A 57148-nucleotide genomic window follows, 5' to 3' on the forward strand; every position below is an offset into this window, starting at 1 on the left:
GTTATGGCACTCAAAACGCGTTTTGAGTGCCATAACTGCGACCTACTTGGGTGGGCGGTGGGCTCGGGACGGATCGAGCGGTCAAGGTCGGCCCGGGACCGTATCGCGCCGTCGATGACCTCACCTGAGGCTGGGTCAGGCCTCCAGCGCTGCGCTCAGGAAGGCCAGCGTCTTGCCATGCGTCGTCCGCGGCACCCTGCCGGTAGGCACACTTGTTGCTGTCATTGAAGAAAGCATGCCCCGCGTCCGGATAAACGACGGCGGTAAAGGCCACGTCCGCCTCTTGCATGGAGTCCTTCAGCGCCGGAGCTTGGCCTCCGTTTCATAAGAACTCCCACTATCGAAAATGAGGCGGCTGACCGCGATCGCCATCCGCAGCCGCAGCTGTGGCGGTGGCGCATCCGGAGCGGTAGTCTCCTGTGGAGCGATCAATTCCGGTAATTCCTGCTGAAGGCGGACCCCCATGACCTCGTCTATCAATACCGAAACCGGCGAACGGTCCGATCTGCTCGAATCCCTGAACCGGCATCGGTCCTTCCTGCGCTTCACCGTGCGCGACCTCACTGACGAGCAGGCGGCGGAACGTCCCACTCGAAGCGAGCTGTGTCTGGGCGGTCTGCTCAAGCACGTTGCAGCCACTGAGCAGGGGTGGGTCAACTTCATGATGGACGGCGCAACCGCTTTGGGCTCGGCGGACGATGCGGACTTGGGCGACCGGGCCCTCGAATTCAGCATGCTGAAGGGCGAGACGCTCACCGGTCTGCTGGAGGCGTACGATCAGGTCGCCGCCCGGACCGACGAGCTCGTCGCCACTCTGCCCGACCTGGACATTTCGCACCCGCTGCCTGCGGCCCCCTGGTTCGAGCCCGGCGCGCGGTGGTCCGCCCGCCGCGTCCTGCTGCACATCATCGCCGAGACCGCCCAGCACGCTGGCCATGCGGATATCCTCCGCGAGTCCCTCGACGGCGCCAAGACCATGGGGTAGCAACTGTGCGCATGGATGAAGCCGTCGACGCATTTGCCGAGGACCTGGATTACCCCATGTATATCGTTACCGTGGGTAGGGACCAGCAGTCACCACCGGAATCCCGCTCCGGCTGCCTGGTCGGGTTCGCCACCCAGTGCAGTATCGACCCGCCGCGTTTCCTGGTCTGTATCTCCAAGGCCAACCACACCTATAGACTCGCCCGCAGCGCATCCATCCTGGGGCTGCACGTCCTAGGCCCCGAGCAGCATGATCTGGCCCAGCTGTTCGGCGGCGAAACCGGGGACGACGTCGACAAGTTCGCCGGCTGCCAATGGCGCCACGGTCCCGGAGGAGTTCCCTTGCTCACCCAGTGCCCGCGCTGGCTGGTCGGAAATGTTCTGCACCGGACCGATCTCGGCGACCACGCCGGATTCCTGCTGGAGCCGACGCAGATCCACACCGGCCCCGGCCCCGCCGGGCTGTACTTTTCGCAGCTGCAGGACATGCAGGCGGGCCACCCGGCCTAAGGGCGCCGACCCGCATTGTCAGGGCGCGGGCTCGCGGAGGATCCAGTGCTGCGGGTCCAGACCACGGACCACCTTGCGGCCGATCCGCGCGAGGTCGGCCGCGTCGTCGTCGTCCAGTTGGTCAAACACCAGGGCGCGCACAGTGTCCACATGCCCCGGCGCCAGCGCCGCGATCAGTTCCATTCCAGGATCCGTGACCGTGGCCGTGGTGACCCGCGCGTCCTCCGCGTGCGTGCAACGCGTGACGTAGCCGCGGCCTTCCAGCTTCTTCACGACGTGCGACAGCCGCGACAGCGACGCACTTGTCCGGGCGGCAAGCTCGCTCATGGGCAGGGTCCGCTCCGCGGCTTCGGAGAGCATGGCCAGCACGTTGTAGTCGAACAGCGAGAGCCTGGCCTCCTGCTGTAGGTGCCCATCCAAGGCTCCGGGCAGCAGCGTCATGGTGGACAACAACGCCAGCCACGCCTGGCGCTCCTGCGCGGACAACCACCTCGGTTCACTCATAAATTAATTATCCCACAACACTTGACCCTTCAACTTTTTTGGCCTACATTTAGTTGTAGCTTCAAGTAAACGTCTTCCAGCAGAACAGATCCCATGACCTCGCTCCTGAACCGCCTTTTCGGAAAGAAGAAAACCATGAGCAGCACCGACATCACCATCATCGGCAACGGCAGTATGGCCCGCGGTATCGCCACCCGGGCGCTGGCCGCCGACCGCACCCTCCAGATCCTGGGCCAGGACGCGGCCAAGTCGCAGGCTCTCGCCGCTGAGCTCGGCGCCAACGCCACCTCCGGCACCATGGATCAGGCCCCCGAGGGCCAGATTGTTGTGCTGGCCGTTCCGTTCGGAGCGGCCAAGTCCGTGGTCTCGGCTTATGGCACCGCCCTGGCTGGCAAGACCCTCGTGGACATCACCAATCCGGTGAACATGGAGACCTTTGATTCCCTGGTCGTCGCACCGGGCAGCTCCGCCGCCGAAGAATTAGCCGCGCTGGCGCCTGCCGGCACGCACGTAGTGAAAGCCTTCAACACCACGTTCGCCGGTACCTTAGTGGCGGGCGAAGCCGCGGGCCAGCCGCTGGATGTCTTCATCGCAGACGATGACACGGCGGCCAATTCCGCGGTGAGCAGCCTCGTGGCTGACGGCGGCATGCGCCCGCTGGTGGTAGGGCCGCTCAAGCGCGCCCGCGAACTCGAAGGATTCCAGTTCGTCCTGATGACTCTGCAGGCCAACCCGGAGTTCACCGACTTCAACTGGAACACCGGTCTGAAGATCCTGAGCTAGCGTCCTCGGCGGCGGCCTGGGAGCGGAACGCGCCCCGCCTGTCGGCGCGCTCCGACCGGAAAGTCCGACGACGCAAGGCGGGCAGGCGCCGTCGTCGTCCTGCCGGCAGGACAACGGCGGCGGCCGGCGCCGCCGTCGTCCTGCCGTACGTCGTGGAACTGAGGCGGAATCGGACCATCCATAACATCTTCGGCGCCTCGGCTGAAGCGCTGGAAACTGCAGGCCCGTCGAAGGTCTGCGGCTTTACGGCTGCGGAACGGCAAGACCAGAGCGCGAACCGGCCGCTCCGTCGCGCTTCTGAGCGCGCGGACGCCCACCCGGCCAGCGGGCGCCAAACCGCAACCGAGACGGACAGCCGCGGCTGAAATAGCAGGGGTTGGCCGTTTCTGGTGCGCACATGCCGGGCACCCGCTCGTCATGGCAGTTTCCTCGGTTCTGGTGAATGTGAGCCCTTGACCGCAAGCGACTTAGGGCGTAGATTTTTTATCAATTAGTTAGTTGATAAAGAAGGAGGTTGATAACCATCACCGACACCGGCGACGACGACCGTCTCGACAGAGCATTCCTAGCCCTCGCAGACCCGGCCCGCCGCCGCATCATCGCCAGACTCAGCAGGGGACCGGCCACGGTCAACGAACTTGCCGAACCCTTCGCCATCACCAAGCAGGCGATCTCAAAACACATCCAGGTCCTCGAACAGGCACAACTGGTCACGCGTACCCGCGACGCCCAGCGCCGACCGGTTCACTTGAACCCCCTTCAGCTGGAGGCACTCACCGCGTGGATCGACCAGTACCGGCTGGTCCGTGAAGGGCAGTTCCGCGGCCTTGATGCAGTACTTCAAGCCCAAGCCATACTCCGATCCCAAGCCGCCGAAGCAGACGGCCAGCAGACAAAGGACTGATCATGAGCAACGCACTCAAACTCACCGTCCCCGACGGCGTCCCGTTCATTGACTTTGAGCGGGAGTTTGATTTCCCCGTGGCGGCCGTGTTCCGGGCGCACTCTGAGCCGAAGCTGATCGCCCAATGGCTCGGTCCGCGCCACAACAAAATCGAGATCGACCACTACGATTTCCGCACCGGCGGCAGCTACCTTTACCACCACACCGGTCCCGACGGCGTCTCCTACGCGTTTAGCGGCGTCTTCCATACCGTCCGGGAAAACGAGTTTGCCATCCAAACTTTCGAGTTCGACGGCTATCCGGACGTAGTCAGCATCGAATTCGCGACGTTTGAAGACCTCGGCGACGGACGCACGCGGCTCCGCGGGCACGCCGTCTACCCCAGCCAGGAGGCCCGCGACGGCATGGCTTCCGCTGGCATGGAAGGCGGCTTGTCCGAGGGATACGAACGGCTCGACGAGCTGCTGGGAATCTAAGTAGACGGACCATGGACTTGACCTTCGAAGCTGTCGTCCTGCCGGCCAGTGACACTGACCGGCTATCGGGTTCTACCGCGACAACGTCCGGGCCGAAAAACCGCTAATCCCCCTCGAGCACCGCGGCCGTTAGTCGGGGTGGAACAGCAGGAAGACAAGATTTCGCACCAGCTGTGGACATCCGCCCCCGCTATTCCAGATTGCAGGCGCCGATGTCCACAGCTGGTGCCTCCGGTGCGTCCGGTGCGGAACATCATCCCCCGCCCGCCGCCCACGTGGCCGTCAGTCAGTCAGGACGTCCTTGGTGCCGTGGTCGTAGCGGAAAGTGATCGTTCCGCCGGCATGGTGCAGCTCGTGGTTGGACCCGCTGCGCACCCCAAATGCCCCGTAGTTCTCGTCCCAGCTCCGATTGACCACGGCCTTGTAGCTGTAAAAACCTTCGGGCAGTTCGGCGCTCAGCTTCCAGAGCCGATCCGAGTCGTCGAAGCTCATCTGCACTTCGGCAAAGTCGGGTTCCCAGTTTTCCGGCGCGCCCAACAGAATGCCGAAGTCACCCACGATGGCGACCGAGTCCGGCTGCGGGCCGAGTTCGACGGCGGACGGGCCACCTTGCGCGGGTTCCGGCGCCTGCGCTATGGGCGTCTGCGCTTCGGGTGTCTGCGCATCGGGTGCCAGCGCTTCGACAGACGCTGGGGCGTCCGGCGCGGCAGCAGCCTTACGCGGACGGGATTTCCGTGTGCCGGTCGCCGCTGCTTCCGCCGCGCCAGTCCCGGGCTGGTCCACCGCCGTCGTCGCTTTTGCCCGCGCCGCCGGAGTCTTTGCGGACGCCTTTGCGGCACGAGCCACTGTTTCCTTTGGCTGCTCGGGCGCGGCGGTCGGCACCGGCATGTCGGCCGGTACCGGCGTCCCGGCCGCAAGCGCAGCCGCCAGCGAGTCCGCGTCGGGGAAGGCCACCGTGGCCCGCAGCCCGTCGTCGGTGAGCGACCAACCGGACCGTCCCTTCAACAGCCATCCGGCCTTCACCAGCTTGGCGGTTGCCGTGGTCAGCGCCTTGTGGCCCCTCGGCACTCCCCCGCTGAGCAACTGGCTTTCCTCGGCGTCCAACGGTACCCGCTCGACGGCCTCCGTCAGTACCGTCCCGGCGCCCGGCTTCTCGCCCCGCCAGACCCCGGCCGCCATGATGTCGAGCACGGCTTTAAGGCGGCGGTTGCTGTTATTCCCGATGTCAAGTCCCACGGTTTTCCTCCTGCGAGTTTCAGTGTGCTCCCAGTCTGCCAGCCGCGGGCCCGGCGCACCATGCGGGGCCTATCTTCACCGTCATAAAAGAACCCATCGACGGCGGGGCGGCACATCAGGCCCGGCAGCGCCGCTGATCACTGCATCCGCCGCGGCAGAAACCGGGCGAGGGTGCGGAACTCCCCGGACTCGGTGTTCAGGCTCCCGTCGTCATCATATTCCACGATGCGGATATTTCTTCTTCTATTGCGGAAACATGTGATGCGGATTACAGTTGTCTCAATCCTCCACGGTGAGGTGGAACGAATGATTGGTTCTGATCGATGCATACTTCCAAGCACACTGCGCTGAAAGCGAGTTCGGCAGCAGTCAGGGAGACCCGGGCGACTCCGCCTGGCTTCCCCTTACGTGTATCTGATCGCCCAAGCGGCGCATTCAGATACCGGTCCCTCAACATTCTGACGCGCTTCCATATATCCGAAGCGCCTTCCCGCAGAAAAGGTTCCCGATGAGTTTCGCCCCGAACGCCACGCCACCTGCCGACATGACCCCGAACGAACACAACGAACACAACGAACACCACGAACACCACGAACACCACAAACACCACGACCCGATAATGCATCAGCCGCCGGCCGTAGCGCTGGGTATCCAGGGCGTCCCCTCCACTAGTCCGCGGCTCTACAACCAGGACCTCGCCCCTACTCAGATGGCCGGCCGGCGGTGGAGCGCGTACAGCATTTTCACGCTGTGGGCCAACGATGTGCACAGTCTGGGCAACTATGGTTTCGCTCTTGGACTCTTTGCACTGGGCCTTGGCGCTTGGCAGATTCTGCTGGCCCTGGGCATTGGCGCGGTTCTCCTATTCATACTGCTGACGTTTTCTGGATTTATGGGGCACAAGACCGGTGTCCCGTTCCCGGTCATGAGCCGCATCGCATTCGGCATTCATGGGGCACAAATTCCCGCCCTGATCCGAGGCGGGGTCGCCATCGTCTGGTTCGGCATTCAGACCTATCTTGCATCCCTGGTGCTGCGCGTTCTGTTGATCGCTCTCGTCCCCGGGCTCAAGGATCTGGACGGCAACTCGATCCTCGGACTGTCCACCCTGGGTTGGGTCACTTTCGTGTTCCTCTGGATTGTGCAGGTCGTCATCGTCAGGTACGGCATGGATATGATCCGCAAGTACGAGGCGTTCGCAGGACCCATCATCCTCGTCACCATGATCTCCCTGGCCGTGTGGATGTTCGTCCAGGCCGGCGGATCCATCGCGTGGTCCACGAGCCACAGCCTCACCGGCGGTGAGATGTGGCGCACCATCTTCGCCGGTGGCGCCCTCTGGGTCTCCATCTACGCCACCTTCGTGCTCAACTTCTGCGACTTCACCCGTTCCTCCACTACCCGCAAGTCCATCATCAAGGGTAATTTCTGGGGCATCCCGATCAACATGCTGCTCTTCGGCGTCATCGTCGTCGTCCTGGCCGGCGCCCAGTTCAAAATCAATGGCACTATTATCGCCAGCCCGTCCGACATCGTGCAGACCGTCCCCAACACGATCCTGCTGGTGGCCGCCGCACTGGCCCTGCTGGTGCTGACCATCGCGGTGAACCTGATGGCCAACTTCGTCGCTCCTATCTATGCACTCACCAACCTGTTCCCCAGGAAGCTGAACTTCCGCCGCGCCGGCCTGGTCAGCGCCATCATCGGACTGGTCATCCTGCCCTGGAACCTGTACAACAACCCAGTCGTGATCGTGTACTTCCTCGGTGGCCTGGGGGCCCTGCTCGGCCCGCTGTTCGGCGTTATCATGGCCGATTATTGGCTGATCCGCCGCACCAGGATCGACGTCCCGCAGCTATACAGCGAGGTCGCCAGCGGATCCTACTTCTACCGCAACGGCTTCAACGTGCGGGCAATCGCCGCATTCATCCCTGCCGCCGTCATCTCCCTCGTCATCGCCTTTGTTCCTGTGCTTGAGCCGCTCTCCGCGTTCTCGTGGTTTTTCGGCGCCGGCCTCGGGGCAGTGCTCTACTTTGCACTGGCCGACCGCAAGCGGACATTCCGTGATGTTTCGGGCGAGCCGATCGCCGTTCCCAGCGTGCACTAACTCACGTGCACTAACTCAGTGCCCCCGGGCGCACTAACACGGGCCGCCGGCCCGGATGACACCGGGCCGGCGGGCACTGACAGCCAACTGAACCAGCCAACCTGAAAGATCACTCTGATGCGCATCCTGATCGCCAACGTGAACACGACCCGGTCCATGACCGATTCCATCGCCAACCAAGCCCGTGCCGTGGCGGCGCCGGGCACCGAAATCATCGGGCTGACGCCGCGGTTCGGAGCGGACTCCTGCGAGGGGAACTTCGAAAGCTACCTGGCCGCCGTCGCCGTGATGGACAAGATCCTTGCTTATCCGGAGCCTTTTGACGCCGTCATCCAGGCCGGGTACGGCGAGCACGGGCGCGAAGGGCTGCAGGAGCTGCTGGACGTGCCGGTGGTGGACATCACCGAAGCGGCGGCGAGCACCGCCATGTTCCTGGGGCACAAGTACTCCGTGGTGACCACCTTGGATCGGACGGTCCCGCTCATCGAGGACCGGTTGAAACTGGCCGGACTGGACGCACGCTGTGCCTCCGTCCGGGCCAGCGGACTTGCGGTGCTGGAACTCGAGGAAGACCCCGCGCGGGCCGTGGCTGCGATCATCGACCAGGCCGAACGCGCGGTAACGCAGGACAAGGCAGAAGTTATCGTCCTCGGCTGCGGCGGCATGGCGGGCCTCGACGAACAGATCCGCACCCGGCTGGGCGTCCCGGTGGTGGACGGCGTAGCCTCCGCAGTGACCATCGCAGAATCCTTGGTCCGGATGGGACTTTCCACCTCAAAGGTGCGCACCTACGCCACACCACGCCCGAAGAAGGTCATTGGCTGGCCCCTTGAACTGCGTCTCGACGACGCCACCGTCTGATTCGGCTTCCGCGGCGCGTGACTCGGCACCCGCCGCGCGTGACTCGGGTTCCGCCGGCGACCTTCCACCATCAGGCGCGCAGGAGGGACAGCATCGCGGTGGTGGCCGAATGATACGGATGCGGTTTCGTTGACTAACCCGAGGGAAAGTCCTAGCATTATTTCACTGGACAATATTTTCTTTTCACGATACGAAATCAACGAAGGAGGCACCTCGTGATGCACAGCGCCACCATCAGCAGGGAACCACTGCGCGCCGAATCCTCAAGCGAGCCGGCGCAGGCTAAGGCAGTGCGGTCCAAGACCGTAGAGCCCGACGTCGCCCGCTCGTGGCTGCTGGTGCCGGCCACCCGCCCCGAAGCCTTCGGAGAGGCCGCAGCCTCGGCCGCCGACGCCATCGTGCTGGACATAGAGGACGCCGTTGATCCGGGTAAAAAACCTGAGGCCAGGGAGGCCGTCAACCGCTGGCTGCACGACGGCGGCAGGGCGTGGGTGCGCGTCAATGACGCGACCTCGGACTTCTGGGCCGACGATCTGGCGGCCCTCCGGGATGCGCCCGGTCTGCTGGGCGTGATGCTCGCGAAAACCGAATCGCCGGAACAGGTCTCGACCACCTTTGACCGGCTCGGCGGCAAGCACCGGATAGTCGCCCTGGTCGAATCCGCCTGCGGCATCGAGGAGGCAACCCACATCGCGAGAGCCCACGGCGCCTTCCGGCTGGCGTTCGGCAGCGGCGACTTCCGGCGCGATACCGGCATGAGTGCGGACCGGGAGGCCATGGCTTACCCGCGGGCAAAACTGGTGGTGGCCAGCCGTGCAGGGAACCTTCCCGGTCCCATCGACGGCCCGACCGTTGGCACCAGTCATCCGATCCTGCGGGAGCAGTCGGGCATTACCGTGATGATGGGAATGACCGGCAAGCTGTGCCTGTCCACAGATCAGACGCCAGTGGTGAACGAGGTCATCAGCCCTACCCCGACGGACATGGCCTGGGCCTGCGACTTCCTTGCCGATTTCGAAGCCCGCGGCGGGATTATCCGGGACGGCAGCGATCTGCCCCGGATAGGCCGCGCCCGCAAGATTCTCACCCTGGCAACGGCGCTCGGCCTTGCTCCGGCGCTTCCGTAATCCGGCCCGGTCCGCCGACCCGGCCAAGCCGACGGCTGAAGTCCGCGGAGAGATTTTGCCGCCAAAAACCGATAACCCAACCCTTCAGAAGAAAATTAAGGACCCACCATGTCGTCACAACTCAAGCCCGGAACAACTGCGCCCGGCTTCAGCCTCCAGGATGCCTCCGGCAGCACCGTTTCCCTCTCCGATTTCAGCGGCCGCAACGTTGTGGTGTATTTCTATCCCAAGGCCGCGACGCCGGGGTGCACCACCGAGGCCTGCGACTTCCGCGACAGCCTCGGCTCGCTGAAGAAGGGCGGCTACGAGGTGGTCGGGATCTCCCCCGACTCACCCGAAGAGTTGAGCAGTTTTATCGAGGACCAGGGCCTGACCTTTCCGCTGCTGTCCGACGACGGCGCGCAGGTAGCGCGCGAATGGGGCGCCTGGGGGGCTAAAACCGTGGGCGGCAAGGAAACGGAGGGTGTGCTGCGCTCCACCTTCGTGCTGGACAGCGAGGGCCGCGTGACCCACGCAGCCTACAGTGTTGCGCCAACCGGTCACGTCGCGCAGCTGCGGGAGACCCTCGGCGTGAGCTGACCCCATCCACGACAGGCCCCGACCCGGACGCTCCGGGCCTGGGCTTTGGCGCGCCCGAAACCTGCGGCTTCCGGCTGCGGGGCGGGGGCCTTGGCGCGCCGCCGCGTCCGGTCCTCTGGACAAAACTTTCCCGAGAATTTTTCGTCGCGGGCTTGACAGCATCGATGTGACACGGTTCACTATTACATATGCTGAAATAACAGTTCCACGATGCGAGATTTATTTTCGTATAGCCCTACACCGTGGATGCCAGCATTTTTAGTACGAGGTACAAGCAATGTTGCTTGAACAAATGACCCTTGAGCGATTCAATCAGTTAGAGCCCTCCGAAGCAGTCGCCGTCCTCCGCCCCTGTATTGACGTATCGCGTTGGATCGACGAGATCGCCCAGGCCCGGCCTTTTACCAGCATCGAAGCCTTGCTGGACTGCGCCGGCAAGGCAGCCAATCCGTTCGCAGACGCGGAAATCGATTCGGCGCTCTCCCACCATCCCCGGATCGGGGAACGCGCAGCCGGCAGCAATGCCGAGGCTGCCCTGTCTCGTTCCGAACAGGCAGCTCTCGGCCCCACCGATGCACAGGTGGCGGCAGAGCTCGTGGCGGGAAACCGGGCATATGAGGAAAAATTCGGCCGGGTCTTCCTGATCCGCGCCGCAGGCCGGAGTTCCCGCGAAATCCTGGCCGCCCTCAACGAGCGTCTGCAGAACACTCCCGAAACCGAGAATCCCATCGTTGCCCAGCAGCTGCGCGAAATCGCCCTGTTGCGGCTCAAAGGAGGAGTAACCGCGTGAGCGTCTCCCATGTGACCACCCACATTCTGGATACCGCAGCCGGCACGCCGGCCGCAGGTGTCGCCGTCGAGCTTTATGCCCGCGACGGTGACGCTTGGTCCACGATTGCGACGGGCAAAACAGATGCCGACGGGCGGGTGAAAGACCTTGGGCCCGAGCGGCTTGCCTCCGGAGATTACCGGCTGCACTTTGCCACCGGGGCCTACTTCGCCGGCATCAACACGGACACCTTCTTCCCGGAGGTTGTGCTGACATTCACCGTCGCCCAGAGCGAGGCGCACTACCACGTGCCGCTGCTGCTCAGTCCATTCGCCTACTCAACGTACAGAGGAAACTAATCATGAGCAGCAACAACATCATTCTCGGCGCCAACCAGTTCGGCAAAGCCGAGGTCCGCGTGGTCAAGGTCACCCGCGACACGGACCGCCACCAGATCGAGGACCTCAACGTCACCTCCGAGCTGCGCGGCGACTTCGAGGCAGCCCACCTGGAAGGCGACAACGCGCATGTCGTCCCGACGGATACGCAGAAGAACACCGTCTACGCCTTTGCCCGTGAAGGCGTCGGCTCGCCGGAGAAGTTCCTGCTCCGCTTGGCCGAGCACTTCACCTCCGGCTTCGAGTGGGTGGACGGCGGCCGGTGGGCGGCAGAGTCCTATTCCTGGGACCGCATCGTGGCCGATGGGTCACCGCACAACCACGCGTTCGTCAAGAACGGAACGGAAACCCGGACCGCCGTCGTCGTCAAGGACGGCAACGATGTCCAGGTCGTGGGCGGCCTCAAGGGCCTGACGGTCCTAAAGACCACTCAGTCCGGCTTCGAGGGCTTCCCGGTGGACAAATACACCACCCTGCCTGAGACAAGTGAACGGATCTTGTCGACCGAGGTCGCAGCCCGGTGGCGTTACAACACCACCGACGTTGACTTCAACAAGTCCTACGACGACGTCAAGGCCCTGCTGCTGGAAGGGTTTACGGAGAACTACTCCACAGCCCTGCAGAACACCCTGTACGGAATGGGCAAGAAGGTCCTCGAGGCCCACCCGGAAATCGATGAGATCAAATTCTCCATGCCGAACAAGCACCACTTCCTCGTGGATCTGTCCCCCTTCGGGTTGGACAATCCGAACGAGGTCTTCTTCGCCGCTGACCGTCCGTACGGTCTGATCGAAGCAACGGTCCTGCGTGAAGACGCATCCGACGCCGGCCGGGCTTGGGAAGGCATCGCCGGCTTCTGCTAGAACGCCCCCGGGGACGGGCAGCCGCCCGTCCCCGGGCACTCTTGACCGGACACTTTTGCGCGGCCAATCCGCCGGAGGAAGTAACAACCGGACAGCTTCATGACCAAAGCTTTTCATGCCCAACACATGACCAAAATTTTTCATGACGGCACTACTTCATTGCCGGGACGGAGATACAGCAAAATGTCTAAATCAACCAGAGTACGCCGCTCGCGGCCCGCGAGCACCGACAGGCCCGAAGACGAGCGGATGTCCATAGGGGCCAGCTTCGGCTACGGCCTCCAGCACGTTCTGACCATGTACGGCGGCATCATCGCCGTTCCGCTGATCGTCGGCCAAGCGGCCGGAATGAACACCGCGGATGTCGGCCTGCTGATTGCCGCCTGCCTTTTCATGGGCGGCCTCGCCACGTTGCTGCAGACTGTGGGTGTGCCGTTCTTCGGCTCCCAGCTGCCGCTGGTCCAAGGCGTATCGTTTGCCGGCGTTGCGACCATGGTGGCAATCGTCAAGGGCGGTGGCGGCATCCAATCCGTCTTCGGCGCCGTCATTGTCTCCTCCGTGATCGGGTTCCTGATCACCCCCATCTTTTCCAAGATCATAAAGTTCTTCCCGCCCGTGGTGACCGGGACCGTGATCACCGTCATCGGGCTGTCCCTGATGCCCGTCGCGGCCAATTGGGCCATGGGGGGCAACGCCAAAGCCCCGGACTACGGCAGCGTCGCAAATATTGGGCTGGCAGCCCTGACCCTGGCCATCGTCCTGCTGCTCAGCAAGCTTGGCAGCAGCACCATTTCGCGCCTCTCGATCCTGCTGGCCATTGTGATCGGCACGCTGGTGGCTGTACCCCTCGGGATGGCCAACTTCTCCAAAGTCGGCGTCGGCGAGATCGCCGCGTTCCCCGTACCGTTCCACCTGGGCTTGCCCACGTTCAACATTGCCGCCATCATCTCCATGTTCATCGTTGTTTTGGTCATCATGGTGGAGACCTCAGCGGATATCCTGGCGGTCGGCGAAATCGTCGGCACGAAGGTTGATGCCAAACGGCTCGGCAACGGCCTGCGGGCGGATATGGCCGCCAGTGCCGTGGCCCCCATCTTCGGCTCTTTCACGCAAAGCGCCTTTGCCCAGAATGTGGGTCTGGTGGCCGTCACGGGCATCAAGAGCCGGTTTGTGGTTGCCGCCGGCGGCGTCATCCTGGTGATCCTGGGTCTGTTGCCCGTGATGGGACGCGTGGTGGCCGCCGTGCCGACGTCGGTCCTGGGCGGGGCGGGCATCGTCCTGTTCGGTACGGTTGCCGCCAGCGGTATCCGTACGCTCTCCACGGTCAGCTACAAAAACAACATGAACCTGATCATCGTGGCGACTGCCATTGGTGCGGGGATCATTCCTATCGCGGCCCCGACGTTCTACAACAAGTTCCCCGACTGGTTCGCGACCATCTTCCACTCGGGCATCAGTTCTGCAGCCATCATGGCGATCCTGCTGAACCTGCTGTTCAATCACCTCAAAGCCGGCAACTCGGAGAACCCATCCGTTTTCGCCGCCGCTGCGGACCGTTTGGTGCCTGCGGAGGTGGTGGAAGCTCTGGAGCACGGCGACCACTGGGAAGACGGCAAACTCATTGATGCTTCCGGCTCCGAGGTGCCGATCCGCCGGGTCGAATCCGGGCACTAGATTCACGTCGACTGTGCAGCAGGTGACCGAACGGGGTCTCCTTCACTCATCTGCTGCACAGTCGATGCGTTGGGTACACCGGATCCGCAGCCGGCACAACGCTGCCGTCAGCAGCCCTGTCGGGAAGCGGACGGCAGCGTTTTGCCGGCTGTTTCCATTGACTGCATCTGATCAGCCCCGGCCTATGAACGGCATGCCAGCAGCCGTGATCAGCACGGATCCAACGCTGACCGACGGCGGCATATCCACCATCATCAGCACCGCCCGGGCCGCTTCGGCCACCGGGAACGTGGGCTCCACCAGGCGCCGGCCGTCCGCCTGCAGGGCACCCGTGCCAACGCCGAGGGTTGACATGATGTCCGTCGCGGTGTTGCCGATGTCGATCTGCCCGCAGGTGATGCCGAATTCGCGCCCGTCCAGTTCGATGGACTTGGTCAGCCCCGTCATGGCATGTTTGGTCACCGTATAGGCTGCAGACCGGGGCCGCGGCGAATGCGCGGAGATCGAGCCGTTGTTGATGATCCTTCCGCCCTGCGGCTGTTGCGCCTTCATGGCCCGTACTGCGGCCGCGGCGCAAAGCATGGATCCGGTCAGGTTCACGGACACGGTACTTTCCCAGTCCCGCAGGGAGATCTCGTCCACCGACCCGGCTGGACCAAAAATGCCCGCGTTGTTGAACAGCACATCCACCCGTCCGAATTCCCGCACACCGCGGTCAAAGAGTGCTTCGACCTCGTCCGGCAGGGTCACGTCGGTTTGCTGTATCAGTGCGGCGGCATGACCGTCGGCGGTGTCGTGGAGTTCCTGCTCCCTCCGACCGGCCAGGACCAGCCGATATCCGGAGCGCAGCAGCAGTCGTGCCACGGCCCGGCCGATCCCCGAGCCGGCGCCGGTCACGACGGCGACCCTGCCGCCGTCGTTCTTCCCGCCGACGCACCCGCTGCCCGGGTCGCCGTCCGACATACTCCCCGCGTCATTCCTCGAGTCGCTGCTTAGTCCGCTGCTCACGGGATCTCCATTTCAACATTTAACCGACATGCCACCGGGCGAGGGGTATTGACCGCTCCCGCAGACACCTGTATTCTCATTCTACAATATTTGTTTCTCATAATACGGAAAATATGACGTACCGGTCGAATCTCCGGGAGAAACGCTTTCAACGACGAAAGGTCTGACGTGGCCGCAGGCGAAGAGAACTCCCACATCCTGAGCGGACTAACCCACCGACTGCCGGACGGCGATCCGGAAGAAACTGCCGAGTGGATCGAGTCCCTGGACTCCCTGATCCAGGAACAGGGCACGGAACGCGCCCAATTCATTATGCGCAGCCTGCTACAGCGGGCCGGTGCGCAGAGCGTCGGCGTGCCAATGGTGACCACGACGGACTACGTCAATACCATCCCCGCGGACCAGGAGCCGGAGTTCCCGGGGGATGAGGATATTGAACGGCGCTACCGCCGTTGGCTGCGCTGGAATGCCGCCGTGATGGTGCACCGTGCGCAGCGGCCCGATATCGGCGTGGGCGGGCATATTTCCACCTACGCCGGCGCCTCCACCATCTACGAGGTCGGCTTTAACCACTTTTTCCGGGGCAAGGACCACCCCGGCGGCGGAGACCAGATCTTCTTCCAGGGCCACGCCTCCCCCGGCATGTACGCCCGCGCGTTCATGGAAGGCCGGCTGTCCGAGCAGGATCTGGACGGCTTCCGGCAGGAAAAATCCAAGGAAGGGCACGCGCTTTCCTCCTACCCGCACCCCCGCCTGATGCCGGAGTTCTGGGAATTCCCCACCGTTTCCATGGGCATTGGCCCGATGAACGCGATCTACCAGGCGCAGTCCAACCGGTACCTGCACAACCGCGGTCTCAAGGACACCTCCGACCAACAGGTCTGGGCGTTCCTGGGCGACGGCGAAATGGACGAGCCGGAAAGCCGCGGACTGCTGCAACTCGCGGCCAACGACAAGCTCGACAACCTCAACTTCGTGATCAATTGCAACCTCCAGCGGCTGGACGGGCCGGTGCGCGGCAACGGCAAGATCATGCAGGAGCTGGAGGCTTTCTTCCGCGGCGCCGGCTGGAACGTGATCAAGGTTGTCTGGGGCCGCGAGTGGGATGACCTGCTGGCAAAGGACGACGACGGTTCGCTGGTGAAGGTCATGAATACCACGGTCGACGGCGATTACCAGACCTACAAGGCTGAGTCCGGCGGATTTGTCCGCGAGCACTTCTTCGGCCAGACCGCGCAGACCAAGGAAATGGTTGCCGATCTGAGCGACGACGAGATCTGGAACCTCAAGCGCGGTGGTCACGACTACCGCAAGGTCTACGCCGCCTACAAGGCCGCCACCGAGTTCAAGGGCAAGCCCACGGTGGTGCTGGTGAAAACGGTCAAGGGTTACGGGCTGGGCACCAACTTCGAGGCCCGCAACGCCACGCACCAGATGAAGAAACTCACGCTCAAGGACCTCAAGGACTTCCGCGATCTGCTCCGCATCCCCATCTCCGACGAGGTACTGGAGAAGGACCCGTACCGGCCCCCGTACTACCACCCGGGGATGGAGGCGCCGGAGATTAAATACCTAATGGAACGCCGCGCCGAACTGGGCGGCTCCGTTCCCGAAAGGCGGACGGCGCATAAGGCGCTGCCGGTGAGCGATTCGAAGAGCTTTGATATCGCCAAACGTGGCTCCGGCAAACAGCAGGCCGCCACCACGATGGCCTTCGTGCGGCTGTTCAAGGAACTGATCCGGGATAAGGAGTTCGGCAAGCGGATTGTGCCGATCATCCCCGACGAGGCCCGGACCTTCGGCATCGACGCGTTCTTCCCGACGGCGAAGATCTACAACCCGAACGGCCAGAACTATCTCTCCGTGGACCGCGACCTGGTGCTGGCGTACAAGGAATCCACGTCCGGTCAGATTGTGCATGCTGGGATCAACGAGGCCGGTTCCGTCGCTGCGTTCACGGCCGCGGGCACCGCCTACGCCACGCATGGCGAACCCCTGATCCCGGTCTACGTCTTCTACTCGATGTTCGGGTTCCAGCGCACCGGCGACGCCTTCTGGGCCGCCGGGGACCAGATGACCCGCGGTTTCATCATCGGCGCCACCGCGGGCCGCACCACCCTCACGGGTGAAGGACTGCAGCACGCGGACGGACACTCCCCGCTGCTGGCCTCCACCAACCCTGCCGTGGTCACCTATGACCCCGCGTACGGATACGAAATCGGCCATATTATGCGTGCCGGATTGGAGCGCATGTACGGCGGCAAGCACACCGATCCGAACGTTATGTACTACATCACGGTCTACAACGAGCCGATCACGCAGCCAGCCGAGCCGGAGGGCTTGGACGTCAACGCGCTGCTCAAGGGGATGTATCTGCTGGCTCCCTCCCGGACGGAAGGCCCGCGGGCCCAGCTGCTCGCCTCAGGCGTGTCCGTGCCGTGGGCGCTGGAAGCCCAACGGATCCTCGCCGACGATTGGGGAGTTTCGGCCGATGTCTGGTCCGTGACGTCCTGGACCGAGCTGCGCCGCGACGGGCTGGAGGCCGAGGAGCAGGAGTTCCTGGACCCGACGGCGGAACCGCGCCTGCCGTTTGTCACCTCGGCACTGCAGGGCAGCAGCGGACCCGTGATCGCGGTCAGCGACTACATGAAGGCCGTCCCGGATCAGATCCGGCAGTTTGTGCCCGGCGACTACGCGGTGCTCGGGGCCGACGGCTTCGGCTTCTCCGACACCCGCGCCGCCGCCCGCCGGTTCTTCAAGATCGACTCCCACTCCGTCGTCGTCCGGACGCTGCAGCTGCTCGCCAAGCGCGGGGAGGTCGACTCCTCGCTGCCGGTACTGGCCGCGGAGAAGTACCAGCTGAACAACGTCAACGCCGGCACCACGGGCGGCGCGGGCGGCGACAGCTAGCGCCGCGCCGGCGCCCCACTAAAGACGGGGTTTCGCCGTCGTCCCGGCGGCAGGACCTGCCACCGGGAGTGCACAGAAAAGCCGGCCCGTGACGGACCGGCTTTTCTGTGCGGATCTGACCCGGCAGGACGAAAGGGTCCACGTGCACACCGGCTCCGTGAACAGATCCGAAGCCTTGCTAAAGGTCCAAAACGAGCCGTTTACCCTTGCAGCGCGAGACGCAGATCATCATGGTATCCCCGGCCAGTCGCTCGTCCTCCGAAAGCAGGCTGTCCCGGTGATCGATCTCGCCGCTGACCACCGCTGTCTCGCAGGTACCGCAAATGCCCTCTTGGCAGGAGCTGAGCACCGGCAGGCCGGCGCCTTCCAGTGCCTTCAGGACGGTGGTTCCGGCCGGCACTTCGACTTCGGAGCCATCGGACAGCTCCACGGTGAAATCGTGGTCTCCGTCCACCACCGCCGCAGCAGCACCGGCGTCCGCCGGGTCCGGGACAAACCGCTCAAAGTGAAACCGGGAGGCGTCCGCCCAGGCCCCGGTCATGGACTGGATGATCTTAAGCAGCGGCCCCGGTCCACAGGTGTAGAGATGGAATCCGGCGCCGGGCTGGTGAAGCAGCTCCGCCAGCGGGAAAAGCCCGCTTTCATCGTCGGCATGGATGTGGACGCTGCCGCCGTAGGCCTCCAGCTCGTTAAGGAATGCCATGCTGTTCCGGCTGCGGCCCAGATACACCAGGCGCCAGGGCACACCGGTCTCCGCGGCCCTGCGGATCATCGGCAGGATCGGGGTGATGCCGATGCCGCCGGCGATGAACAGGTATTCGGGGGCCGGCACCAGCGCGAAGTTGTTCCGCGGTGGACGGACTTGGACCTTGGTGCCGGGCCGCAGCTCATCATGGACAAAGGCAGAGCCACCGCGTCCGGCCGGTTCGCGCAGCACGGCGACACGCCAGTCCGCCTGGCCGGTTTCCGAACACAGGGAGTACTGGCGCATCACCCCGTTGGGCAGCATTAGATCCACGTGCGCCCCGGGCTCCCACTGCGGCAGCTCCCCGCCTAAGGGGCACTGGAGCGTCAAGGAGACCACGCAGTCCGACTCCCGGCTGATGCTGCTGACGTTAACGTCGAAGAACTCTGCTGTTTTCATTGCTTTACTTTCGGTCGTCGGGGCCGGTGGCCATCGGCTGCCCGCTACTCGGAGAGCACTGATGCCAAGAAAGACTTGGTGCGCTCATTATGGGGATTGGTGATGACGTCGCGGGCCGGTCCCTCTTCAACTACGTGTCCGCCGTCCATGAAGATCACCCGGTCCGCCACATCCCGGGCGAAATTCATCTCGTGGGTGACGACGACCATGGTCATGCCGGACTGTGCGAGGTCCTTCATCACCTTGAGCACCTCGCCCACCAGCTCAGGGTCCAAGGCGGAGGTCGGCTCGTCGAAAAGCATGAGCTTAGGCTCCATGCACAATGCCCGGGCGATGGCCACGCGCTGTTGCTGACCACCGGAGAGCTGCCGCGGGTAGGCGCCGGCTTTGTCGCCCAGCCCCACTTTTTCCAGCAGCCGCAATGCGCGTTCGGCCGCCACCGACTTCTTTTCCTTGCGCACCAACCGTGGAGCCTCGATCAGATTTTCCACGACGGTCATATGCGGGAACAGGTTGAACTGTTGGAAGACCATGCCGATGTCGGTGCGTTGGCGGCAGATGTCCTTGTGGCTCTGTTCGTGGAGCTTCGTGCCTTTGAGGTCATAGCCGACGATCCTGCCGTCGACCCACATCCGCCCGCCGTCGACTGTTTCCAAGTGGTTGATGCAGCGCAGGAAAGTACTCTTCCCGGAACCGGAGGGACCAATCAGGCAGATCACTTCACCGGAGGCCACCTGCAGGTCGATTCCTTTGAGGACCTCGAGGGACCCGTAGCTTTTGCAGATCGCATCCGCCTTGATCATCGGCTCCAGTGTTGTTTGTGCCGTCATGGCCGTCCGCCTTTCAGGGAGAGCGCATCGTGGGTGCGGAAGAACTTCTTTAGCTGCTGCAGGGGTGTGGGCGGCAGGGCCCGCTGGTTGCCGCGGGCGTAACGGCGTTCCAGGTAGTACTGGCCGACGGTCAATACGGACGTAATGAGCAGGTACCACAGGCTGGCAACTATCAGCATGGGTATCGTTTCGAAGGTACGCGCGTAGATGACCTGGGCCGAGTACAGCAGCTCGGGCACCGAGATGACGCTGACCAATGAGGTGGCTTTGAGCATCCCGATGGTTTCATTGCCGGTGGGCGGGATGATGACGCGCATGGCCTGCGGCAGCACTATCCGGCGCATGGTCTGCATCCGGGTAATCCCGAGTGCCTCGGCCGCCTCGATCTGCCCGTTGTCCACGGATAGAATGCCGGCGCGGACAATCTCGGACATATACGCGCCCTGATTCAGGCCCAGTCCCAGAATGGCCGCGGTCATTGGTGTGATCAGTTGATTGGCGTCCAGATGGATGCCGGGGATGCCCAGGGTGATGACCGGGTATAGCGCCGCCAGGTTGAACCAGAACAGCAGCTGCACCAGGACCGGTGTGCCCCGGAAAAAGTTCACGTAGCCAAATGCCGCCGTGCGCACCACCGGGTTGGTTGACAGCCGCATCACGGCGAAGATGACGCCGAGCACGGTGCCGATCACCATGCTGATGGCCGTCAGTTCAAGCGTAATTAGGATCCCCCTGCCGATGGACACCTCGCTGAGGTAGAGCACGACGACGTCCCAGCCGAAGTGGGGATTCGTCAGGACAGAGCGCAGGAACAGTCCCGCCACGGCCAGGATGACGACGGCGGACACCCAGCGGCCGGGATGCCGGGCCTTGACGACGGTGTAGGCGTCGCCTGACGGCTCCGCCGTTGCCGCCGGAGCCGTCAGGGTCGCTGAATCTTCCTTCATCGCTTACTTCTTATCCAGTACGTCGGAGGTCACCAGAACGCTGTCCGGAAGGCCCCATTTGCTGCTGATGCCGCGGTAGAAGGTGCTGTCGAGGACATCCCGGGTGGCTTCCGTGACGGCGTCCTTCAGCCCGGAATCCTTGGCCAGCGCCAGCCCCACGGGGGCCGGGTCGTAGTCCTTGCCCTTGGCCAACTCGAACTTATTGCCGGCCAGTTTGCTCTGGTAGGCCAATGAGGTGCTGTCCGCCACCACTCCATCGACGCGCCCGGACGTCAGGGCGAGATTGGCCTCGGTTTGCGCGGGGAAGTTCTGCACCTCGATAGCCGCCTTTCCGCTTGCGGTGCATTCCTTGGAGAAGGACGGAATCAGTTCCATGGACTGGATGGACCCCTTCTGCCCGGCAATCTTCTTGCCGCACATCGACGTCGGATCCATCGTGATGTTCTGTGGGTTTCCGGCCATGACGGCAACACCGGAACCACCGTTGATGTACTGGACAAAGTCAACAATTTTCTCGCGCTCGGGCGTGATCGAGTAGGCCGAAAGGGCCATGTCGTATTTGCCCGATGCCAGTCCGGGCAGGATGGTGTCGAAGGTTCCGGCCACATGTTCCGCCTTCAGCCCCAGAGCTGCGGCGACGGCGTCGGAAAAGTCGACATCCCAGCCGATGATGGTCTTATTGTCCGTATCGAAGTACTCAAACGGGGCGTAGGTGGGGTCGGACGCGACTCGCAGGACCCCGGCCGAACGGATGCTCTCGGGCAGCAGATCCCGGGCCTTCTGATTGACTTTGATCTCGGTGATGGACGGCGCTGCGGCCGATGTGTCCACTCCGGAGTTCTTCGGTGCGGCCTCCGAAACGGTGGTACAGGCGCTCATGGACAGCGCCAGGAGGAGGCAACCGGTCACGAGGATGGATTTGCGGGAAGGATGCATTTGGATACCTTTTGTCATGGGCCGACCTGAATGGTCCGGCAACAGTGTCTCTGGACGTAATCGACGAAATTTAGTGCAGCACCGCGCAGTTTTGACGTGTGCGGCACTGCGCGGTTTTGAGGGAACCCGTCAGGGTACCCACCGGAGTACCTTGGCCTTCGTTGGTGCGAGCGTAATGACCTGCACAGCGGAATCTCCGACGGGCAGCGACAGCCGGAGGGTCTCCGGATCTTCGCCTTCGACGATGAAGACATCACCGCGGCGCAGCCACCGTTCCCACGGCCCGTTCTCCGCGGCCACGAGTGCTTCGCCCGTCAATGCCGCCACGATGAGCTGCTCCCCGGCACCGCGCTGAAATAGGCCGGTGTACCCGCCCTCGTAGCGTGCACTGACCGCGGCAATGTGGCTTTCATCCGCCTCCAGCCTCACAGCCGGTTCCACCGCCGACTCGTTCAGCTCTATCGTCCAGCGCCACGGGTCGCCACGTTCGGCCGAGTCAGGACAGGCCGCAAGGATCCTCGCACCCGACTCGGCGGAGGTTTCCGCGCCCAGGGCGTTGGCCCTGATCAGCATCCACATACCGGACCTACCCGTTCCTGGCGGCAGCAGGCTCCAGTCGTGCCGCCTCCTGGACCTGTGGCCGGGCCTGATGCTCTTTCTTGAGAAGAGCATTGAAGATGCGCCGGGCCTTGGCCACGCCGCCGTCCTGGGCGATGAGGACGTCATGTTCGCCGTCGGGGCGCGTCTGCATACCGATCTCCTGCGCCTCAAGCGCCTCGGCATCTTCGTCCAATACCGTGCCCAGCCCGACGCGCAGTTCCTCGGTGGCCTGTTCATTGTCTACGGCGAAGTTGCGGCTGAATGCGTAGTAGTACCAGGCATTGTGTTCGTCAATGGGGGTTATACCGTTGAGTACCTTGATCAGGTACCCCTCGTCGCGCGGGCGGCCCACACCGGTGATACCGGAGTGCAGTACATGCATATTGGGCACGAAGAACTCGGTGCAGTGGAAGCGGTCGAACAGCCCCCGGGCGTCCATCGTCTCGGCGTACAGCGGCGGCGCAGCGACGGACGGCATCAGCCGGTCCACACTGACCACGTTGCCTTCCACCTCAACCGTTATGCCGTGCTCGTAAATGTAGTCATCGCCCACAGTTGTTTTGTGCAGGAAGGATTCGTGGGTCAGATCCAGCAGGTTATCGTGGATCAGGGAGGCACGGCACTTGAAATGGTAGGAGTGCGTGACGGTAGCCCACTCGGGGTCGACCATCCAATGCGTGTCCGGCACATCGGCCGGATCGGCCAATTCCGCGTCTCCCGTCCAGACCCAGATCCACCCGTCTTTTTCAACGACGGGGTATTTCCGCACTCGTGCACGCTCCGGAACCGTGGTCTGTCCCGGCACCTTGGTGCACACTCCGTCGGCACCGTAGGTGAAACCGTGGTATCCGCACTCCACCGAATCTCCGATGGTTCGCCCGGCCGAGAGCGGGAACGCCCGGTGGGCACAGCGGTCGGCCAACGCGACTGCTGCATTGTCCTGCGTGCGGAAGAGCACGATCGGCTGCTCGCAAATGACGCGACGTACCGGTTTGCGGGTCACTTCGTTGGACCACGCAGCCACGTACCAAGTATTTAATACATACATTTCAAGTCTCCTGACTGACGATGTATACAATGTATTCGAAGTCACAGTCGGGGGTCAAGGGTTTTTTGTTACGCTTACCTTAATTCGTCGCTCCGAGGCGATGGGGAGAGTTATCCAGGTCGGTGGCGAAGAAAACCTGAAGCCACGCCAAGATGCCAGAGTTGAACGAACAGAAAGCGGAGGAAGGCCTTGGCCGCGCAACCTAGAGACGTAAGACCCTTGGCGGTGCGGGTCTACGAACACATCAGCGGCGACATCGTAAGTGGGGTGCTCCCCGCCGGCACGGCCCTGATCCAGGAACAGGTCGCGGCCCAGTACAGCGTCTCCCGCACTCCTGTCCGGGACGCATTGACACAGCTAACGTTGGAAAACCTGACCACCCTGGTGCCGGGCAGAGGGTACATTGTCAATCAGCTCGACGACCGTGAGATCGCCAATGTCTTCGAAGTCCGCTATGCCCTCGAAACGCTGGCCGTCCGGCGCACCTGCGGTGTCTACACCCCGCAGCAACTGATCCGCATGAACAGCCTCGTTGAGGAAACCGCGATCATTGATCCGGCGGACAGCCTGGAAATCTTCCGCCTCGGCCGGGCCTTCCATATAGCCCTGATGGAGCCCTCCGGCAATGATTTCCTAGTCAATGTGCTCACCTCCATTTGGAACCACCCCGTCCAAAAACGGATCACCCTCACCTACCGCCAGGGCGCAACCTATCTAGCAAAAGTCGTGCATGACCACCGCGGCATACTGCAGGCGCTAAGGGACAATGATGCGGTGGCCGCCGTCGAGGTGCTGAGCCGGTGCCATGATGTCAGCGACCCTAACCGGGCGGAATCGCAGTCACAGCCGCAGGAAGCACAGAAGACCTTCGAGCCCGAGGCTGGCGGAAGCTAGACCCGGCTCATCCGGCTCGTCCGGCCGCCGTTCCTGACGGGCTTCTTTGCCGCAACCGAGTAGGACCACCGAGCCAGCGCCGCCAAGTCCCGGGCCGGTAGAATTCCTCATCGTATAATTTGTTGATTTGAGGGCAGACACCGAATACTGTGTATTCAAACCGCTCAATCCCCGCCCGATAGAAAATGGTCACAGTGCCTTCACTTCAGCATGACGCGGACGCCATCCGAGATGAGATCATCGATTTCCGCCGGGCCCTGCACCGCATCCCGGAAATTGGCCTCGACCTGCCGCTGACACAGCGGCTGCTGCTTGACCGGCTGGAGGACCTTGACGGCTTGGAGATTACCCTGGGCCACCGGCAAAGTGCCGTCACTGCCGTGCTGCGCGGCGGGCGGCTCAGGGAAGACGGCACCGCCGGCCCAGTGGTTTTACTGCGGGGGGACATGGACGCGCTTCCGGTCAGCGAGGAGACCGGCCTGGATTTCAGCTCCGAAATTCCCGGATCCATGCACGCCTGCGGGCACGATATGCATGTGGCCGCCCTCTACGGCGCCGTCCGTGTGCTGCACCAGCGACGGGAGGATCTCTGCGGCGACGTGGTTTTCATGTTCCAGCCGGGTGAAGAAGATTACAACGGCGCACGCTTCATGGTTGAAGACGGCGTCCTGGACGCAGCGGGCCGGCGGGTCGAGGCCGCGTTCGGGCTCCATGTCTTTTCCGGCAAGTTCGACAATGGAGTTTTCTACTCCCGTCCGGGCACGCTCATGGCTGGCTGTGAAGAATTTTATGTCACCGTCAGAGGCGAGGGCGGACACGGGTCGCAGCCACATCTGGCCAAGGATCCGGTGCCCGTAGCCTGCGAAATGGTGCTCGCCATGCAGACCCTGGTGACGCGCGGTTTCGACGTATTCGACCCGGTGGTGGCCACCGTCGGGCGGATCGCGGCAGGTACTCTGGGGAATATCATTCCCGACACGGCAAGTTTTGATCTGACGCTGCGGGTCTTCTCGTCGGAGAACCGGGACAAGATCGTCGCCGGTGTCCAGCGCCTGTGCCGCGGCATTGCGGATGCCCACGGCATGACGGTGGAGCTCGTGCAGACACCGGACTACCCCGTCACCGTCAACGCGCCGCAGGAACACCAATACCTGACGGACATCATCACCAAAACCTTCGGAACCGGCAGCTTCCGCGAATTGGATGTGCCGATGACGGGTTCGGAGGATTTCTCCCACGTACTGCACGAAGTTCCCGGCGCCTATGTGCTGCTCGGCGCAACTCTCGAGGAGGAACCCCTGAAGGCAGCTATGAACCATTCTCCCCGCGCTGCCTTCGATGACTCTCTCTTGCCGAAAGCCGCGGCTGTCCTAGCCGAGCTGGCCTTCCAGCGGGCGGACTATTCTGCCTGAGTCCCGGGTGGGGATAGATTAGCGCTATGGCATGGGCGGGGACAGCGGACTCCGGAACAGCGCAAGCTTCAGATGCGCAGGTCAGCAGGGACATGACCGGGACGACGACGGCGGTCCTGCTGGCCGCGGGTGCCGGCCGCCGGTTGGGCCGGGGCCCGAAGGCCCTCCTTGCGTTCCGGGGAACAACGCTGGTTGAGCATCTGGCCGGCGTGCTCCGCGCGGGCGGCTGCCGGGACGTCGTCGTCGTACTGGGCGCGGATGCTCAGCTGGTCCGGTCCCGCACCGATCTGCGGTCCTACCGGATCCTCGAGAACCCGCGCTGGGCGGAGGGCATGAGCACCTCGTTCCGGCTGGGCATCGGCGCTGCCCATCCCGGGAACCACGTGCTGGTGGCGCTCGTGGATCAGCCCGCACTCACCGCTGCGACGGTGACCCGACTGCTGGAGGCGCACCGGGGCGGAAGGGTGACCGCCGCCGGGTACATCCCCTCCCCCGAAAGCGCGCCCGCCAACAGTGCTTCCAGCGACAGCCCGTCCTCTCACGGCGCATCCCCGGACAGTGCGTCCTCCTGCAGCGCAGCGGTCCTGCAGCGCGGGCATCCGGTCCTTTTCGATTCATCTCTGGCCCGGCAGGCGGCTGCTGTAGCGTCCGGAGACTCTGGCGCCCGTACTTTCCTGCGGACCAACCCAGGGCTAGTGGATCTGATCGACTGCTCGGACCAGTCCGACGGTGCCGACGTTGACACCGTCGCGGGCCTGCATCTGCTGGGCTGAGCCGACGTCCGCCAAGCCAGCGTCCCGCAGGCCCAGATAGATCCTGTCCCGCGCCAGCGGCAGCTCGGTGAACCTGACCCCGGTGGCGTTCCGGATCGCGTTGGCCAGCGCTGGCGCCACCGGGTTGAACGGGCTCTCACTCATGGACTTCGCTCCGAGCGGACCCAACTCGTCCGAGGTTTTGGCAAAATAGACCTCGCTGCGCGGCACATCCGCGAACGTGGGCAGGTGATACTGCCGAAAAATTTTCGTCTCCACCGCCCCTTCCGCGCCAACCACCACGTCCTCGTAGAGCGCCGCACCCATAGCCTGCGCAATGCCGCCCTCCACCTGGCCGCGGCACTGCATCGGATTCACCACCACACCGGCGTCGGCCGCCTGGACGCTTTGCATGATCCGCAGCTCGCCCGTGCCTGAATTCACCGCCACCCGGAAACCGTGCACATTGAAGGCCACGGACCGCGGGCTGCCACCCCAACGTCCCTGCGCCAGCAGCGGCGTTCCGGCGGCCTCGGCGTGCCGGTACAGCTCCTCCAGCGGGATGCGGACGCCGGCGCAACCGACCGAGCCGGAGTCCAGCCGGCAGTCCGACACGTCCGCGCCGCTGATAACGGCGGCGGACTTCAGCAGTATGCAGGCGAGTTCCTCCGCCGCAGCCAGCGATGCCTTGCCCGCCACCACGGTGCCGGTGGAACCGAATGCCCCGCTGTCATGGCCGACGACGTCGGTATCGGACTGCCGGACCAGGACCCGGTCCGCCGTGGTCCCCAGCGCGGTGGCCACCAACTGGGCGTGCACCGTCGTCGTGCCGTTACCGAACTCCGCTGTGCCCACGCTTGCCTGGTAACAACCGTCCGGCAGCAGCGCCACCGTGGCCTCGGCAAAATGGCCGCGCGGCGGCACCGTGTCGATCATGGACACCGCGGACCCTTCGCCGACCAGCCACCCCGGCCCGGGATCATCAACGCCGGCCGCCCGCTCCCGTTCGCGGCCGCGCGCCAACGCGTCCGCGGTCAGTGCAATGCACTGGTCCAGCCCGTAGCTGCCCGGCAGCAGGATCACATCCTCCTCCGGCTCCGGCTGGGTGGACAACATCACGTCCCCCTTGGCGATGATGTTGCGCCGGCGGAACTCCATCGGGTCCATCCCGATGCCCGCCGCTAGCTCATCCATTGCGGATTCGACGGCGAAGATCATCTGGCTCAGACCATAACCGCGGAAGGCACCGGCCGGAACCGTGTTCGTGTAGACGGCGTGGGCGTCCACCTTCTTGTTGGCGCAGCGGTAAATGGCAATGGATTCACCGCAGCCGTGGAACATTACGCCGGGGGCGTGGTTGCCGTAGGCACCTGTGTTGGTGACAACGTCGAAGGACAGCGCGGTCAGCGTTCCGTCGCGGCGCGCGCCGGCCCGGACATGGATCCGGAAGGGGTGCCGGGTGGTGGCCGCGGTGAATTGTTCTTCGCGCGTGAATTCCAGCTGCACCGGGCGTTTCAGCTTCAGCGCAGCGAGCGCCACGATGTCCTCGGTGAGCATTTCCTGTTTACCGCCGAATCCGCCGCCCACCCGTTCGCAGATCACCCGGACCTCTTCCGGCGGCAGGCCGAAGACGCGGCAGAGTGCCCGCCGGGTCAGGAAGGGCACCTGCGTTGAGGTGCGCAGCACCAGGCGGTCGGCGGCGTCGAAATAGGCAATGGCGGCGTGCGTTTCCAGGGCAGCGTGCTGCACGCGCTGGGTCCGGTAGGTGTTTTCGTGGACAAAGTCTGCACCAGCAAGCCCGGCCTCCACATCCCCCAGCTCGCTGTGCAGTTCCGCCACCACGTTGTGTTCGGGGCGCGAAATGCGGGACTCCAGCGGATCCTTTTCCCCGTGGATCACCGGCGCCCCCGGCCTCATGGCCGCCACCGGATCGAACACCGCCGGCAGCACCTGGTAGTCAACGCGGAGCCTGCGCACTCCCTCTTCGGCCGCGCCGACGCTGTCCGCCACCACCGCGGCGACGCGCTGGCCGATGAAGCGGACCACGTCGTCGAGCACCCGGGTATCATCCGGATCATCCAGATAGCCCTCGTGCTGGGCGGTGGAGAAGCACTGGGCGGGGGCGTCCTCGTGGGTGAAAACCGCCTGAACACCGGGCACCCCCAGCGCGTCCGCGGCATCAATGGAAAGAATGCGGGCGTGCGCGTGCGGCGAGCGCAGCACCTTCAGATGCAGTAGGTCCGGGAGCTCCCCCGCCGGAACATCCAGCGTGTACCGCGCTGCCCCGGTCACCACGCCCAGACCGGCGGGGGCGGCCACGTTGTCGCCGGCCTGCTGGCGGTCCCCGCCGACATGACAGACCCCGCGGACCGCATCCTCGATGGCGCGGTAGCCGGTGCAGCGGCAGAGGTTACCCTTGAGGTTCCGGGGCAGGTTCCGCTTCTGTTCCTCATCAAAGGTGGCCGCTGTCATCAGCATTCCGGCGGTGCAGAACCCGCACTGGAAACCCTGGGCGGCCAGGAAATTCTCCTGCATCGGGTGCAGGCCCTCCGGCGTGGCCAGACCCTCCACGGTGGTGACCTGCCGGCCATCGGCGCGGACCGCCGGGTAGATGCAGCTGTGCACCGGTTTCCCGTCCACGTGGACCGTGCAGGCTCCGCAGTCGCCGCCGTCACAGCCCTTCTTGACCCCCAGGTTGCCCTGCTCACGCAAAAAGGTGCGCAGGCACTGGCCGGGACGGGGCTGGGCGTCCGTGGACGAGCCGTTGATGTCCATCGCCATGTCCTACGCACCTTCCTGGCGGGTTCCGGCAGGGCCGTTTCCGGCAGGTCTGTCTCCGTCGGAGGTGATTGCGGTGATTCCGTCAAGGTTGTTTCCGGGAGGGAGAAGCTCGGCGCGGATTTCCTCCGCCAGCCGATAGGTCATATCGCGGCGCCACGCGGGCAGACCGTGGATGTCATCGTGATAGAGCGACTGCGGAATCGCCGCGTCCAGCGCAGCCCGCAGCCCGTCAGCGGTAGGCACGCCACCGCCGTCGCGCATTCCGCCGCCGTCGGTCAGGCCGGTCGACGACGGCGCAAAGCGCAGCTTGACCGGGCGCTTTGTCGCGGCCGTGACCGTCAGCACGAAGCCGCCGTCGTCGTCGCGCCGGCCGATCAGCAGCACGCCCGACCGCCCCAGGTTGGACAGCGACAGCCGGCGGAAGGCTGTCTGCGCGCGCAGGGCGGCGGCCGGCAGGGTAATGCTGCGCAGCAGTTCGCCGGGCGCCAGCGACGTCACGCCGTCTCCGACCACCAGCTCTTCGACCGCCACGACGCGCGTGCCGCCGTCGACCGTCCAGATTCTGGCAGTCCCGTCCAAGGCTGCGGTCAGCGACGTCATGGGTCCGGCCGGCAGCGCGGTGCACAGATTCCCGCCCACCGTGGACATGTTCCAGATTTTGAAGGAGGCCACAAAGGCGTCGCAGCACGGGCGCACCAAGTCAAGCCCGGGCCACGTCGCCGGCAAATTTGGCTGCCCTGCCACTTCCGCCGTTTCCGCCGATTCCGGTAGGGCATACAGCTCGGCGATGGTGCAGGTAGCGGCCAGCTCAAGGCCGTCTGCCGTAACGGTGACGGACGTCCAGCCTGCGGCGCTGATGTCCAGCAACCGGCGCAGCACGCTGCTCCCGTAGGAAAACAGCACTGTCCCGCCGGCCAGCCACGCGTCGCCCGGCCGCCAGCGCCCCGGGTCCGTGGTGTGGATGGTGGATTCGATGGTGTTCATATCCATGCCAAGCTCCTAATGTTGCGAAAAATCAGTGGTGCGCGGTGGCATGCACGAAAGCAGCGGGCAACGGCCCATCATCGACCCGACCAGCGCCATGGATGGGACCGGCACCATGGCGCAACGGGCTGGCACTGCGCTTTCCGGCGCGGGTGGCCAGAATCTCCGCGGTGATGGAAACGGCCACCTCGGCCGGTGTCACCGCGCCCAGGTCCAGGCCGATGGGTGAATGCAGGCGGTCCAGCCTCGCCGGCGGAACTCCGGCGTCGAGCAGCGCCTCGGTCCGCTGAGCATGGCTGCGCCGCGATCCCATGGCCCCCAGATAGGCAACGTCAAGGTCCAGCGCCGCCGTGAGCAGCGGGATATCGAATTTAGGGTCGTGGGTGAGCACGCAGATCACGCTGCGTCCATCCACCCGGCCCGCCGCGGCCTCCGTCCGCAGGTAGCGGTCCGGCCAGCTGGTGACCACCTCGTCCGCGCGGTCGAAGCGGGGCTGCCCGGAGAAGGCCGGGCGTGCGTCGCAGAGCGTCACGTGGTAACCGAGCAGCTGCGCGGCCGGCAACAGCGCGGCACCGAAATCATTGGCTCCAAACACAAGGAACCGCGGCGCACTGAGCCGGGATTCAACGAACAATGTGGGCGGCTCGCCGCAACAATCGGCCGAGTCGGTGGTCAACCGGAGCTGCCCGTTCCAACCCGCGCGCAGCAGCGGTATCAGTTGCGCGGCGGCCGTTTGCACCGCAACCCCCTCTCCCAGCATGGCGGTCAACCCGGTGATGATGGACTCCGGCTGCACGTTCTGCGGTTCGGAAACGACGACGACGCCGCCACCGCCTGCGTCGATGCGCCGGATCAGCGCGGCCGCCGCCATCGGGCTGCGCCCGGCTAACGCCGCCAACGCGCCGGCCGTCAACATCGGCCCCGCGGGAGTCCGTTCTCCCGCGGAGACCGGCTGAACCAGCACCTCGAGACTGCCTCCGCAGGTCAGCCCGACAGCGAGCGCGTCGGAGTCGGGGTAACCGAAATGCCGCCGGCTCGACTCACCGCTGGCAATCGCTTCGAAGGCGGCCTCGACGACGGCGCCTTCGATGCAGCCGCTCGAGAGACTGCCCGTCAGCGCACCGTCCGGGCTCACCAGCATGGACGTCCCGAGCGCCCGCGGCACCGAACCCGTTGCTCCCACGATGGTGGCGACGGCGTACGGGCGGCCGTCGCCGGACTCTGCCAGCAGTGCCAGCAGCGAATCCAGAAGATCCAACATGACTGTATTATTCCTCCTCCGCGGGTGGTGCGGCCTTGAATCCCGGTTTGGCGTGTGGGCCGCGGGCCTGGACATCGCCTGTGGGTCGCGCATCTGGTCGGGTAGGGGCAGGCACGCGGCGCGGCTCCGGGAGGGACCCCCCGAACCGCGCAGCGCCTACGTCCTAGCCGCCCATCCAGGCAGCGATCGGCCCACGGGCAAAATAGACCAGGAAACCGGCCGCAACCACCCACATCAGCGGATGGATCTTTTTCCCCTTGCCCGAAGCACCCCGGACCACCACCCAGCTGATGAACCCCACGCCGATTCCGTTAGCAATCGAGTAGGTCAGCGGCATGGTGACAATCGTCAGAAAGACCGGCAGGGCCACCGAGAACTTCTTGAAGTTAATCTCCCGGATCTGGGCCACCATCATGGCACCAACCGCCACCAGCGCCGCTGCGGCAACCTCTATGGGCACCACCGCGGTGAGCGGCGTCAGGAACATAGAGCCCAGGAACAACAGGCCCGTGACCACCGAGGCCAGTCCCGTGCGGGCGCCCTCGCCAATCCCGGCGGCGGAATCCACATAGACCGTGTTCGATGATCCGCTGGTCATTCCGCCGGCGACGGCGCCGATCCCCTCGACGATGAACGCGGACTTCAGCCGGGGGAAAGTCCCGCGCTTGTCCGCCAGTCCCGCACTCTTGGCCAGTCCCGTCATCGTTCCCATCGCATCGAAGAAGTTCGTGAAAACCAGGGTGAAGACGAGCATGGTGGCCGCGAGCGCCCCCAGCCGGCCGAAGGCTCCGAAGAGATCGAAGTGTCCCAGCAGCCCGAAGTCCGGCACGGATACGAGCGTTCCGGAGAGCTCCGGCTTGTTCAGATGCCAGCCGCCCGCGTTGGACGGTCCGGACGAACCGATCCGGAAGACCGACTCGATGACGACGGCGGCGATGGTGCTCACGATGATGCCGATCAGCAGACCGCCCTGAACCTTGCGCGCCAGCAGGATCCCGATCAGCAGCAGGGCGCCGACGAAGACCAGGGTCGGCACCGAGGTGATGGAGCCGCCGTCGCCCAACTGAACGGGCGGCCCGCCCTTAGTCGGCCGGACAAAGCCGGAATCGACAAATCCAATGAAGGCGATGAACAGACCGATGCCCACGGTGATGGCGGCTTTAAGTTCGCGCGGCACCGCCCGGAAAATGGCCGTCCGCGCGCCGGTGATGCCGAACAGCACGATCAGGACGCCGTTAATCACCACCAGTCCCATGGCTTCCGGCCAGGTCACCTCGCCGATGACGGAGACAGCAAGGAAGGAATTGATGCCCAGGCCTGCCGCCAGTCCGAACGGCAGGTTCGCCACGATGCCGAACAGGATCGTCATGACCCCGGCCGTCAGACCAGTGACGGCGCCGACCTGCGCCGCCGGCAACCAGCCGCCGGCCACATCCACCGGCGCGGTCGACGCATTGAGGCCGCCCAAAATCAACGGGTTGAGGATGACGATGTAGGCCATCGTGAAGAAGGTGACCAGCCCGCCGCGCATTTCCCTGGCAATGGTTGAGCCGCGCTCGGCGACCTGGAAGAAGCGGTCCAGCCGGGGAAACGCCCGCACGCGGCCCTTGCCTGTGGCTGAGGCGGGGTTCTGCTCTTCGCTTGTTTTCGTCAGAAGTGTCATGGAGATCGCCGGCGCCTAGTAATCGATCCGGGTGTCGCTGGCCAGCCATGCTTTGAACGGCGCCAGTGGGCTCGTTTCCTCCGGGGTCAACCGGCGCACCGGCATCGACCGCAGTTCCACCGGCGTTTCGAAATAGTCGTAGAAGACGGCGTCATCGAAGCCGGCCCGCGCCGCATCGTGCCGGTCGGCCGCGAAGATGACCTGGTCAATGCGCGCCCAAAGCGCCGAAGCCAGGCACATGGGGCATGGCTCGCAGCTGGTGTAAAGGGTGGCTCCGGTCAGATCAAAGGTTCCGGATCCGGCACAAGCCGCCCGGATAGCGGTGACTTCCGCGTGTGCGGTGGGGTCATTGGTGGCCGTGACCCGGTTGAGTCCTTCGAACGCCCGGCCTTCGGCGGTGACGACGACGGCGCCGAACGGGCCGCCGTTGTTGTGGACGTTCCGGGTGGCCAGGTCAATGGCCTGGACCAGATAGGTTTCGAGCTCAGCTGCAGATTTCATGGCGACTTCCTTGCGTCAGAAGCAGCCCGGCCGCGCAGATGGTACGCGGTGTAACGGCGAGTCAGGAGCGGCCCGGCAGCTTCAGTGAGTATGAAGGTTCAGTTACCCGGTAGATAGCATTCCGCTGAAGGTATGCCCGCCTGTGGCTGAAGACGACACTAACAGCAAATTGTGACTGGCACCATACTTTCTTTGAAACTTTTTTCTCGACAGACGAAATATTTTGACGGCGACGTTAGTGGTGGGCGGTCCGCCTCTGAATCGCGTCCAGCTGCTGGGCCAGCCCATTCATCACGATGCGCAGCCCATAGTCGAAAGCTTCATCCGAGCGCTGCTGGGTGCTCGGCGGCGGCGTCGCCAGGGCGGCGGCCAAGGCGGGTCCGGCCTGATCCCCCGGCGTCCATACCACTTCAGGGGCGGCAACGTCGAGCGCCGAGCCGAGCACGAAGCTGTCCAGCGTGGTAATCGCCTTCAGCACTTCCACCGGATCAAAACCGGCGTCGGTCAGCACCTCCGCCAGCAGGTTGTACATCCGGGTGGTGGCTGGGTGGGAGACCGGGTAAGCGGTCAGCAGCGGAATCAACCGTGGGTGGCGTGCATAGCTGTTGTGATACTGCCGGCAGATCTCGGTAACTGTGGCGTACCAGTCGGAGCCGTGGTGCGGCAGGTGAATGTGGTCGGAGGCCAATCCGCGCATGAGTTCCACGATCTCGGCCCGGCCGGACACGTGGTTGTACAGCGAGGACGGCCGGACGCCCAACTTTGCGGCGAGGCCGGGGATGGTGAACTCCCCGCTGTGGTCAACCAGTGCCAGAGCGCTCTTCGCGATTCTCTCCACGGATAACAGTGGCGTCAACGGGCGAGCCATGGTGCTCCTTGAATAGATGGCAGATGGTTGCCGGGATGGATGCCTACCTTCGAATCTATCAATTCCCGGAACAAGCTCTTGCATCCATTCGCCGCTGCCTCCATAATAAAACGAATGGTATTCGTTTTACGTGAGCCAACTCTCATTGTGGCCACTCCCGTCAGGAGCCAAGCATGCTTGAAATAACCACATTTGAACCCCCGACATCGTTCGCCCGCGTCGATGCACCCCGCCGCCGTCCTTTGCGGGTCGGCCTCGTGCAGCACCGCTGGCTAGCTGACGCCGCTGCGCTGCGTGCCGAACTCAACCAGGGCATCGCCCGTGCCGCCGGGCACGGCGCCGGCATCGTTTTTCTTCCAGAACTCACCTTGTCCCGCTACCCGGCCGACACCGTGCCGACGTCGGCCCCCGGCACGACGGCGGAGGATTTGGCCTCCGGGCCCACCTTTACCTTCGCAGCCGAAGCGGCACGTGCCCACGGTGTGCATGTGCACGCGTCCCTGTACGAAAGGGCCGAGGCCGGTGACGGACTGGGTCTCAACACCTCCATCCTGGTCTCCCCTGCCGGCGAGCTCGTCGGCCGCACCAGGAAACTGCACATCCCGGTCACCGAGGGCTACTACGAAGACAAGTATTTCCGCGGCGGCGACGCCGGCCAGCCCTACCCGGTCTACAACATCGAGGACCTCGTCGATGTCCGGTTGGGCATGCCCACCTGCTGGGATGAGTGGTTCCCCGAAGTGGCCCGCCTCTACTCACTCGACGGAGCGGAACTGCTCGTCTACCCGACAGCGATCGGTTCCGAGCCGGCCCATCCCGGCTTCGACACGCAACCGCTCTGGCAGCAGGTGATCGTCGGCAACGGAATCGCCAATGGCCTGTTCATGGTGGCACCGAACCGTTACGGCGACGAGGGGGCGGTGACCTTTTACGGCTCTTCGTTTATCTCCGACCCTTATGGCCGGATCCTCGTCCAGGCGCCGCGGAACCAATCCGCGGTCCTGGTGGCGGACCTGGATCTGGACCAGCGCAAGGACTGGCTGGATCTCTTTCCCTTCCTCGCCACCCGCCGCCCGGACACCTACGGCCGCTTGACCGATCCGGTCAATAACACCATCAATGGACTGCAGCCGCAGACCACCCACATGGACCATCAGGTGCGGGCATGAGTTGGCGGATGCCGGCGGAGACCGAGCCGCAGGAACGAATCTGGATGGCCTTCCCGGTGGACGGCTACACACTGGGCGGGACGGCAGCCCAAGCTCACGAAGCGCGCTCAACGTGGGCCGCCGTGGCCCACGCCGCGGCCGAGTTCGAGCCGGTCACTGTGATGGTTGACCCGAGCGCCGCGGCTGTCGCCCGGCAGTACCTCTCGGCTGATATAGACATCGTTGAAGCGCCGCTGAACGATGCTTGGATGCGGGACATCGGGCCGACCTTCGTGGTCGACGACGGCGGCAGCCGGCTCGGCGCCGTCGACTGGGTCTTCAACGGTTGGGGCCAGCAGGGCTGGGCCACGTGGGACAAAGACGCCACGATCGGAGCCCAGGTGACGGCCGCAGCCGGGGCCGTGCCGGTAGCCTCCAAGCTGGTCAACGAGGGCGGCGCCATCCATGTTGACGGCCGGGGCACCGTGCTAGTCACTGAGACCGTCCAGCTTGATCCGTGCCGCAACCCGGGCGCGGGCAAATCGGACATCGAGGCCGAACTGGCACGAACCCTCGGGGCCAGCAACGTGATCTGGCTGCCGCGCGGGCTCACTCGCGACGCCGATACCTTCGGCACCCGCGGCCATGTCGACATCGTCGCGACCATTCCCTCCCCAGGCGTCCTGCTGGTGCACCGGCAAGCGGACCCGGAACACCCGGACTTCACGATCTGCCAGGACATCATCGACCATCTCGCCACCACGGCGGACGCAGAGGGGAACCCATGGCGAATCGTGGAGCTTCCCGCGCCGGCGACATTGCAGGACGAGGAAGGATTCGTCGACTACAGCTACGTCAACCATCTTGTGGTCAATGGTGGCGTCATCGCCTGCCGTTTCGACGATGTTGCGGACCAAACCGCGGTGGAAATTCTCCGCGCATGTTACCCAGGCCGACGGGTCGTCACCGTCGACGCCCGACCGCTGTTTGCACGCGGAGGCGGAATCCATTGCATAACGCAACAACAACCCGCACTACACATTGATACCCCGCGCTGACGCATTCGGCGACCACGCACATCAGAAAGGCGACAAAATGTCACCGCAATACGGAACACTGCAGCGCCGGCTGAAGCTGCGACATGTAGTCTTCATCGGCCTTGCCTATATGTCACCATTTGCGATGTTCGATACCTTTGGCATCGTGACCGAGGCGACCAACGGGCACGTCCCGGCGTCGTACATCATCGTCACGATCGCCGTCATCTTCACCGCATTCAGCTATGCCAAGATGGTTCGGATCTACCCGTCTGCCGGGTCGGCGTACACCTACACCCGCAAGACCATCAATCCGGGAGTGGGCTTCCTCGTCGGCTGGGCTGCGCTGCTGGACTACCTGTTCCTGCCGATGATCAATGCCTTGTTGGCCAAGATCTATCTCTCCGCCGAGTTCCCCGACGTCCCCGGCTGGGTCTGGATCGTCGGCCTCATCGTCGTCGTCACCGTACTCAACATCGTGGGCGTGAAGATCAGCGCTTCCGCCAACATGATCATGGTCGTGTTCCAGGCAGTCGTCGCCGTCGTGCTCGTTGCCCTCACCATCAAGGCGATCCTGTCGGACAACGCCCTGCAGTTCTCCCTCGCCCCCTTCTACGCGATGGATATGGACACGGCCAGCCTGATCGGCGGCGCCTCCGTGCTTGCCCTGGCCTTCCTGGGCTTCGATGCTGTCACGACACTGTCCGAGGAGACCGTCGAGCCCAAGAAGAACATGCCGCGCGCGATCATGTGGGTCGCAGCACTCGGTGCCCTGTTCTTCATCACGGTCACCTACTTCCTGCAGACCCTCGTCCCGGATTTGGCGTCCTTGGAACAAATCACCACGGATACGGAGAGCGCGTCCCCGCACATTGCCCTCTTCATTGGCGGCATTATCTTCCAGACGATCTTCCTGGTCGGAGCAACCTTCTCCGTGCTGTCCTCGGGCCTCGCCTCCCAGACGAGCGCGTCCCGCCTGCTGTACGCGATGGGCCGGGACGGGATCCTGTTCAAGCGTTTCTTCGGCTACGTGCATCCGCGATTTGGAACACCTGTACTGAACATTCTCGCCATCGCGGTGATCGCCTTGACCGCGCTGATGCTGGACCTCAACTCCGCGACGTCCCTGATTAATTTCGGTGCGTTCACGGCGTTCGCCTTCGTGAATTTGTCGGTGATCGCGTTCCACATCCGCCGCAAGGGCGTCCATTTCGATGGCTCGACGCTCGGGTGGATCACGGCGCCGGCGATTGGGTTCCTGATCAATGCGTACCTGTGGGCCAATCTAGATCCGCTGGCCATGACCGTAGGTGTCGTGTGGACCCTGATCGGCGTCGTCTACCTACTGTGGATCACTCGAGGATTCCGTCGGCCGACGCCGGAAGTGGCATTCGATGAGGCCGACGGGACTCCGCAACGCGAATCGGAAGTCGAGCTTGCGTGACGGCATCGAGAATTAAAGGTCGAGAACTGACCACCCTACTCGGCGGCCTGGCCGCGATCACAGTCATGGCTCGGCCCCGACGCACGCGGGTGCAGCGCGGGCGGGGCGGTGGCTCAGCAGGCTAGGACGCGCGGCTGGCCTGGTCCAGGTCGTCGCCGATGATCCGGGCGGCAGCGTGCAGCAGCGGAATCGCCCGGTCCGCAAAACCTTCGTCCACCCGGGAGACCGGTCCGGACACGGAAACGGCCGTGGGCGTGGGGGCGCCGGGAATCGCCACCGCGAAGCAGCGGACGCCGATTTCCTGCTCGTTGTCATCGATGGAATAGCCGCGCTCACGGATCCGCTGCAGATCCGCCAGCAGCTCCTCGACGTCACCGATGCTCCGGTCCGTGGGGGTGGGCATGCCGGCGCGGCCGACGATGCCGCGCACCACGTCGTCGTCGAGCTGGGCCAGAATCGCCTTGCCCACGCCGGAATCGTGGGTGTGCACGCGGCGCCCCACCTCGGTGAACATCCGCATCGAGTGCGCGGACGGCACCTGCGCGATGTAGACCACCATGTCGCCGTCGAGCATCGCCATATTGGACGTCTCGCCCAGCTTTTGAACGAGCGACACCAGCTGCGGCCGGACCAGCGCGCCGAGCTGCTTACTGGCGCCGTCGCCGAGCCGGATCAGCCGCGGACCGAGCGCATAACGCCGGTTCGGCAGCTGCCGGGCGTAGCCCAGTTTGACCAGCGTACGCAGCAGCCGGTGGATCGTGGGCAGCGGCAGATCGGTGGAACCGGCCAGCTCGGACAGCGTCACCTCGCCGCCGGCATCGGTGACGAGCTCCAGCAATTCGAAGACACGCTCCACGGACTGCACGCCGCCGGCAGGTTTTACAGCCATTTCCATCGTCTCCCGTAAGTCATGCGACATTATTTATCCGCATCGCGAAATATCCGCCCTCGTAGTCCCAAGATACCGCACCGTCGGACGCGCCGGGCCTTGAAGTGCCAAAGGGATTGTGTTTCCGCAAGATAGATAATAATATCCATAATACGAAAAGGTTTCTATCGCAGACGACGCCGGCCCGTCCGGCACCAGGAGGAAATTCAATGGCGAGTCCCAGCCCCGGAAATTCGATCACCCTGCGCGTTGAAGCGCCGTCCAGCTTCACCGCCACGAGCGAGCTGGCCGCCGCGGTTGCCGCCGCGGGCGCAGCCGTCACCGCGCTGGATGTCACCGAATCCCACCACGAGCGCCTGGTGGTGGACGTCACCTGCAACACTACCGACGATGCGCACGCCGTCCGCGTCAAAGATGCGTTGGACGCGCTCGACGGCGTCACCGTCCGCAAGGTCTCTGACCGCACCTTTTTGATGCACCTGGGCGGCAAGCTCGAGGTCGTCCCCAAGGTAGCCCTGCGCAACCGGGACGATCTGTCCCGTGCTTACACACCCGGCGTCGCCCGCGTCTGCATGGCAATTGCTGAAGATCCCAGCGCGGCCCGCAACCTGACCATCAAGCGCAACACGATTGCCGTCGTCACCGATGGCTCCGCCGTCCTCGGCCTGGGCAATATCGGCCCCGCCGCGGCGCTGCCGGTGATGGAAGGCAAGGCCGCGCTGTTCAAGCAGTTCGCCAACGTTGACGCGTGGCCGGTCTGCCTGGACACCCAGGACACCGAAGAGATCATCATGATCGTCAAGGCGCTGGCCCCGGTTTACGGCGGCGTCAACCTCGAGGACATCGCTGCCCCGCGCTGCTTCGAAATCGAAAAGCGGCTGCGCGATGAACTCGATATCCCGGTCTTCCACGATGACCAGCACGGCACTGCCATTGTCACCCTGGCCGCGCTGACCAACGCCCTGCGCGTGGTGGACAAGAAGATCGGCGACGTGAAGATCGTGGTGGCCGGCGTCGGTGCCGCGGGCAATGCCATCATCCAGCTGCTGATCGCCGAGGGCGCCAACAATATCGTCGCCTGCGGGCGCAACGGCGCCATCAACCGCACAGAAACCTACACCGATGCGCACCGCACCTGGCTGGCCGAGAATACCAACCCGGACAACTTCACCGGCACCCTGCACGAGGCCGTCGCCGGCGCGGACGTGTTCATCGGCGTCAGCGGCCCGAATGTCTTGGGTGAGGAGCAGGTGGCCAGCATGGCGGAGAAGTCCATCGTCTTCGCGATGGCAAACCCCACCCCTGAGGTGGATCCGGCCATCGCGTCCAAGTACGCCGCCGTCGTAGCCACCGGGCGCAGCGACTTCCCCAACCAGATCAACAATGTACTTGCCTTTCCCGGATTCTTCCGCGGGCTGCTCGATGCCGGCGTTGCCGACATCACGCCGGAAATGCTGGTTGCCGCCGCCACTGCAATTGCCAACCGTGTGGGCGATGATGAGCTGAACGCCAGCTTCATTGTGCCGAGCGTTTTCGACCAGCACGTTGCCGGCGACGTGGCATCAGCCGTAGCCGCCGCTGCCGGACACACCACTGAGAAGGGACAACTTTCATGACCTCCGCATCCACACCCGCCCTGACCCTTTCCGATGCGAACCCGATCGACCGGGCCGAGGAGATCCTCACTCCCGAGGCACTGGCGTTCATCGAGGAACTGAACCGCCGCTTCGCCCCGACGCGCCGGAAGCGCCTGAACGACCGTGCCGCTAAGCGCGAGCAGGTGGCCCGGACCGGCCGGCTGGATTTCCTGCCCGAAACCGCCGATGTCCGCGCCGGCGATTGGAAGGTTGCCGCCGCGCCGGCGGCGCTGCAGGACCGCCGGGTTGAAATGACCGGCCCCGCGTCCCCGGCCAAAATGGCGATCAACGCGCTCAATTCAGGCGCCAAGGTCTGGCTGGCCGATCTGGAGGATGCCAGCACCCCCACCTGGCCGAACGTGATCGACGCAGTGCTGAACCTGCGCGACGCCGCCGCCGGGACACTGAGCTACACCTCGCCGGAGGGCAAAGAATACCGGCTGCGCACCGACGCACCTCTTGCCACCGTGATCGCCCGCCCGCGCGGCTGGCACATGGACGAACGGCATGTGCTGGTCGACGGCGAACCGGCCGTGGCCGCGCTGGTGGACTTTGGTCTGCTGTTCTTTCATACCGCCAAGCTGCTGCTGGCTAACGGCGCCGGTCCGTATTACTACCTGCCGAAGATGGAAAGCCATCTGGAGGCCAGGCTGTGGAACGAGGTCTTCGTCTTCGCGCAGGACTACCTGGGCGTGCCGCAGGGCAGCATCCGCGCCACGGTGCTGATCGAGACCATCCCGGCCGCGTTTGAAATGGATGAGATCCTCTTCGAGCTGCGCGACCATGCCTCCGGCCTCAACGCCGGCCGTTGGGACTACCTTTTCAGCATGATCAAATACTTCCGCGACGCCGGCGAGGCGTTCATTCTCCCGGACCGCGCATCCGTGGCCATGACGGCCCCGTTCATGCGCGCCTACACGGAGCTGTTGGTCAAGACCTGCCACGCCCGCGCCGCGTTCGCGATGGGTGGGATGGCAGCCGTCATTCCGAACCGGCGCGAGCCCGAGGTCACCGAGCAGGCCTTCGCGAAGGTCCGTGCGGACAAAACCCGCGAGGCCAATGACGGCTTTGACGGCTCCTGGGTAGCGCACCCGGACCTGGTTCCCATCTGCCAGGAGGTATTCGACGCCGTCCTCGGAGACCGCCCGAACCAGCTGGACAAGCAGCGCCCGGAGGTCTCCGTCACCGCGGATCAGCTCCTGGACGTGGCCTCCGCGCCGGGCGAGGTCACCGAGGCCGGAATGCGGGCGAACCTGTATGTAGCGGTGGCCTACACCGCCGTCTGGATCTCCGGCAACGGCGCGGTGGCCATCCACAACCTGATGGAGGACGCCGCCACGGCGGAGATTTCCCGCTCACAGGTGTGGCAGCAGATCCGCAATGAGGTCACCCTCACGGACACCGGCAACACCGCCACCCGCGAGCTCGTCACGCGGATCCTGGCCGAGGAAACGGAGAAGCTGCGCGGCGAGGTGGGCGAAGAATCCTTCGAGAAGTACTACAAGCCCGCCAGCGAACTGATTGCTGATATCTGCCTCTCCGAGGAGTACACGGACTTCCTGACCACTCCCGCCTACGAACTGGTGGGCTAGCGATGGCTGAAACTCAATCACTGACAGCCGCGGACCTGGCGCACATCGATGCTTCCTGCGCCGCCACGGACCAGTTGCTTGACCGCAACTACCCGGGCGACGACGGCACCCGCCAGCCCGTGCACACCGTGTACGTGCCGGCGGACAAGTTCACCACCACCTTTGCCGCCGACTGGGGCGCACAGGGCCTTGAGGCGATCAACAACGCCGGCGGCCTCGAGCGCCTCGGCGCGCTGCTGGGGCAAGACGGGGAACTGGCTGCGGCCGTGGCTCCCCGGGTTGCCGCCAAGCTGGCGAACGAGCCGATTGAGGACCTGCGCCTGGACTTTGAGGACGGCTTTGGCAACCGCGGCGACGACGTCGAGGATGCCGCCGCCGTGACGGCCGCCAAGACCGTCAGCGCCGCAGTGGCCGCCGGGACGGCCCCGCCGTTCGTGGGCATCCGCTTCAAGTGCTTCGAGGCACCGACCCGGGCCCGGGGCGTGCGCACCCTGGACCTGTTCGTCTCCACCCTGGCGCAGGCGGGGGAACTCCCCGACGGCCTGGTGCTGACACTGCCCAAGGTGACCACGGTCGATCAGGTCAAGGCCATGGACTTCGCCGTGGGCCGTTTAGAGGAAATCCACGGACTGCATGCCGGACGCCTGCGTTTTGAGGTGCAGGTGGAAACCCCGCAGCTCATCCTGGGCCCCGACGGCACCTCCCCCGTAGCGCAGCTGCCCCACGTGGTCCCCGGACGCATCAGCGGTCTGCACTACGGCACCTACGACTACAGCGCCTCGCTGGAGATCTCCGCCGAGTACCAGTCCATGGAGCACCCGGTGGCGGACTTCGCCAAGGAAATCATGCAGCTGGCCGTGGCCGGAACGGGCATCCGCCTCTCCGACGGCTCTACTAACATCATGCCGATCGGCGACGGCGCGGACGCCGCCTGGGCACTGCACGGCCGGCTAGTGCGGCGTTCCCTGGAACGCGGCTACTACCAGGGCTGGGACCTGAACCCCGCCCAGCTGCCGAGCCGTTTCAGCGCCACGTACGCCTTCTACCGCCAAGGCCTCCCGGCAGCCGCCGTGCGCCTGCGCAACTACGTCCAGCAGACCCCGGGCGCCGTCATGGACGAACCGGCCACGGCACGCGCCTTGGCCAACTTCATCCTGCGCGGCCTGGTCTGCGGCGCCGCCGGCGCCGAGGAAGTGCTGGCCCTGACGAGCCTTGACCAAACCCAACTGACGGCGCTGGCCCACCCGCGGCTCGCCACCGTCTCTCACTGAAGGATTCACTGATGGGCAAGTACTACTACCCCGAGGGCGGCCTGCCGCCGCAAACACACCTCACCACCGAACGCGCCATCGTCAAGGAGGCCTACACGGTCATCCCCAAGGGCGTGCTGACGGACATCGTCACGAGCAACCTCCCGGGATTCACCAACACCCGGTCCTGGATCATCGCCCGCCCGATCTCCGGCTTCGCCACCACCTTCTCCCAGCTGATCGTGGAGATCGGTGCCGGCGGTGGCTCCGAGAAGCCCGAGCAGGAGGCTGGCGTCGAAGGGGTCATCTTCGTCACCAAGGGCAAGGTCAACCTGACCCTCGAGGGCGAGCTGCACCCGCTGGCGGAAGGCGGCTACGCCTACCTGGCCGCCGGTGACGCATGGAGCCTGGAGAACGTCTCCGACGACATCGTCTCGTTCCACTGGATCCGCAAGGCTTACGAGCGTCTCGAGGGCTACGAGGCCAAGTCCTTCGTCACGAGCGACGCCGAGGTGGCGCCCAACGAGATGCCCGACGTCGACGGCGTCTGGAAGACAACCCGCTTCGCCGACCCGAACGACCTGGCTCACGACATGCACGTGAACATCGTGACGTTCCGGCCCGGCGGCGTGATCCCCTTCCCGGAGACCCACGTGATGGAGCACGGCCTGTACGTGCTCGAGGGCAAGGCCATGTACCTGCTCAACAACGACTGGGTCGAGGTGGAGGCCGGCGACTTCATGTGGCTGCGCGCTTTCTGCCCGCAGGCCTGCTACGCCGGCGGCCCGGGCAACTTCCGCTACCTGCTGTACAAGGACGTCAACCGGCAGATCCGCCTGACGTAACCGGCGGCATCTCGCTTGGTCGATCGCTACCGTCCGGTGATCCAGACTCCTTTTGCCGCTCGTCTGGACGGATGCCGCTGAAATTTCCACGGTATCCGTCCATTTCCACGGCATCTCGGGAGCCGGTGGCGCCTGATGACTCCGTGATGCCGTGCGAATTTTGACCCCTGACCCACACGGTGATCGACCAGGGCCGGCCACGGCCGCGTGGAGATCCCAGGCGAGCCCGCCAGGTCACCTTTCGTCTGGGTTACGGACGCCGTTTGCCGGCGCGGTACCGACACCACAGGAGCCACCGATCGGCCGATGTCGCTTCTGCTAGGGTCTGTCCATGGATGAGAACCTGGGGAAGTTCATCGCAGACTTCGGCACGCTGGCGCGCCTGGCGCAGGCCGGACTGGAGCTGGTGAAGGGCGGCGATGAGCTGCTCCGGACACTCACCGATCACCTTGGCGCGGCCGCTCAGGACCTATCTGTTGTGGTGGAGGAGATCGCACCGCACCGCCTGGTGGACCTCGACATCCTGCTGGAAGCCATGGCTGGCGGGGATCCGGACAACAGGCTGGTGGGCATCGGCGGCGGCGAGCAGCGCAACCATATGTCCCTCGGCGACATCATCCAGCAATCGCTGATTTTTCCGAACTTCCCGCTGTCCCAGCCCGACTACACGAATCTTGCCGTCGGCCCCGACGAGCAGCGCCAGGCCGTGGCGCTGGGATTGCGGCTCTTTACGTACGCGAGCTCGCCCGTCGCGGTCCTCCAACGCGAAGCGAAACCCAAATTCGGCCGGCAGTTCGCCGCGCTGGAGGTCCTCGCCGCCCGGCCCTCCGTGGCCGCCGATTTCCTGGCCAATGTGCGCCGCGAAATGGAGCACCGAAGCGTCTTCAAGGGCCAGATCATCGCCCTGAGCATCAGCGATTTCGGGCCCAGCGTCGGCGGGGTGACGTTCGTGCGGCGCCCCGAACTGTCCGACAGCGACGTCATCCTCCCCGACGGCCTCCTCAGCAGGGTGGAGAACCACACTCTGGGCATCGCCCGGCAGGCCGACGTCCTGAGGGCGCACGGGCAGCACCTCAAGCGCGGCCTGCTCCTGTACGGTCCGCCGGGGACCGGCAAGACGCACACAGTCCGCTATCTCCTGAGTCAAAGTGAGGGCACGACGGCTGTGCTCCTCTCGGGCGGTTCGCTCGCCCGAATCTCGGAGGCGGCCAAGACCGCACGGGCCCTCGCGCCCTCAATCGTCGTGCTGGAGGACTGCGACCTGATCGCCGAGGACCGCAGTTTCGGCCACGGCCCGCAGCCCCTGCTCTTCGAAGTGCTCGATGCCATGGACGGGCTGGATAACGATTCTGACGTCGCCTTTGTCCTGACCACCAACCGCGTGGACATGCTGGAGCGCGCCCTTGCCCAGCGGCCCGGACGCGTGGACCTGGCCGTGGAAATCCCGCTCCCGTCCGAGCATGAGCGCACGGAACTGCTGCGCCTGTACTCGCGCGGGCTTGCCTTTTCACCGTCGGCGCTCGAGTCCGCCACGGCACGAACCGCGGGCACCACGGCCTCGTTCGCCAAGGAGCTGGTCCGGCGCTCCGTGGTTGCTGCGTCATTGGCCGCCGAGGACCCCGCCGATGCACACCTCGCCGCTGCCGTGGACCAGCTCATGGCCGACGGCGAAGCTCTCACTCGCAGCCTGCTGGGCACGAACGCCGACCCCGGGGAACGCGGTCCGGGGGGCCAACCGGGGTTCCCGGGACCGTATCCCGCCCCGTATGGCTCAATGATGCGGTACGGCGCCAGCTACAGGCCGGTGGAAGGGGCGTAATCCTTCGGCAGCGAGGATGCCGGCGCGGAACAAGCGCGTGGAGATCCGGACGATATGTCTGGGTCCCCTTGACCCATTGATAAGGCGAGATCAGACTTTTATCGCCATAGCCGGGAAGCACCGTGACGTCGAGCCTTGGCGATAGGAGAAATGACGGGCACGGTTGGGAGTCCACCGGTATTCGAAGCCTGCGCCAGTCTCGTGACATTGAGCGATGCTGGAATCCTGCTCGGTCTCTCCACCCAGCGGGTGCACCAACTCTCCAAATAATGGAGCGCTCGAACAGCGGATCGCCGTTCATGGAATCTGCACCGCGATCCCGAGGTATCAGCAGTGGCTGACCAGCCAGTCAAAGCCCGGACCCGCACTGAATATCACTCCGCCGGTGGTCGTCGGGGTCAGATCCCTGACACCAACGCGGTCACCGAAGAGTACGAACGCTGCGTCCGTATTGCGCCGGTAACTCATCCAGACGACGCCGTGGAAACCCGATTTGTAGGCAGCTTCGGCCCAACGGACTGTCCTTGAGTACTGGGACGCTGTCGTCGCGCTCAGGGTCCCTGCGTCGGTTCCCAACACACGCAGACCATCTCCCATGAATGCTGCAAGTTTCAGTTCCCGTGTGGTGGCGATAGTTGCGGCAACACCGTCGGCGAAACTCGGGTACAGGATCTTGCCGTTGCGCAATGGAACGCTATGGAGGATCGTTTCACAGACAGCAGCCTTAGGGGTGTCTGCGGCATAAAGAACCGGCACAGCGGGGTTTGCCGAAAAAGGCAAACCGGGTGCGGCTGCCGAAGCCTGGATTGAATTCCGCAGCCAATCGGGTGTTGGAGAAGACCCGCCACAGCTTAGTGCCTTCCTGCAGTACCAAGGCCTGCGCCTCAAACGGCTGAGGAGGGGCTACCTCACCACTGAACGTTGAAACTCTGCTCCGCGGCGTAGACGACTTCGTCCCCGCGATCCAGCCGGTCGACCGGCCGTGCGTGCCCCTCGGCCGGTTGATCGCCAACAACCTTCCTGCGGACCGCTGCTCGGAAGCCCAACTCCGATTCGGCGACTTCGATCCAACTGCCGCGGAGACCTCGTTACTGGTCAGGAGACCAAACTCGGCGTCCATTTCTCGCCAGGTATTTTCGGTCTCCTGCATGACGGCGGCCAGTTGGGGCGACACGGCGACGTCCACGGCAGCGAGAGCAGGGCCGAGCGCTTCGACGCTGCGCGCCATATTTTCGGCCATTTGCAGCAGCAGAGGGCGTTTCCCCTGCGCTCCAGTGAGTGATTCTTCCTGTTGTTCCGTCGTCACTTTGGTTCTCCCGTCCGACGCTTTCGACACAGGGGTCTACCTGTCCAGATCGTCAGGCGCCATGACACGGCGCCTGGGAATGCCTGGAGATCTCCACCCTCGCGGACCTCCACGCAGCCGCGGGTGGCACCGGTCAACGGCTAAGAGAGGCGGCCGCTCAGCAGGGGTTGACGGTATGGCATCGCAGGCCTAAACTTTCATTAGGCAAGATATAGTTTTCATTATGTGAAAACTATGGAACCATTAACACGAATCATCAAGACGCTGGCGAAGGACACCCTTAATGACATACACAGTGAACTGCTCCATCCTCCTGACGGATCTCCCTCTGCTGGAGCGGCCGGCCGCGGCCAAGGCTGCCGGCTTTGACGCCGTCGAATTCTGGTGGCCCTTCGCTGAGTCGGTTCCCGCCGATGCCGAGGTGGCAGCCTTCGAAAACGCCATCACGGACGCCGGAGTCCAGCTCACAGGTCTGAACTTCAACGCCGGGAACATGCCGGCCGGGGACCGCGGACTGGTGTCCTGGAAGGGCCGCTGCTCGGAGTTCAAGGACAATATCGACGTCGTCGCCGGCATCGGCGCACGCCTGGGCTGCAAGGCCTTCAATGCCCTCTATGGCAACCGGATGGCTGAATTCACGCCCGAGGAGCAGGACGAACTCGCCGTGAAGAACCTGGTGGCCGCGGCCCAGGGCGTGGCCGGGATCGGTGGGACAGTGCTGCTGGAGCCTGTCAGCGGCGCCGAGCTCTACCCGATCAAGACTGCCGCGCAGGCCATGGACGTGATCGGCAAGGTCCGCGCCGCCGGTGCGGAGAACATCGCGCTGCTGGCGGATTTCTACCACCTCTCGGTAAACGGTGACGATGTGGCCGCCGTGATCGACAGCTACGCCAAGGACTTCGGCCACATCCAGATCGCCGATGCACCCGGCCGCGGCGCCCCCGGTTCAGGCAAACTCCCCCTCGGCGACTGGATCACGAAGAGCCGCGACCTCGGCTACGACGGCCACATCGGCCTCGAATACAAGGCGGAGACGGACCAAGCCTTCGCCTGGCTGATCCGCTAGCCGGCATCTTAGGCGCAGCGCAGCACCCCACACCGCCCGCACCCCAGCGCAGCGACCCTCCCCCTCCCAACTAGGTCGCACTTGAGGCACTCAAAACCGCGAATGAGTGCAACAACTGCTACCTAGTTGGGCACACACCCCGCAGACGCACAAACGCGAAGACCCAAAGGATTCATTATGACAAACGTTGCAGTTATCGGACTCGGCATCATGGGCCTCCCCATGGCCACTAATCTCGTCAAGGCCGGCTTCACCGTCACGGGCTTCAACCGCAGCCAGGACAAGATTGATGCCTTGGTCGAGGCGGGCGGCAACGGCGCCGGCAACATTGCCGAGGCCGTCAAGGATGCCGACGTCGTCATCACCATGGTGCCGGACTCCCCCGATGTTGAGGGCGTCGTGTCCGGCCCGGAGGGCGTCTTCGCCAACGCCAAGTCAGGAGCGTACTGGGTCGACGCGAGCAGCATCCGCCCGGATGTCAGCGTCCGGCTCGCCAAAGACGCCAAGGAAGCCGGCGTCAAGCCCCTCGACGCTCCGGTCTCCGGCGGTGAGCAGGGCGCCATCGACGCCGTGCTCTCCATCATGGTTGGCGGGGACGCCGCGGACTTTGATGCCGTTGCTGACGTGCTGAACGCCGTCGGCAAGACGATTGTGCACGTCGGCCCCTCCGGTTCGGGCCAGACGGTCAAGGCGGCCAACCAGCTGATCGTGGCCGGCAACATCGAGCTGCTCGCGGAGGCCATCGTCTTCCTCGAGGCCTACGGCGTGGACACCAAGGCCGCGCTGAAGGTGCTCGGCGGCGGCCTGGCCGGCTCCAAGGTCCTCGAGCAGAAGGGTCAGAAGATGCTGGACCGCTCCTTCGAGCCCGGCTTCCGCCTGCAGCTGCACAACAAGGACATGGGCATCGTCACCTCCGCCGCCCGCGAAGCCGGGGTCACCATCCCGCTCGGGGCCCTGGTCGCACAGCTGGTCGGCTCCATGGTCAACCAGGGCGACGGCGGCCTGGACCACTCCGGTCTCTTCAAGCTCGTCGAGCAGCTTTCCGGCAAGTCCGGAAAAAACTAGCCAAGCCCGATCAACGGACCGTCCCGCACGATCCAATAACCGGAGCAACCGGCACGGTTTAATCAACCGCACCGCTTAATCAACCGGACCGCCCAACGCAGTCCAATCAGCCGGATCAACCGGCACAAAACTATTTACAGACTTCCCCCGGCCGGTGCGCAGCGCCGGCCGGGGGACACCAGAAGGAGAATCCCATGTCCAAGATGCGCACCGTTGATGTTGCGATCGCGATCCTGAAGAAGGAGGGCGCCACTGAGGCGTTCGGCCTGCCGGGCGCCGCGATCAACCCGTTCTATTCAGCCATGAAGGCCGACGGCGGCATCCGCCACACGCTGGCCCGTCACGTCGAGGGCGCGTCGCATATGGCCGATGGCTACAGCCGCGCGGCCGATGGCAACATCGGCCTCTGCCTGGGCACCTCGGGCCCCGCCGGCACCGACATGATCACCGGACTTTACGCCGCGTGGGCGGATTCCGTGCCGATCCTGTGCATCACCGGCCAGGCACCGGTGGCCAAGCTGCACAAGGAAGACTTCCAGGCCGTGGACATCTCCTCCATCGCCGCTCCGGTGACCAAAATGGCCATGACCGTGCTGGAGCCGGGCCAGATCCCGGGCGCCTTCCAGAAGGCGTTCTACCTGATGCGCTCCGGCCGTCCGGGCCCGGTACTGCTGGACCTGCCCTTTGATGTGCAGATGGCGGAGATCGAATTCGACATCGATGCGTATGAGCCGCTCGCCGTCTCCAAGCCCAAGGCCAGCCGCCGCCAGGCCGAGAAGGCGCTGGACATGCTCACCGCCGCGGAGCGCCCGCTGATCGTGGCCGGCGGTGGCATCATCAACGCCGGCGCCTCCGCGCAGCTGGTTGAACTGGCGGAACTGCTCAACGTCCCGGTGATCCCGACGCTGATGGGCTGGGGAATCCTTCCCGATGACCATCCGCTGATGGCCGGCATGGTGGGCCTACAGACCTCGCACCGCTACGGCAACGAAACCATGCTGGCATCGGACTTCGTGATCGGCATCGGCAACCGCTGGGCCAACCGCCACACCGGCGGCATCGAGACGTACACCAAGGGCCGCACGTTCGTGCACATCGACATCGAGCCGACCCAGATCGGCCGGGTCTTCGCCCCGGACCTGGGCATCGTCTCCGACGCCGGCGCCGCGCTGGACACGCTGCTGGAGGTGGCTCGCGAGCGCAAGGCCGCCGGGCCGTTCCCGGACTACAACCCGTGGGTCAAGGACTGCACCGCCCGCAAGGGTGCCCTGCAGCGCAAGACCCACTTCGAGAACATCCCGATCAAGCCGCAGCGCGTCTACGAGGAAATGAACAAGGCGTTCGGCAAGGACACTACCTACGTTTCCACCATTGGGCTGTCCCAGATCGCCGGCGCGCAGATGCTGCACGTCTTCGGCCCGCGCCAGTGGATCAATGCCGGCCAGGCGGGTCCGTTGGGCTGGACCGTACCGGCAGCGCTCGGTGTGGTGCGCGGCAAACCCGATGGTACCGTCGTCGCCCTTTCCGGCGACTACGATTTCCAGTTCATGATCGAAGAACTGGCCGTAGGCGCGCAGTTCCAGCTCCCTTACATCCACGTGGTCGTGAACAACTCCTACCTGGGCCTGATCCGCCAGTCCCAGCGCGGCTTCAAGATGGACTTCGAGGTCTCGCTGGCCTTCGATAACATCAACTCCCCGGAGACCAACGGCTACGGCGTGGACCACGTCAAGGTCGCCGAGGGGCTGGGCTGCAAGGCCATCCGGGTGGAAGATCCCGCGGATCTGGCTGCCGCGTTCGAAAAGGCGCAGGCGATGATGGGCGAGTTCAAGGTCCCGGTGATCGTGGAGGTCATCCTGGAGCGCGTCACCAACATCTCCATGGGCACCGAGCTGGACAACGTGACCGAGTTCGAGGACCTGGCCGAGAAGCACCAGGATGCCCCCACCGCGATCATCGCCCTGCTGGACTGAGAGAAGCACATGCGCATTGTCATAGCCCCGGATAAATTCAAAGGCTCGCTCGCCGCTCCGGAGGTGGCCGCGCACCTGGCCGCCGGCCTGCTGGCCGCGGATCCGGGGCTGACAGTGGAGCAAATTCCAGTGGCCGACGGCGGCGAGGGGACGTTGGACGCCGCCGTCGCCTCAGGCTTTGAGCGCCGAAGCGCTACGGTGGCCGGCCCGACGGGCCTGCCGATCAGCGCGGACTTCGCGGTCCGCGGCAGCCAGGCGGTCATCGAAATGGCGGTGGCCTCCGGGCTCGCCGTGCTCCCCAACGGTGAACTGGCAGCGCTGACTGCCACCAGCCGCGGCACCGGGGACCTGATCCGGGCCGCCCTGGACGCCGGCTGCACGGACATCGTCCTCGGTGTGGGCGGCAGCGCGTGCACCGACGGCGGCGCCGGGCTGCTCAGCGCACTGGGCGTGAAACTGCTGGACGCACGCGGGCAGAAACTGCCCGACGGCGGCGGCGCCCTGGCGCGACTGGCGGAGGTGAGCGTCTGCGGGCTGGACCCACGGCTGGCCACCGCAAACATAGTGCTGGCCAGCGATGTGGACAACCCGCTGCTGGGCCCCAACGGCGCGGCGGAAATCTTCGGCCCGCAAAAGGGCGCCTCCCCGCAGGACGTACTGGCGCTGGAGCACGGGCTTGAATGCTACTTCCGGCTGCTCTCCAACGCCATCGGCACGCATGCCGTCACCAGCTCCGATGCTCCCGGAGCCGGGGCCGCCGGCGGTGTGGGCTACGCGGCACTGGCCGTGCTGGGTGCGGTGCGTCGACCCGGCATCGAGGTGGTCCTTGACTTCACCGGGCTGGACGGGAGAATTGCGGGAACAGATCTGGTCATTACCGGCGAAGGCAGCCTGGATGAGCAGAGCCTGGGCGGCAAGACACCGATGGGAGTGGCGCAGGCCGCGGCGCGCGCCGGCATCCCGGTGATCGCCGTCTGCGGGCGAACCACCCTTGACCGCGGGACTCTGGCCGCCGCCGGCTTTGCCCAAACGTATGCCCTGACGGAGCTCGAGGCGGATGTCAGTAAATGCATGACGGAGGCCGGCGTGCTGCTGGAACAGCTGGGCGCGAAGATCGCCCTGCAGTGGGCCACCGAATCCGATACAAAGGAGTATTTCAATGTCTGAATCAACAGCAGCGCCCGATGCGGCACCCAAGGCCGCGTTCGATCTCGTCATCCGAGGAGGGCGGATCCTGACCACCGCTGGCATCGTGGCCCGCGAGGTGGGGATCCGCGACGGCGTGATCGTCGCCATCGAACCCCTAGGCAACGGATTGGAAGGCGCCAGGAGCATTGACCTGGCCGACGACGAAACGCTGATCCCGGGCCTGGTGGATACCCACGTTCACGTCAACGAGCCCGGCAGGACGGAATGGGAAGGCTTTGCCTCCGCCACCCGCGCCGCCGCGGCCGGCGGAGTCACCACCATCATCGACATGCCGTTGAACAGCATTCCGCCGACGACGACGGTGGAAGCCCTGGAGCTCAAGCGCAGCGTGGCGCGTGACCAGGCCTTCGTAGATGTCGGTTTCTGGGGCGGTGCCATCCCGGGCAACAAGAAAGACCTGCGTGGGCTGCACGACGACGGCGTCTTCGGCTTCAAATGCTTCCTGCTGCACTCCGGTGTGGACGAATTCCCCCATCTCGAGGCGGATGAGATGGAAGCGGACATGGCCGAGCTCAAGAGCTTCGACTCCCTGATGATCGTCCACGCGGAAGACTCACGGGCCATCGACCATGCGCCCAGCGCCGAGGGGAACCACTACGACAGGTTCCTGGCCTCCCGTCCCCGTGGAGCGGAAAACGTAGCGGTTGCCGAGGTCATTGAGCGCGCGCGCTGGACCGGAGCCCGTGCGCACATCCTGCACCTGAGCTCCTCCGACGCGCTGCCCATGATCGCCACCGCCAAGCGTGACGGCGTCCGGCTCACGGTGGAGACCTGCCCGCACTACCTCACACTGATGGCGGAGGAAATCCCCAACGGTGCCACCGCCTACAAGTGCTGCCCCCCCATCCGCGAAGCAGCCAACCGCGAACTCCTTTGGGCCGGGCTGGAGGATGGCACCATCGACTGCATCGTGTCCGATCACTCCCCCAGCACTCTGGATCTGAAGGATCTGGAAAACGGCGACTTTGCCGTTGCCTGGGGCGGGGTCTCCTCGCTGCAGCTGGGGCTGTCCCTGATCTGGACCGAGGCCCGGCAGCGCGGCATCACGCTTGAACAGGTCATCTCGTGGATGTCCACCAAACCAGCGCAACTGGCCCGGCTGACCCAAAAGGGCCAGCTGGCACTGGGCTACGACGCCGACCTGGCCATCTTTGCCGCCGACGACGCCTACGTGGTGGACGTCTCGAAGCTCAAGCACAAGAACCCCATCACGCCCTACGACGGCCGCCCGCTGGCCGGAGTGGTCCGCAAAACCTTTTTACGCGGCCATGAAATCGACGGCATGACGCCCACCGGGAACCTGCTGCGCCGCGGGGACGTGGGCTAGCCGGTCCAACCGGTCCATCGGTCGAACCGCACCAGCCGGTCGGGGCCCTTTAGCCGTGTGGTCGCATCCATCCGCAGACCGCGGCGCGGGAAAACCGCCAGCCCCGCGCTTGCCCTGGGCAAGCAGGCGCAAGCTCTCGTAGCTTCGGCCGATCCTCCCGGCGATCGTCTTAAGCGAAACGAGATCTTCCTCATCGATGCCATTGACCTGAAACCCAGCCCGGGCAGCGTCCTCGACAACGCTGATGATCGCTGCACTCGGCGATACCGCTTCCCGGTTTACATCCAGCACACCTCGACCGTCTCGCGTGCCGGGAAAAGCATCGTCAAGACCGGCCTCAAAGAGTCGGTCGTAGTCCTCGTCGACGGGAGCCCGATCGAGGAAGACCGTGAATTCAAAATCGCTCACGTTTGGCGGCCCGCGCTGACCATGCATTTAAGCGAACATCTGGGCGTTGTGAGTTTACAACAGCCTCCACGTGGTAGACTCCAGCCGCTCGGGCCCAGCTAAGGCCTTTAGCCGAGGGGTCGCTATCTCTCGCTTCACACTCACTTTGGTACCCTCAAAGCGACAGACAGTGACCAATCGCTGTGAGCATTCGGAAGGAGACCCATGAGCAGCAGAGCGCTCGTCCTCGGCGGCGGCGGAGTTACCGGCATCGGCTGGGAAACCGGGCTGATTGCAGGACTCGCTGAGCGCGGTATCCACCTCAGCGAAGCCGACCGCATCATTGGAACATCCGCTGGCTCCAGCGTCGCCGCCACCCTGACCTCCGGCATCTCCGCCAACGACGCCTACCAAACCCAAATCGCCAGCCACGGAAGCGAAAAGGCCGCCACGCTCGGCATCAGCAACATCGCACGCCTCCTCGGCCCACGACTCCTCCCCGGTTCCGACCCGGCCATCGCCCGGCGAATCGGCCGTGCCGCCCTCCGAGCCAGCACCGTCAGCGAGGCCGAGCGCCGCGAAATCATCGCCCATCGCGTCCCCTCCGCCAAGTGGCCGGAAACCGACCTGCGCATCATCGCCATCAACGCCAACACCGGCGAGCGCCGCGTCTTTACCAAGGACAGCCGTGCCTTCAAAGACAGTGGCGTTTCCAAAGACAGTGGCGTTTCCTTGGTCGATGCCGTTGCCGCAAGCTGTGCCGTTCCAACCGTCTGGCCACCCGTCACCATCGGCGCTCACCGTTATATCGACGGCGGAACCCTCTCCGGCACCAACACCGACCTCGCCGCCGGCTGCGACGTCGTCGTCGTCCTCGCTCCCATCGCCATAGCACTACGGAAGCGCTGGTCGGCGGCCGGTCAACTGGCCGCGCTGGGCCCCTCGGTCCGCACCCTGCTGATCACCCCCAGCAACGCCGCTAAGCAAGCCATGGGCCGCAACTCCCTCGACCCGGCCTTCCGTGAAACCGCTGCCCGCGCCGGCAAGGATCAAGCAGCGACGGTCGCTGACGCCGTCCACCGTCTCTGGTCCTAACGCAGCAGCTACTCACCGACAGACGAACTTCTGCAAGCTTGCGAAGAAATAACGCGAAGAGCAAGCGGGAAATCGGACTACCCTAGTTGGTTACCAGCGGACGAGGTCGAAACCAGTACATCGTCAATTCGCTCATTGAGGAAGCCATCACTTCCAGCCAGTTGGAGGGAGCCTCAACCTCCCGGCGTGTCGCCAAGGAAATGATTACTGGCCGTCGAACGCCTGTGGGAGAACTCCCTGGCCGGGCGTATGAAACAGCACCGGTCCTTGCCGCCTACTCGCCCTACTCCGCTTCCGAAGGCAACGCCTCATGGTTCACACGCCCATGGGAGCGGCGGTCTTCCTTCATCCCGGCCTCGAAGAGGTGCCGCTTCCCGTCAACAAGCTCCTGGCGGGCCAGTTTTTCCGCCGCCTTGAACTCCGCGTAATAGCCGTCGTCGTAATCCTCAATGACCTGGAACGTCCACCGGCCGTCGATCACGTTCCGGCCCACGATCTGCTGATCCAGCTTATCCGCCAGTCCGGTGTGTCCGGCTTCGCGGAGCTGATCGACTGCCTCACCCAGCGCCAGGTCTGCCTTACCGGTCAGCCGATGAAATCCGTAGAGGTAGCCTCGTGCTTGTTCGACCACTTCGAGGGCCTCGGACAGTTTGCCAAGGGCCATCACGGTCGCGTCCGTCACGCCGTCCGGGCGCTGGTGGTTGGCATCGGGACCGTCGGGCGCGGAGTTACTCATGCTGCTTAGCATATAGGCGGAGCGCTCAGAGGCCGGTGTCGCGGCTCTCGTTGCGGGTGATGTGTTCACCAGTGTTGGGGTCCACCACGGACCTGCTCTCAGTTACTCGGCGCTGCCGGCGGGAGCCGCTCATCACCAGCGAGATGATGAGCCCCAGGACACCCACGATCAGCAGAATGTAACCGACCAGGTGCAGATCAACGTAAGGGACGGCGCTGCCATCAATGGCAAAAGCCAGAATAGCTCCGACAGCGATCAGGAAAATGGACGATCCGATTCTCATTTTGAACCTCCTCGTGGGACGGCATGGGCACAGGGCCCGCTGCGCGGATGGCCAGCCGTGAATGCAGCCTACATCACAGTCGCTGCGGCGCGGTGCAGGCCAGCTGTATCGATGATCGAAGATTCCTTCGGCTTCGAAGCCGAAGGCACCTTCGATGTATCACCAGTGACAGTCACCCTCACGGCAACGGTCGAAGCCCTCGGCATGACCAGTCGGACCACGTGGCCGCCGGGCCTACCGGGCCTACCGGGCCTACCGGGCCTACCATGGAGGAATGAAGGGCAGCGGAAATGTGCGCGCGAAAACCGCGCTGCTAACGCTGGTGGCGGTGCTGCTTGCCGCGGGCTGCGGGTTGCCGCAAGGCAGGGGAAGCACTGGTGGTTTCCCGGAAATCCAACCCTTGCCGACGCCGTCGAACATCTCAGACTCACCGTCCGCAGCGCCGGACACGGCGGCACCACTCACGCCGTCGCCGTCGTCCACACCGCCGGCAGCGTTCACCGGCAACGCCGCGGACTATCAACCCATTTCCAGCGCACCGTCGGTGACCAGCCCGGGAGTATCCCTGGACTGGCTGCTTGACGGGGTGGACGATTCGCTCAACCGGGTTTACCTGACGGCCATGGTACCCGCCTGCAACCGCCCGCTGCAGGCCATCATCACGGAAGAACCGTCCCGTGTAGTCCTGACACTCGCCGGCGCCTTACCGACGCCGGGGATGGTCTG

General features: G+C 64.6%; 53 protein-coding genes and 1 pseudogene (1 of these 54 cut by a window edge). 33 read left to right on the top strand and 21 right to left on the bottom strand.

Going from position 1 to position 57148, the window contains the following annotated elements; genetic code table 11:
- Positions 1-229: 229 nt before the first annotated feature.
- Positions 230-289: pseudogene (locus QMG52_RS08865) on the bottom strand (hypothetical protein); the annotation flags it as partial.
- Positions 290-463: 174 nt separating this feature from the next.
- Between QMG52_RS08865 and QMG52_RS08870 the strand changes: the two are divergent.
- Both QMG52_RS08870 and QMG52_RS08875 read left to right on the top strand, forming a co-directional pair.
- Positions 464-985, top strand: coding sequence for a DinB family protein (locus QMG52_RS08870; protein WP_283560050.1), 522 nt, complete (start codon positions 464-466; stop codon positions 983-985).
- A gap of 11 nt (positions 986-996) precedes the next feature.
- Positions 997-1494 (top strand): flavin reductase family protein, encoded by a 498-nt coding sequence (locus QMG52_RS08875; protein ID WP_283560051.1) that lies wholly within the window; start codon positions 997-999, stop codon positions 1492-1494.
- Between the two features lie 18 nt (positions 1495-1512).
- On the opposite strand, the gene QMG52_RS08880 is transcribed toward QMG52_RS08875, so the two are convergent.
- Positions 1513-1998: a MarR family winged helix-turn-helix transcriptional regulator gene (locus QMG52_RS08880; RefSeq protein WP_283560052.1), complete on the bottom strand. Its 486-nt coding sequence runs from the start codon at positions 1996-1998 to the stop codon at positions 1513-1515.
- A 135-nt stretch (positions 1999-2133) separates the two neighbouring features.
- On the opposite strand from QMG52_RS08880, the gene QMG52_RS08885 reads away from it, so the two are divergent.
- The 3 genes from QMG52_RS08885 (at position 2134) to QMG52_RS08895 (ending at position 4161) form a co-directional block, all read left to right on the top strand.
- Entirely contained in the window at positions 2134-2781 is a 648-nt protein-coding gene (locus QMG52_RS08885) for an NADPH-dependent F420 reductase (RefSeq protein ID WP_283560053.1), read from the top strand.
- A 514-nt stretch (positions 2782-3295) separates the two neighbouring features.
- Positions 3296-3685 carry an ArsR/SmtB family transcription factor gene (locus QMG52_RS08890; RefSeq protein ID WP_283560054.1) on the top strand — a complete coding sequence of 130 codons (390 nt, stop codon included), beginning with the start codon at positions 3296-3298 and terminating at the stop codon, positions 3683-3685.
- A gap of 2 nt (positions 3686-3687) precedes the next feature.
- On the top strand, positions 3688-4161 hold the full coding sequence (locus QMG52_RS08895; RefSeq protein WP_283560055.1) for an SRPBCC family protein: 474 nt from the start codon (positions 3688-3690) through the stop codon (positions 4159-4161).
- Between the two features lie 282 nt (positions 4162-4443).
- Here QMG52_RS08895 and QMG52_RS08900 read toward each other — a convergent pair whose 3' ends face one another.
- Positions 4444-5397 (bottom strand): pullulanase X25 domain-containing protein, encoded by a 954-nt coding sequence (locus tag QMG52_RS08900; protein WP_349361680.1) that lies wholly within the window; start codon positions 5395-5397, stop codon positions 4444-4446.
- A 619-nt stretch (positions 5398-6016) separates the two neighbouring features.
- Between QMG52_RS08900 and QMG52_RS08905 the strand changes: the two genes are divergently transcribed.
- The 8 genes from QMG52_RS08905 (at position 6017) to QMG52_RS08940 (ending at position 13775) form a co-directional block, all read left to right on the top strand.
- Positions 6017-7504 carry an NCS1 family nucleobase:cation symporter-1 gene (locus QMG52_RS08905; protein ID WP_283560129.1) on the top strand — a complete coding sequence of 496 codons (1488 nt, stop codon included), beginning with the start codon at positions 6017-6019 and terminating at the stop codon, positions 7502-7504.
- Positions 7505-7621: 117 nt separating this feature from the next.
- Positions 7622-8365, top strand: a complete 744-nt coding sequence (locus QMG52_RS08910) for an aspartate/glutamate racemase family protein (protein WP_283560056.1) — start codon at positions 7622-7624, stop codon at positions 8363-8365.
- Positions 8366-8583: 218 nt separating this feature from the next.
- Positions 8584-9492 carry an HpcH/HpaI aldolase/citrate lyase family protein gene (locus QMG52_RS08915; RefSeq protein WP_502920479.1) on the top strand — a complete coding sequence of 303 codons (909 nt, stop codon included), beginning with the start codon at positions 8584-8586 and terminating at the stop codon, positions 9490-9492.
- Positions 9493-9600: 108 nt separating this feature from the next.
- Positions 9601-10071: a thioredoxin-dependent thiol peroxidase gene (gene bcp, locus QMG52_RS08920; protein ID WP_283560058.1), complete on the top strand. Its 471-nt coding sequence runs from the start codon at positions 9601-9603 to the stop codon at positions 10069-10071.
- A gap of 292 nt (positions 10072-10363) precedes the next feature.
- A complete protein-coding gene (uraD, locus tag QMG52_RS08925) occupies positions 10364-10861 on the top strand; it encodes a 2-oxo-4-hydroxy-4-carboxy-5-ureidoimidazoline decarboxylase (RefSeq protein ID WP_283560130.1) in 498 nt (165 codons plus the stop codon).
- Positions 10858-11199: a hydroxyisourate hydrolase gene (gene uraH / locus QMG52_RS08930; RefSeq protein ID WP_283560059.1), complete on the top strand. Its 342-nt coding sequence runs from the start codon at positions 10858-10860 to the stop codon at positions 11197-11199. The genes uraD and uraH overlap by 4 nt, the downstream gene beginning before the upstream one ends.
- Positions 11200-11201: 2 nt before the next feature.
- Positions 11202-12101, top strand: a complete 900-nt coding sequence (gene pucL / locus QMG52_RS08935; protein WP_283560060.1) for a factor-independent urate hydroxylase — start codon at positions 11202-11204, stop codon at positions 12099-12101.
- A 183-nt stretch (positions 12102-12284) separates the two neighbouring features.
- Complete coding sequence (locus tag QMG52_RS08940; protein WP_283560061.1) at positions 12285-13775, top strand: nucleobase:cation symporter-2 family protein; 1491 nt, start codon at positions 12285-12287, stop codon at positions 13773-13775.
- Positions 13776-13946: 171 nt separating this feature from the next.
- On the opposite strand, the gene QMG52_RS08945 is transcribed toward QMG52_RS08940, so the two are convergent.
- Complete coding sequence (locus QMG52_RS08945; protein ID WP_283560131.1) at positions 13947-14738, bottom strand: SDR family oxidoreductase; 792 nt, start codon at positions 14736-14738, stop codon at positions 13947-13949.
- A gap of 213 nt (positions 14739-14951) precedes the next feature.
- On the opposite strand from QMG52_RS08945, the gene aceE reads away from it, so the two are divergent.
- Positions 14952-17693: a pyruvate dehydrogenase (acetyl-transferring), homodimeric type gene (gene aceE, locus QMG52_RS08950; protein WP_283560062.1), complete on the top strand. Its 2742-nt coding sequence runs from the start codon at positions 14952-14954 to the stop codon at positions 17691-17693.
- Between the two features lie 178 nt (positions 17694-17871).
- On the opposite strand, the gene QMG52_RS08955 is transcribed toward aceE, so the two are convergent.
- From QMG52_RS08955 to QMG52_RS08980, 6 genes are all read right to left on the bottom strand, one after another.
- Positions 17872-18837 carry a PDR/VanB family oxidoreductase gene (locus QMG52_RS08955; protein ID WP_283560063.1) on the bottom strand — a complete coding sequence of 322 codons (966 nt, stop codon included), beginning with the start codon at positions 18835-18837 and terminating at the stop codon, positions 17872-17874.
- Positions 18838-18881: 44 nt separating this feature from the next.
- Complete coding sequence (locus QMG52_RS08960) at positions 18882-19667, bottom strand: amino acid ABC transporter ATP-binding protein (RefSeq protein WP_283560064.1); 786 nt, start codon at positions 19665-19667, stop codon at positions 18882-18884.
- Positions 19664-20614 (bottom strand): amino acid ABC transporter permease, encoded by a 951-nt coding sequence (locus tag QMG52_RS08965; protein ID WP_283560065.1) that lies wholly within the window; start codon positions 20612-20614, stop codon positions 19664-19666. Before QMG52_RS08965 ends, QMG52_RS08960 begins: the two co-directional genes overlap by 4 nt.
- 3 nt (positions 20615-20617) lie before the next feature.
- Positions 20618-21550 carry an ABC transporter substrate-binding protein gene (locus QMG52_RS08970; protein ID WP_283560066.1) on the bottom strand — a complete coding sequence of 311 codons (933 nt, stop codon included), beginning with the start codon at positions 21548-21550 and terminating at the stop codon, positions 20618-20620.
- A 129-nt stretch (positions 21551-21679) separates the two neighbouring features.
- Positions 21680-22129: a hypothetical protein gene (locus QMG52_RS08975; protein ID WP_283560067.1), complete on the bottom strand. Its 450-nt coding sequence runs from the start codon at positions 22127-22129 to the stop codon at positions 21680-21682.
- Positions 22130-22136: 7 nt separating this feature from the next.
- On the bottom strand, positions 22137-23198 hold the full coding sequence (locus QMG52_RS08980) for a Rieske 2Fe-2S domain-containing protein (protein WP_283560068.1): 1062 nt from the start codon (positions 23196-23198) through the stop codon (positions 22137-22139).
- 189 nt (positions 23199-23387) lie between these two features.
- On the opposite strand from QMG52_RS08980, the gene QMG52_RS08985 reads away from it, so the two are divergent.
- From QMG52_RS08985 to nboR, 3 genes are all read left to right on the top strand, one after another.
- Positions 23388-24092, top strand: a complete 705-nt coding sequence (locus tag QMG52_RS08985; RefSeq protein WP_283560069.1) for a GntR family transcriptional regulator — start codon at positions 23388-23390, stop codon at positions 24090-24092.
- 185 nt (positions 24093-24277) lie between these two features.
- The gene (locus QMG52_RS08990) at positions 24278-25504 is read left to right on the top strand and encodes a M20 metallopeptidase family protein (RefSeq protein WP_283560070.1); all 1227 of its coding nucleotides are present in this window, start codon (positions 24278-24280) and stop codon (positions 25502-25504) included.
- A gap of 92 nt (positions 25505-25596) precedes the next feature.
- Positions 25597-26277, top strand: coding sequence for a nicotine blue oxidoreductase (gene nboR / locus QMG52_RS08995; protein WP_283560132.1), 681 nt, complete (start codon positions 25597-25599; stop codon positions 26275-26277).
- Here nboR and QMG52_RS09000 read toward each other — a convergent pair.
- The 6 genes from QMG52_RS09000 to QMG52_RS09025 form a co-directional block, all read right to left on the bottom strand.
- Positions 26197-29037, bottom strand: a complete 2841-nt coding sequence (locus QMG52_RS09000) for a molybdopterin-dependent oxidoreductase (RefSeq protein WP_283560071.1) — start codon at positions 29035-29037, stop codon at positions 26197-26199. The two genes, nboR and QMG52_RS09000, sit on opposite strands and share 81 nt — an antisense overlap.
- A gap of 3 nt (positions 29038-29040) precedes the next feature.
- Positions 29041-30027 carry an FAD binding domain-containing protein gene (locus tag QMG52_RS09005; protein ID WP_283560072.1) on the bottom strand — a complete coding sequence of 329 codons (987 nt, stop codon included), beginning with the start codon at positions 30025-30027 and terminating at the stop codon, positions 29041-29043.
- 25 nt (positions 30028-30052) lie between these two features.
- Positions 30053-31282 carry an XdhC family protein gene (locus QMG52_RS09010; protein WP_283560073.1) on the bottom strand — a complete coding sequence of 410 codons (1230 nt, stop codon included), beginning with the start codon at positions 31280-31282 and terminating at the stop codon, positions 30053-30055.
- Positions 31283-31445: 163 nt separating this feature from the next.
- Complete coding sequence (locus tag QMG52_RS09015) at positions 31446-32945, bottom strand: NCS2 family permease (RefSeq protein ID WP_283560074.1); 1500 nt, start codon at positions 32943-32945, stop codon at positions 31446-31448.
- Positions 32946-32960: 15 nt separating this feature from the next.
- Positions 32961-33446, bottom strand: a complete 486-nt coding sequence (locus QMG52_RS09020) for a nucleoside deaminase (protein ID WP_283560075.1) — start codon at positions 33444-33446, stop codon at positions 32961-32963.
- Between the two features lie 235 nt (positions 33447-33681).
- Positions 33682-34314: a TetR/AcrR family transcriptional regulator C-terminal domain-containing protein gene (locus tag QMG52_RS09025; protein ID WP_283560076.1), complete on the bottom strand. Its 633-nt coding sequence runs from the start codon at positions 34312-34314 to the stop codon at positions 33682-33684.
- Positions 34315-34487: 173 nt separating this feature from the next.
- Here QMG52_RS09025 and QMG52_RS09030 point away from each other — a divergent pair, with 173 nt between their 5' ends.
- The 3 genes from QMG52_RS09030 to QMG52_RS09040 are packed head-to-tail and all read left to right on the top strand — an operon-like array spanning position 34488 to position 37943.
- Positions 34488-35483, top strand: coding sequence for a nitrilase-related carbon-nitrogen hydrolase (locus tag QMG52_RS09030; protein WP_283560077.1), 996 nt, complete (start codon positions 34488-34490; stop codon positions 35481-35483).
- Complete coding sequence (locus QMG52_RS09035) at positions 35480-36520, top strand: agmatine deiminase family protein (protein WP_283560078.1); 1041 nt, start codon at positions 35480-35482, stop codon at positions 36518-36520. Before QMG52_RS09030 ends, QMG52_RS09035 begins: the two co-directional genes overlap by 4 nt.
- Positions 36521-36557: 37 nt before the next feature.
- On the top strand, positions 36558-37943 hold the full coding sequence (locus tag QMG52_RS09040; protein WP_283560079.1) for an APC family permease: 1386 nt from the start codon (positions 36558-36560) through the stop codon (positions 37941-37943).
- Between the two features lie 121 nt (positions 37944-38064).
- Here the strand turns inward: QMG52_RS09040 and QMG52_RS09045 are convergent, their stop codons facing one another.
- Positions 38065-38832 carry an IclR family transcriptional regulator gene (locus QMG52_RS09045; protein ID WP_283560080.1) on the bottom strand — a complete coding sequence of 256 codons (768 nt, stop codon included), beginning with the start codon at positions 38830-38832 and terminating at the stop codon, positions 38065-38067.
- 209 nt (positions 38833-39041) lie between these two features.
- Here QMG52_RS09045 and QMG52_RS09050 point away from each other — a divergent pair, with 209 nt between their 5' ends.
- From QMG52_RS09050 to QMG52_RS09070, 5 genes are all read left to right on the top strand, one after another.
- Positions 39042-40448, top strand: a complete 1407-nt coding sequence (locus QMG52_RS09050) for an NAD(P)-dependent malic enzyme (RefSeq protein WP_283560081.1) — start codon at positions 39042-39044, stop codon at positions 40446-40448.
- On the top strand, positions 40445-42061 hold the full coding sequence (gene aceB / locus QMG52_RS09055) for a malate synthase A (protein WP_283560082.1): 1617 nt from the start codon (positions 40445-40447) through the stop codon (positions 42059-42061). Before QMG52_RS09050 ends, aceB begins: the two co-directional genes overlap by 4 nt.
- 2 nt (positions 42062-42063) lie before the next feature.
- Positions 42064-43332, top strand: coding sequence for a DUF6986 family protein (locus QMG52_RS09060; RefSeq protein WP_283560083.1), 1269 nt, complete (start codon positions 42064-42066; stop codon positions 43330-43332).
- A gap of 11 nt (positions 43333-43343) precedes the next feature.
- Positions 43344-44156 (top strand): bifunctional allantoicase/(S)-ureidoglycine aminohydrolase, encoded by an 813-nt coding sequence (locus QMG52_RS09065; RefSeq protein WP_283560084.1) that lies wholly within the window; start codon positions 43344-43346, stop codon positions 44154-44156.
- A gap of 331 nt (positions 44157-44487) precedes the next feature.
- On the top strand, positions 44488-45975 hold the full coding sequence (locus QMG52_RS09070) for an AAA family ATPase (RefSeq protein WP_283560085.1): 1488 nt from the start codon (positions 44488-44490) through the stop codon (positions 45973-45975).
- A 327-nt stretch (positions 45976-46302) separates the two neighbouring features.
- On the opposite strand, the gene QMG52_RS09075 is transcribed toward QMG52_RS09070, so the two are convergent.
- Both QMG52_RS09075 and QMG52_RS09080 read right to left on the bottom strand, forming a co-directional pair.
- Positions 46303-46731, bottom strand: a complete 429-nt coding sequence (locus QMG52_RS09075) for an RES family NAD+ phosphorylase (RefSeq protein ID WP_283560133.1) — start codon at positions 46729-46731, stop codon at positions 46303-46305.
- Positions 46700-47281: a hypothetical protein gene (locus tag QMG52_RS09080; RefSeq protein ID WP_283560135.1), complete on the bottom strand. Its 582-nt coding sequence runs from the start codon at positions 47279-47281 to the stop codon at positions 46700-46702. Before QMG52_RS09080 ends, QMG52_RS09075 begins: the two co-directional genes overlap by 32 nt.
- A 283-nt stretch (positions 47282-47564) precedes the next feature.
- Between QMG52_RS09080 and QMG52_RS09085 the strand changes: the two genes are divergently transcribed.
- From QMG52_RS09085 to QMG52_RS09115, 7 genes are all read left to right on the top strand, one after another.
- A complete protein-coding gene (locus QMG52_RS09085; protein WP_283560086.1) occupies positions 47565-48347 on the top strand; it encodes a hydroxypyruvate isomerase family protein in 783 nt (260 codons plus the stop codon).
- Positions 48348-48524: 177 nt separating this feature from the next.
- Complete coding sequence (locus QMG52_RS09090) at positions 48525-49412, top strand: 2-hydroxy-3-oxopropionate reductase (protein ID WP_283560087.1); 888 nt, start codon at positions 48525-48527, stop codon at positions 49410-49412.
- A 194-nt stretch (positions 49413-49606) separates the two neighbouring features.
- Positions 49607-51385, top strand: a complete 1779-nt coding sequence (gene gcl, locus QMG52_RS09095) for a glyoxylate carboligase (RefSeq protein ID WP_283560088.1) — start codon at positions 49607-49609, stop codon at positions 51383-51385.
- 9 nt (positions 51386-51394) lie between these two features.
- Positions 51395-52552 (top strand): glycerate kinase, encoded by a 1158-nt coding sequence (locus QMG52_RS09100; RefSeq protein WP_283560089.1) that lies wholly within the window; start codon positions 51395-51397, stop codon positions 52550-52552.
- Positions 52545-53921 carry an allantoinase AllB gene (gene allB, locus QMG52_RS09105; protein WP_283560090.1) on the top strand — a complete coding sequence of 459 codons (1377 nt, stop codon included), beginning with the start codon at positions 52545-52547 and terminating at the stop codon, positions 53919-53921. Before QMG52_RS09100 ends, allB begins: the two co-directional genes overlap by 8 nt.
- Positions 53922-53978: 57 nt before the next feature.
- The gene (locus QMG52_RS09110; RefSeq protein WP_283560091.1) at positions 53979-54431 is read left to right on the top strand and encodes a hypothetical protein; all 453 of its coding nucleotides are present in this window, start codon (positions 53979-53981) and stop codon (positions 54429-54431) included.
- A gap of 102 nt (positions 54432-54533) precedes the next feature.
- Positions 54534-55403, top strand: a complete 870-nt coding sequence (locus QMG52_RS09115) for a patatin-like phospholipase family protein (protein ID WP_283560092.1) — start codon at positions 54534-54536, stop codon at positions 55401-55403.
- Positions 55404-55686: 283 nt separating this feature from the next.
- On the opposite strand, the gene QMG52_RS09120 is transcribed toward QMG52_RS09115, so the two are convergent.
- Positions 55687-56139, bottom strand: a complete 453-nt coding sequence (locus QMG52_RS09120; RefSeq protein ID WP_283560093.1) for a hypothetical protein — start codon at positions 56137-56139, stop codon at positions 55687-55689.
- A 25-nt stretch (positions 56140-56164) separates the two neighbouring features.
- Positions 56165-56422 (bottom strand): DUF6458 family protein, encoded by a 258-nt coding sequence (locus QMG52_RS09125; protein WP_283560094.1) that lies wholly within the window; start codon positions 56420-56422, stop codon positions 56165-56167.
- 274 nt (positions 56423-56696) lie between these two features.
- On the opposite strand from QMG52_RS09125, the gene QMG52_RS09130 reads away from it, so the two are divergent.
- Positions 56697-57148 carry the 5' portion of a hypothetical protein gene (locus QMG52_RS09130; protein WP_283560095.1) on the top strand. Its footprint extends 88 nt past the window's final position, so the window shows 452 of its 540 coding nt (coding positions 1-452); the start codon lies at positions 56697-56699; its stop codon lies beyond the right edge, outside the window.

The organism is Paenarthrobacter sp. PH39-S1 (assembly GCF_030063245.1).
Taxonomy (GTDB): domain Bacteria; phylum Actinomycetota; class Actinomycetes; order Actinomycetales; family Micrococcaceae; genus Arthrobacter_M.

Coding starts and splice junctions, on each gene's coding strand:
- QMG52_RS08990 (WP_283560070.1), top strand. CDS start 24,278: ATGGTCACAGTGCCTTCACTTCAGCATGACGCGGACGCCATCCGAGAT.
- QMG52_RS08965 (WP_283560065.1), bottom strand. CDS start 20,614: ATGAAGGAAGATTCAGCGACCCTGACGGCTCCGGCGGCAACGGCGGAG.
- QMG52_RS09040 (WP_283560079.1), top strand. CDS start 36,558: ATGTCACCGCAATACGGAACACTGCAGCGCCGGCTGAAGCTGCGACAT.
- QMG52_RS08980 (WP_283560068.1), bottom strand. CDS start 23,198: ATGTATGTATTAAATACTTGGTACGTGGCTGCGTGGTCCAACGAAGTG.
- nboR (WP_283560132.1), top strand. CDS start 25,597: ATGACCGGGACGACGACGGCGGTCCTGCTGGCCGCGGGTGCCGGCCGC.
- QMG52_RS08905 (WP_283560129.1), top strand. CDS start 6,017: ATGCATCAGCCGCCGGCCGTAGCGCTGGGTATCCAGGGCGTCCCCTCC.
- QMG52_RS09005 (WP_283560072.1), bottom strand. CDS start 30,027: ATGGATATGAACACCATCGAATCCACCATCCACACCACGGACCCGGGG.
- QMG52_RS09100 (WP_283560089.1), top strand. CDS start 51,395: ATGCGCATTGTCATAGCCCCGGATAAATTCAAAGGCTCGCTCGCCGCT.
- gcl (WP_283560088.1), top strand. CDS start 49,607: ATGTCCAAGATGCGCACCGTTGATGTTGCGATCGCGATCCTGAAGAAG.
- aceB (WP_283560082.1), top strand. CDS start 40,445: ATGACCTCCGCATCCACACCCGCCCTGACCCTTTCCGATGCGAACCCG.
- QMG52_RS09125 (WP_283560094.1), bottom strand. CDS start 56,422: ATGAGAATCGGATCGTCCATTTTCCTGATCGCTGTCGGAGCTATTCTG.
- QMG52_RS09000 (WP_283560071.1), bottom strand. CDS start 29,037: ATGGCGATGGACATCAACGGCTCGTCCACGGACGCCCAGCCCCGTCCC.
- QMG52_RS09070 (WP_283560085.1), top strand. CDS start 44,488: ATGGATGAGAACCTGGGGAAGTTCATCGCAGACTTCGGCACGCTGGCG.
- QMG52_RS09060 (WP_283560083.1), top strand. CDS start 42,064: ATGGCTGAAACTCAATCACTGACAGCCGCGGACCTGGCGCACATCGAT.
- QMG52_RS09050 (WP_283560081.1), top strand. CDS start 39,042: ATGGCGAGTCCCAGCCCCGGAAATTCGATCACCCTGCGCGTTGAAGCG.
- allB (WP_283560090.1), top strand. CDS start 52,545: ATGTCTGAATCAACAGCAGCGCCCGATGCGGCACCCAAGGCCGCGTTC.
- QMG52_RS09120 (WP_283560093.1), bottom strand. CDS start 56,139: ATGAGTAACTCCGCGCCCGACGGTCCCGATGCCAACCACCAGCGCCCG.
- QMG52_RS09030 (WP_283560077.1), top strand. CDS start 34,488: ATGCTTGAAATAACCACATTTGAACCCCCGACATCGTTCGCCCGCGTC.
- QMG52_RS09045 (WP_283560080.1), bottom strand. CDS start 38,832: ATGGCTGTAAAACCTGCCGGCGGCGTGCAGTCCGTGGAGCGTGTCTTC.
- QMG52_RS09065 (WP_283560084.1), top strand. CDS start 43,344: ATGGGCAAGTACTACTACCCCGAGGGCGGCCTGCCGCCGCAAACACAC.
- QMG52_RS08915 (WP_502920479.1), top strand. CDS start 8,584: ATGCACAGCGCCACCATCAGCAGGGAACCACTGCGCGCCGAATCCTCA.
- QMG52_RS08910 (WP_283560056.1), top strand. CDS start 7,622: ATGCGCATCCTGATCGCCAACGTGAACACGACCCGGTCCATGACCGAT.
- QMG52_RS08895 (WP_283560055.1), top strand. CDS start 3,688: ATGAGCAACGCACTCAAACTCACCGTCCCCGACGGCGTCCCGTTCATT.
- QMG52_RS09035 (WP_283560078.1), top strand. CDS start 35,480: ATGAGTTGGCGGATGCCGGCGGAGACCGAGCCGCAGGAACGAATCTGG.
- pucL (WP_283560060.1), top strand. CDS start 11,202: ATGAGCAGCAACAACATCATTCTCGGCGCCAACCAGTTCGGCAAAGCC.
- QMG52_RS08955 (WP_283560063.1), bottom strand. CDS start 18,837: ATGAAAACAGCAGAGTTCTTCGACGTTAACGTCAGCAGCATCAGCCGG.
- QMG52_RS09015 (WP_283560074.1), bottom strand. CDS start 32,945: ATGACACTTCTGACGAAAACAAGCGAAGAGCAGAACCCCGCCTCAGCC.
- QMG52_RS08945 (WP_283560131.1), bottom strand. CDS start 14,738: ATGTCGGACGGCGACCCGGGCAGCGGGTGCGTCGGCGGGAAGAACGAC.
- QMG52_RS09020 (WP_283560075.1), bottom strand. CDS start 33,446: ATGAAATCTGCAGCTGAGCTCGAAACCTATCTGGTCCAGGCCATTGAC.
- QMG52_RS08875 (WP_283560051.1), top strand. CDS start 997: ATGGATGAAGCCGTCGACGCATTTGCCGAGGACCTGGATTACCCCATG.
- QMG52_RS09115 (WP_283560092.1), top strand. CDS start 54,534: ATGAGCAGCAGAGCGCTCGTCCTCGGCGGCGGCGGAGTTACCGGCATC.
- bcp (WP_283560058.1), top strand. CDS start 9,601: ATGTCGTCACAACTCAAGCCCGGAACAACTGCGCCCGGCTTCAGCCTC.
- QMG52_RS08975 (WP_283560067.1), bottom strand. CDS start 22,129: ATGTGGATGCTGATCAGGGCCAACGCCCTGGGCGCGGAAACCTCCGCC.
- QMG52_RS08885 (WP_283560053.1), top strand. CDS start 2,134: ATGAGCAGCACCGACATCACCATCATCGGCAACGGCAGTATGGCCCGC.
- uraD (WP_283560130.1), top strand. CDS start 10,364: ATGACCCTTGAGCGATTCAATCAGTTAGAGCCCTCCGAAGCAGTCGCC.
- QMG52_RS08940 (WP_283560061.1), top strand. CDS start 12,285: ATGTCTAAATCAACCAGAGTACGCCGCTCGCGGCCCGCGAGCACCGAC.
- QMG52_RS08970 (WP_283560066.1), bottom strand. CDS start 21,550: ATGCATCCTTCCCGCAAATCCATCCTCGTGACCGGTTGCCTCCTCCTG.
- QMG52_RS09085 (WP_283560086.1), top strand. CDS start 47,565: ATGACATACACAGTGAACTGCTCCATCCTCCTGACGGATCTCCCTCTG.
- QMG52_RS09025 (WP_283560076.1), bottom strand. CDS start 34,314: ATGGCTCGCCCGTTGACGCCACTGTTATCCGTGGAGAGAATCGCGAAG.
- QMG52_RS09090 (WP_283560087.1), top strand. CDS start 48,525: ATGACAAACGTTGCAGTTATCGGACTCGGCATCATGGGCCTCCCCATG.
- QMG52_RS08960 (WP_283560064.1), bottom strand. CDS start 19,667: ATGACGGCACAAACAACACTGGAGCCGATGATCAAGGCGGATGCGATC.
- QMG52_RS08870 (WP_283560050.1), top strand. CDS start 464: ATGACCTCGTCTATCAATACCGAAACCGGCGAACGGTCCGATCTGCTC.
- QMG52_RS09010 (WP_283560073.1), bottom strand. CDS start 31,282: ATGTTGGATCTTCTGGATTCGCTGCTGGCACTGCTGGCAGAGTCCGGC.
- QMG52_RS08880 (WP_283560052.1), bottom strand. CDS start 1,998: ATGAGTGAACCGAGGTGGTTGTCCGCGCAGGAGCGCCAGGCGTGGCTG.